Below are 57,671 nucleotides of genomic sequence, written 5' to 3'. Positions count from 1 at the left end.
GAAGCTGGTCCGTCGCCCATTTCGCCCTTGTAAAGTCGATTTCACAGGAATGGTTCTCATCCGTAAAAATCCCAGCCATATCAATCTCCTACCTGTAAATCATAGACTTCATTCAATAGCGCATTGAAGGTATCCGCAATGGCATTATGCTCTAATTCCGCAAAAGTATTCTTCGTTTCACAATGAACGCCATTTTCTCCTGAATACAACGCATGGAAGAAAATTCTATCCGCCTGACGACGGCGTACATCAAAATACTTGGCAAAAATATAATTATGTGTACTGACAAAGATTTGTATATTATGTCGTGAAAGTTCCAGCAGGCACTCCACCAAATCCGGGAAAAATTCTGGATTGAGATTCGCTTCCGGTTCATCCCACAACAGCACCATGTCTTCATGAATATTTTCCGTCATCAGCAATTGCCAAAGCAACCCGATTTTTTTTAGCCCCTCCGCTTCAACAGTAAAGCTGACCATTCGCCCGTCATGTTTGCGAATATAGAATTCCTCATCCTGCACCACGACCTGACCATCCATCATACGCTCTAAATGCGGCAATATCGCCTTGGCCAGCAAGGTAGGTTCTTTCAATGTCCACTGATTCGCACGCTTGATAATATCCGTCAAGGTACGGTCAAAAGGAAAATCCCGATACTTTTCTGCCATCGCGAGCAGACCTTTCGCATGCGTCAACATATCCTTCACCGGAATATATAGTGCATCCAAACTGCTTTCTTCTTTATCCGTTACCAGATATCCCTGCACAGGATAATTTGACTTGTCAAACGGAACCCCATATTGACGCAAAAAATCAATATTGACTTTTGACTTGTCAAGCTTAGATGCTACATAGATATATTTCAAAAGATGCGTCTTTCCTGTTCCATTTTGACCGACAAGCACATTGACATTTGCCTCTGTATCTATTTCCATATCGGCAAATACAGAATAATTATTTACTCTTATTTTCCTCACAGACATAAACTTACCTCTCCCTTATACGCCGAGCTGTTTCAGTTCCTTCGCCACCGCCCGCAGCATATCCACGGCTTCTTCCAAGGTATCAGCGGCGTTTTCCGCAGCGGTTAGCGGGTCGGGCAGGTCCTCGTAATCCACGATGCTGTCATCTTTGATGAGTCCAAGGTCAAGGCTGTCGCCTTTAGCGGCAATTTCTGCGCGACTCACCACACTCCAGCGTTCGTCCTCCACTTTGGTTCTGTCCTCAGCCTCGTAAGCCTTCATAAAGTCCGCGAAGTGCTCCTGCTTCAAGGGGTTGGTCTTGCCGAAGGACGGCATGTTGGTGCGCAGATCGTAGAACCACACTTCCCTGGTATTATCCTTGTCGCTCGTTCCTCTGGTAAAGAACAGCACATTGGTCTTGACTCCCTGCGCATAGAAAATGCCTGTGGGCAGGCGCAGGATGGTATGCAGGTTGCATTTATCCATGAGATTGGCGCGGATTTTCGCGCCATCGCCATCAGCAAAGAGCACGTTATCGGGCAGGACAACAGCCGCCCGCGCTTTGCCATCTTTTTTAAGGCTCTTATAGATGTGCTGGAGGAAGTTGAGCTGTTTGTTGCTCGTGAGCACATCGAGGTCATCGCGGGAAGCACGCTCGCCGCCTTTTTTCGTCCCGAAAGGCGGATTGGTGAGCACCACATCATACCCATCCAGATTTTTGCCCAAAGGTGAGAGCGTATCGCCCAACATGATTCTGCCCTCGATTTCATGCAGCATGGCATTCATCAGCGCCAGACGATGCGTATCATGCACGAGTTCGCAGCCCGTGAACGCTTTTTCATATTCAAACTGCGCCTGGTCGCCGTCCAAATCCATAAAACCATTGGTATGGCTGTAAACGTACTGGAAAGCGGCAATCATAAAGCCGAAAGTGCCACACGCAGGGTCATTGCATTTCTCGCCTGCTTGTGGTTTCACGAGTTTTGTCATCACATCAATCAGCGGACGCGGCGTGAAATACTGCCCTGCACCGGATTTTTTCTCGTTGGCGTTTTTCTCCAGCAGGCCTTCATAGAGATTGCCCAAGCCCTCTTCTTTCGCGCTGAACCAGTCCAGTTCATCAATGGAAGTGATGAGTTTTTTGAGGTTGGCCGGTTCGTCAATGCTGGTGGACGCTCCATTATAGATTTCGCGGATGCGCCCCTGACATTCCGTACCCAGATATTCCAGAAGCTGCCGATAAAACTTTTTGAGTTCAATGCCATCTAATGCCGCCAAATCATCCCAGCGATAGCCTGCGGGAATGCTGTCCTCCGCCCCTGTTTCCTTGGCCATTTTGAGGAACAGGATATAGGTCAGTTCCGTTACATACTGATGATAGGTAATGCCATCATCCCGCAGTACATCACATAATTTCCATAATTTGCCTACAATATCCTGAGTTGTCACGCGCTTCTTCCTCCGTCGTCATACATATATTCATTAAGTTCTGCAATAATCCCATTTAGCTGTCCCTGCAAAAGTTTGTCCGCCCGTGCCGAGCCGCCCTTTTTGCGCAGACGGGAATCTTCGTCCAAGGCTTCACGGTTCAGCACAGGTTCATTGATTAGATAGTTTTTCATCAGCTCTATCCATGTATCCTGCATTTTGGTGAACTTATGGTTAGCCCGCAGGCGTTTCACGGCCCTTTCCACCTTTTCCCGATGATTCATCAGGCGGGCACCGATGGCATAGCGGCGGATAATGCTGATGATGTCGGCACCGGCTTCTTCCGCATTCAGGGCGGTAATCGCAGAATCCAGCTGTGTCGGGGCATAGCCTTCCCTATCGAGCTGCAGGGATAATTCCTTCAAACTTTTCCGCGTAAGTTCTGCCGGTTTGGTGCAGATGATATTGATTGCCGCTACTTCATTGATGTGTTCTTTGATGTAGCTGGTGAATTCGTCCAGATAATCCTCGGGCCGCTGTTGGGCGTTACCATAGCCCTGCACATGATAGGTCACTTCATCTGTGGCATCTGATACCACCTGCGGCCTGCCCGGACGGATATAGTTTTCCAAGTAACTGAATGCGGCCCTGTCTTTAATCAGTCTGTCCCGAGCCGTTTTATCATCCTGCTCGGCCAAGTCGTGGGCATAATCTGCATAGGATTTTGCCCCGGTCATAGCCATGAACTGCTGCTCCTGCTCGGTGGTCAGATTGCGGCCTTTGCGCTGGATTTTCGCCAACAGCTGGTCAATCTGATGCGTCAGTACAGACTTATCCTCTGACTGTGCCTCTGGCACTAACGTGTCAATCAGTTTGGTGATGGTAGCTGCCGGATTCGCGACCACCGGTTTCATCGTGCTAACCTTCTCCAAGCTGGCGAATGTGCCCACGGGGTCATAAATCTCGAAATGGTCTTTGCCAATAGCAGGACACAGGCGCGTGGCACGGCCCAGCATCTGCTCAAAGAGAATACGGGATTTCACTCGCCGCAGAAACACCAGCCGCGTAATGGCAGGGATATCAATACCTGTTGTCAGCAGGTCAACGGTCACGATAATGCTGGGATACTGGTTGTTGCGGGTCTGCCGGATGACTTCCTGTATTTTCTTCTGATTGCCGTTTTCGATACTGCCCGTGATTTTCATAATGGCATCCTGGTCAATATCCATATCGGCATAGATTTCCCGCAGAATGTCTACAATCATATCCGCATGGGCATCGTTGACGGCATAGATAAGGGTCTTGCCGCCGAATTCATCCGTGGGGTCAATATCCTTGGCAATTTCGGCCAGCACCTTGCGATTGAAGTCCGGCACGATAATCTGCCGATTGAAGCTCTCTACATCAAAGTCCAGCTCGTCTTCCAGTGCTTCACTATTGGTGATTTCCCCCGTAACCGGGTCATAGATGGCCACGGTGTCACCCTTGCCGTAATGAATGCCCGCTTCGCTCAGGCGCGTCTTGATGATATGTGGTGCATCGTAATCCACGAGAAAACCATCAATCACGGCTTCCCGATAGGTGTACTTAAAAATCGGTTCGCCGAAAATCTGCGTGGTATGCAGAGCAGGCGTTGCGGTCAAAGCGATTTTCACTGCCGTGAAATACTCAATAACGGCCCGATACTTGCTCTGGTAATCCCGCTGGTCGCGATAGACCAGTTCTTCCTCATCCATCATCTTGTCCAGCGTATAGCCGCGATGGGCTTCATCGACAATAATCAGGTCATAGTCCGATACGGCAGGCTTGCGTTCGTCATCGTTAAAGACAATGCGCTGAATCATGCCCTGTACCGTAGCCACCTGCACACGTGTCTCCCGGTCAATAAGTTTTTCATCCAGCCCCTTGATGTTGTAAATCTGATTCAGGGACATAAGCTCTTCGAGTTTCACATCCTTGAATACATCATGGGCCTGCGTACCCAGAGAATTGCGGTCAACGAGGAACAAAATCCGCTGAAAGCGATTGGTCTTGAGGAAGCGGTAAATCATCCCCAACACGGTACGGGTCTTACCGGTGCCCGTAGCCATGGCCAGCAGGATATTCTGCTGGCCGCTGAGTACCGCCTTTTCCGCTGCCTGAATCGCCGCAATCTGATAGGCGCGCAGATTTAAGCCATCCGGGTCTTGCAGGACAGCGTAAGGCATAGCCTGTAACTTTTCGTTGCCCTTGCCTGTATCGCGGGCCAATAACTCTACCAGTCCCAGAGGGCTGAACCAGCCTCGCAGCGGCTGCGGACGATTGGTTTTCTGCCGCAAATCCAGGAACCAGATGCCGGACTTCGTGCGCAGCTGCTCCAAATAAGGCTTGCCATTGGTGGCAAAGGTGAAGGGAACCTGATAATCGCCCCACTGCCCCACGACATAATCGCTATGCTGATTCTTGATGTGCTTGGGATAGTCCTTGCATTGGCCGTCAATCACTGCGGCTACATCTTTATGTTCAGCCTTGGCCTCGATGATGGCCACCAGCTGCAAATCGATGAACAGCGCATAATCGGCAAAACCGCTTTTGCCGCTCGCCGAATCCGTAGGCCATTCCGCTATAGCAAGGCACTTGCCCTTCTGCGGTCTTGTGCCCTTGCTGTAACGCAAGTTCTCCGTATCAGCCTCCCAGCCTACCTGCCGCAGCTGCTCATCAATCAACACGCGGGTTTCCGCTTCGGATTTGTACCGCTGATTGCTGGCCTTGCGGGCATATTTTTGACGGACCGCCTTGTTTACCTTGGGGGCTTTGGCGGCATTTTCCGCAGCCTGCTGCAGGAGGATTTTTTCCAGTGCCTCTTCCTCCCCTTTATCTTCCCTGACAGGGGCCGGCGTTTCCTGCGGCATCACAAACGGGCGATTCTTATATTGATAATCGCCATAAGTCTGCATAAACCATTCGGACAGACTGTACGTAATGCCTAAATAGTTGCGGGCATCCCTTACAGATTCATAGCCCTCATGTCCTGCCTGATTGCGTATCTTGCGCAGGGAATGGAAAAGCATGGCCGTATCTGCATCCAACAAATCTTCCCGCCGCAATTTATTGATTCGGTTTACCGCTTTATCTTCGTGAGGCAGTTCTATTCCATCGTAGTCAAACATGAGCTTAATCATCGTCTCGCCCATCATACCTAACTTGAACAGACAGGAATTCGAATCGCTGTACACATATTTTTCTGCCAGCCGTCCCAAATGAGCCAGCACCGGAAATTTTTCTGACAAGAAATCAAAATTGGAATATGCCATACGAACTGCCCCTCCTCTTATTATCTAATAATTTTATCATATCTTACAGCAAACCTCAAAAGCAGAAACCAGCAGCCGCCCCTTAAACGTTCCCTTTGGTTCGCTATTTTAGCTTACTAGGTTGACTGTCAACTTTTATAGATATAAAATGTTAACAATGGATTTTATCCTCAAAAATAATAAAGCGAGGCTGACTGCTATGAAAATCACGAACATCCAATTGCTTACCGATAAAATCATCGCCGGACTGCGCCTAAAACGCGGCGATGACCTTTCGTATCTTCTGACAGCGCCGCTAAAGGAGCTGCAGGAAGGGGCACGCCGGCTGCAGGATCACTTCTGTGGCAACCACATTGACCTTTGCACCATTATCAACGGACGCAGTGGCCGTTGTGGCGAAAACTGCAAATACTGTGCCCAGGCTGCCTGCCATCATACGGGCATTGATGAATATCCGTTCCTGGCCAAAGAGGAAATCATCAAAAATGCCAAAGCCAATCAGGAGGCCGGTGCCAATCGCTTTGCGATTGTGACTTCGGGGCGCGCATTAGCCGGTCAGGATTTTGATAAAGCCATCGACACATATAAAACCATGCACCACACACTCTCCATTGATCTCTGTGCCTCCCATGGGCTTTTAACCCGCCAGCAGTTCAAACGGCTTCGGGCTGCCGGAGTCACGAGCTACCATCATAATATCGAAACCAGCCGCCGTTTCTTCCCACAGATTTGTACTTCGCACACCTACCAGGACCGCATCGATACGATTAAGATTGCACAAGAAGAAGGCTTCTGTGTCTGCTCCGGTGGCATCATCGGCATGGGGGAAACCTGGGAAGACCGCATCGATATGGCCATCAGCCTTGCTGAGCTTGGTATCGAATCCATCCCCATCAACGCACTGATGGCGATTCCCGGCACAGGACTAGCTGACCAGCCAGCACTTTCAGCCGAAGATATCCTGCGTACCATCGCCATTTTCCGCTTCATAAATCCTACGGCCAATATCCGCCTGGCGGCCGGCCGCAAACTTTTGCCACAAAATGGCGCTACAGCCTTCCGGGCGGGTGCCTCCGCCTCCATCACAGGCAATATGCTGACTACATCCGGTACTACCATCAAAGAAGACATGGCAATGCTAAAAGAACTCGGTCTTACCAATCAGGACACCGTAGTTCGGAACAGTGGTACCTGCGGAGCCCATTAATCTCCAACGAAAAAGGTGCAACATAATGCTTTTGCATTTTGTCGCACCTTTTTCGTTATTTATGCTAACCGTTTTATGTTGAATTTTTCAATCATCTTAACCGGTTTATAGGACTCTTTTGCCTTGCGAAGCCCCTCATGCCCCATATCTTCTTCGCGATTGATATAAGTCATTCCCTGCCAGCAATTCTCAACATACGCCTGATTGATTGCAGGATAGGCCCCACGGATATTCGGATCGGCTTTTTCGACATGAACCACCACCGAATCCGTATTGAGCTGCTCTCCAAAGGTAAAGGCGATGATGCGCCCATCGAGACGAATCGCCCCGCCTTTTAACCCAAAGTAGGCATAATCCTCAAACACTTCGCGGATCGCCCGGCTTTCCCAACCGATAAACGGGTCATCCGGCTCATCCTTGATACGGATATCATACCAGCGCTGAAGTTCCTCCAAACAATCTGGCAAAATCTCCTCGGTAATCGGCAGATACTCCGCCTGCGGATAAAGCTTGCGAAATGCATTGAGATGATTCTTTTTGGAATGAAGCTTGCGCCCCGACAAACTTATGAGCTTTTCCGCCAAATAAACATAGTCGAAGTTGTCACGGTCGGCTTCAATCGCAAACGACGCACCGGTATAGTTCTCCAATACCTGCACATAGCTTTTCTCAATGCCAGTCATAACAAAGGGTTGTCCCTGCTGCTCAAAATAAGCCAGGAACTTTTCGGTAGCTTCCTTCATTTTCTCTTCCGGACCGTACGGTTGCAACGCCATCAGCTGACCATCCCACTGACAGGTCATATAAAGGACGCCATCGTCTTCGCACCACTTCACTTGATACGGCTCACGCCACATATAGAGATTTGTAAAATTAAAATGGGAATTTTCATAATAACGGCTTTGGAAATACCGATCCAATAATTTTTTATCGGCTTTCGTCAAATCATGGAATTCTATAATACTCATCCTCCTGATGATAATCGCTCTCGTTATTGATGTACCCTATCATTATAACAAATCCGTCAAGCCACTGCCGTAACTCACTCACTGAAGCTTCATCATCTCTCGTCCCGCTTGTGCCTGCCGCGCAACTTCTCTGACATCTGCACCGCCAGCAGCGGCTATAGCCGCCATCACAGCACCTTCAACCAACGGGCAATCCACCAGTTTCACTTGATCATCTTTGAGGTTTTCCTGTACCAATTCCGCCGTCATAACAGCACTGCCCATATCCATAAGAATCACAGCACCATCACGGCCACAAACATCTTCAACAGCCATCATTATTTTCCCATAACTAGTCCCCAGCATGCCATCGTCCAGCCCTCCAGCTGCTGCAATCTGTACATCCCTAGCCATCATCTCAGCCAACTCCTTGACCCCTTCCGCCAATTTCTGACTATGGGACACGATTACAATACCAACCAACGTATCCACCTCTCTTCAATTTATTCAAAAAGCGGCCAGGAACCTGACCGCCTAAAGCACTTTTATTATTGTAACATAAATTTTGTCAATTTTCGACTAAAAATTTTTTATATGCAAGTCTGTCAAAGTCACCTCACTATTCCGTGAGAAAATGCCCCACTGAGTCCTTGGCATAGCATTCATTCGTGTACTCAGTGCCATTTGATTATTTATATAGAGAACAGCCACGGTTCCATCAATAAGCAACGTAAAATCATAACTCCCCTCCGAATTCAAGCTGACTGGTACGGAAAGTTCTGGCTTAGTCTTATCGATGCACGCTGTATCGGTGTTATAAAAAGCCACCGTTTTTTCTTTCGCATCAAATACGAGATTCAACGATCCTGTCTCAGCCGGCCCGACATTAAACATCAAACCGAATTTTCCCTGCTGACTGCCAGGGGTGAAACACCCTGTAATTTTCTTAATACCATCTATTTTGGGCATCACTACCTTTGCTAGACCTGGACCACTTAAGTGATACTCATGACCATCATTTTTCACATCACCATTCGTTACAATTGGTACTAGCGCCTCCTCACGCTGCATACGATTCGTAACTTTATCTACGGGGACTGGGTATAGCGTACCATCTCCTCGTTGTTTTAATTGATGCGTTACCATATTGCCAGCCCAATCTGCCGGCTGATTATCCTTGCCATCCGCCTTGGTTGGCGTCCACCCAACCAGATAAAGGTCTTTTGTATCCCGAACCAACTTCCCCGCGTAGAAACCACTGGCATCAAAGGAATCCTGCGCTGGTTTCACAAATGGCCCCTTTGAATCTTTCGCCATGCGGTAATGCACCACACGAGAAGGCCACTGATCCGAGAACGTCAGATACCAGTAATCACCATATTTGACCAAGGTCGGACACTCCATATTCGCAGAACTTCCCATATCATTTTCAAAGAGAATACCTTTATCTTCCCAGTGCTTCAAGTCCTTCGATGTGTAACGGGCAATTACGCCGCGTGCCTTTTTGCTGCGCGTCGTAATGAGCATCCAGTATTCATCATAATCCGCATTATAGAATACATTCGGATCGCGGAAGGTATCATCATAAATATACGGTTTGCTGCCATGGAACGTATCCTCTGGCAGTTTTTGCCAACTTACCAGATCCCGGCTAACCGCATGCATGATATTTTCTTTGGGCATGCTTCGCCAGTTAAAGCCTGTATAGAACGCATGATAAAGACCATCTTTATCCTTTACCACCGAACCGGTTCCTAAAGCTGAGTCCTTGGCAAATTCATTTTCCGTATCATACGGAATAACCATACTATCCTGCTGGTAATCAACAAAATCTTTCGTGGTCAATAAGCTCCAAGGATGAAAACCGACCTCCCCATCACGCATATCCTCCAGATAAAAGATGCGGAACTGTTCTCCATCGTAATACGGCATCGTATCGCCTACCCAGCTGTAACCGGTATCGGGGAAAATCGACGGATAGGCCAACGCCGGAGAATTCATAAAACCAAAACTCGAAGCTGCCAGCATCGCTGCCAGGATTTGTTTTTTCATAACCTGCCATCCTTTCATCCTAAATACTGCTTAGAAATATACTTCCCACTGCGTACGGAAGAAGCTGTAATGATTCCTTTTCCCTGTAAGTTTTCCTTGACCTGCGTCAAATAGGCCTTGCTTGCCAAACGTATAATTGACCAGCAGCTTCGTATTGCGTACGGGTACGAAATCAGCACCAATGCGGATACCATTGAACTCACCGGCACGATACTGCCATGGCTTATTATCCGGAGCATCCGGATTCTGCTGTTTCAGTTCCTCTATATAATCGCCATGCGTCGGGTCAACGATATCATCGTTAAACCAATTTGTCATTCCGGTATGACCACGCTGCAAATACTTTTTGACATAGATATCAAAAGAACCAGGGATATCAGCCCGCGCCTCTTTGTATTGCAATTGCAGGACATGCGACTTATTCAACGAGTTTGAATCCGATTTGGCTAATGCGGCCCAGAATTTCAAATCGCGATTGAGTTTCGTATCAAAGCCGAGCGAGAACGTCTTGCGCCGCAAATTATCATTCCGCCGCGTTATGCGTCCGTAATGCGTATTGATATTGGTGTTTTTCGCCACAGGGATTTCCCCTATCAACGACAAAACCCGTACATTGCCACTGCCGCCTTCTGCCCAAATATCCAATTTATTTTCCGTATCGCCATAAAAAACCTTGCTATACGTATTACCAGAATTCAGCGTGAAGTTGGCCTTGCGTCCCCATCTTGTCGGTATGCCATAAGATGCCTGCCAACCATCGATTTTTTCATCAAACGTAAACTTATACGGGGATTGCAGATAATAGCGGCCGAGCTTGACATTCACATCTCCTACCCGGCCATCCGCATAAAGCTGCAGTACCGGACGGGAGTATTTCTTGCCTCCTGGTTTTTCAAAACCACCATCGGGTTCATACGCTCCATGATTCGTGGAAAGACTATTCTCAAACTCATGCTCACTATGAAAGGACCAACGCTCATTGATTCGATGATTGACAAACAGGTTGAGCCAGACAGACTTTCGATTGGTCCCCTTGAAATCTGTAAAATGCTGCTTATCCCAGCGGAAGCGTCCATATCCATGGATATCCACCCGCGGCTCATTGGTCTTTTTCTCTACCTTAGTCATTCGCTTTTCCAGGCTTCCCAACTGCGCATTCAGCCTTTTCTGCAATTCCTGTGCCTGATATAGCTGCTGCTCCAATTCCTTATGTAAAGTCTGCAACGACTCCTGCGTCACAGGTTCCGCCGCAGCTGCAACCTGTCCTGTCCCACCTTGTTCGCTCATCACATTTGCCGCTGCTAACGGCTGTGCTCCCACCGTTCCATAAGTCCCCAATGCGAGCGCCGGCACCAAACCATAAGCTAGAAAATTCTTCTTCATATATTTTCCTCCCCTGGCAGAAAACAATCAAAAACGTCCCTGCGGCCATTCGGCAGTCAGGGACGCTAGCTTCTATCTATCCTCTCAGGCTTCTAGCGGCTGACCTGCCACATCTTTATCGTCTTTTTTCAGGATGAAAAATGCATACAACGTAGCACAGATAACAATTCCTGCAATAATCAGGAACGTGTTCTGGTAACCGATATTATCGCGCAAGCTGCCGAGTGGCACCGAAAAGATAATGCCACCTACCGAAGCTGCAATTTGGAAACCTACCATATAGAGCGTAGCCGATACGCGCGTGTCAAAATGAAGCGTAAAGTAACGGAAAATAGCCAGGACAAAGAGAGCCGTTTCCGGGGCATGCAAAAGTTTGATAAGACCAATCCCCAGTGGCGTCGAAGCCAAACCGCATCCACCGATACGGCAGACCATGATCAGGCAGCCTAACAGCAGCGCACGACGCACGCCAATCCGTTTCATCAAGATTGGCACCAATCCCATCATGACGAACTCCAAAAACACCTGAACCGAATTCAAAATACCATAGGCCTGCTGTCCTTCCTCAGGCGTAGCAAAGAAGCGCGTGAAAAATTCAGGGAACATCTGCTGGTCAAACACGGTGTAAAACGTCCAACTCAGGATAACAAAAATGATGATCCGCCAAAGATCCATAATGCCAAAGACCTGAACAATCTCCTTGATGGATGGCGATTTCGTCGCCTTATCGCGCTCCTCACGATTCTCATACTTCGCAACATTTTCTTCTTTGTTTTCCGGTTTTACGAACACCAGGATAGCGAGCAGTACCGCCGACACCGCGGAACCAGTCCAAAAAACCAGATAAGGATTAATGGTAAAGAGGAATCCAGCTGCCAGCGCCGAGATGGCATAGCCAAAAGATCCCCACGCTCTAGCTTGCCCATACTCAAAGCTGTAACGACGGCTGAGTCGTTCCGTTACTGCCTCAAATACCGGGCAGGCTGCCAGATAAGCCACCGCCAAATATACCGCTCCTACCATCGCACCGACGTAAAAATTGCTGGCCAGCATCGGCACATAAACCCAGGTAAAAAATGGTGCCAAAAGGACTTGGCAGCCTACCATTGCCATGAGTAAATGCTTTTTTAATCCCAACTTATCCTGAATGGAACCATAAACAAACATCAACACCAAAGCTACGGCTGAACCAAACGTGTAGATTGTTCCCACTTGAGCTCCCGTAAATCCCTGCTTGGACGTCAGCCAAATCTGGAAAAATGACCACCAAATCCCCCATCCAGCAAAGAACAAAAGAATTTCCAGTGAACCCGTCCGATAAAACGGATTTTTTAGTGCCTTCATCAAAATGTTTTGCATGATTGTTGTTCCCCCTTAAGTTACCTCAATCAATAAAGATTAGATTCACTCTCTAACCGCCATGCTTTCGTCTGATTTGCCGACTTTGCCAGCAAACGGCAAGTTACATCATCTTGCCAATACATACGCTCGGTAAACGTCAATTCCCCATCATCAACGAATATTTCTGCTGAACTCTTATCAAGGAAAATCTGCAATTTGAGAGGCCCTTCTGACCGCCGCAAAGCCGCCCGTTCGCCATCCTCTGTATTGCGGTTCAAAACCAGCCGTCCACCGGGTTCCAGGCTGAGCTGCAGATTCCTGCTGCCATCGGTAAGCAGGAGCAGCACGCCTTCCGCCTTATCCGCAAAGGTCAGTTCCAATTCAGCCACTTTCCCCAGTTTATAATCCTGCTGCGCTTCGAGCTGTCCATCCAGCAGCACTTCCTGCCGCAGTCCCTTGAGCTCTGCTACTGGTTTTTGGACGAGATACCCATCCTTTACCGATAACTCACGCGGAAGTGTCAGAGCACCCGCCCAGCCATCTTCGATTTCCGGCATAGAGGAATCCCAAGCATTCATCCAAGCTATCATCACACGTCTTCCATCCGGTGTCAACATCGTCTGAGCTGCATAAAAATCATGCCCATGATCAATTTCCACAAAATCCTGATGGACAAGTTTTTTATCCTCGACCCGGCCCAGCAAATATCCCGTCTGATTCAGATTACGGAAACGATCACCATCTGCCTCAATTCCCTGCGGTGACATCAATAGAATATCCTGATTATCCAAATGGAAGAAATCAGGGCACTCCCACATGTAACCTTCCTTATCTTTGCCAACGGATTTACAAAGTTCCGTAGCCAACTGCCAGTGCAAAAGATCCGGCGATTGATAAACAAGTGCCCGACCAAGACCTTCTATATCCTGACTCCCCAACACCATATAAAAGGTCTCACCTTCCTGCCAAACTTTAGGATCACGGAAGTGTTTCGTATTTCCCACCGGCGTTTTCAGTACCGGATTAGCACCATACTTCGTGAAATGAATGCCATCTTCACTCCAAGCCACACGTTGGTCCTGATAAAAATTTTCCGGATCAATAGCATCTGGTGTATGGTGTCCCGTGTAGATAAGCCATAATCTATCATCATGAACCACTGCACTGCCAGAGAAGCACCCATTTTCATATTCATCGGGTGCTAACGCTATCGGCAAGGTCTCCCAATGAACTAAATCACGACTGCGCGCATGTCCCCAGTGCATGGGCCCCCACTCAGCAGCATAAGGATAATATTGGTAAAAAATATGATACCAACCTTTAAAAAAAGAAAAACCATTAGGATCATTCATCCATCCTCCTGGAGTCATCAGATGATACCCCAAACGATAGCGCCTATTCGTTATTGCTATCGGCTCTTTCATAGTCATACTCCCCTTCATTTTATATCACATTCTCTTATTGAACCGGTTCAATGAACCGGTTCAATAAGTATTTTAGACTTATTTCTTCTGATTGTCAACAGATTTATAATATATACTTTTTTTTTTTTATTCTGAAAAAACACAAAAAAAAAGAGACCTATTAACAGGTCTCTCCCTTCAGAACGGTTGGGGGTAATACCCAAGGCGAATCATCTTGACTGCCATTTATCAGACTGACAATTTTTTTTGCTGCTATTTCCGCTAATTCGGCAATTGGTTGACGCACCGCCGTCAATTTTAAAATACCATTCTGGGTGATATAGGTACCATCATATGCTACCAATTTTAACTGTTCAGGTACCTTTATCCCTCGTCGTACGGCTAACTGCAAACAACTTGACACCGATACATCCGAACCTAAAATGCCATCAACATCAGGAAATTCGTCAAAAATCCTTTCAGCCAATTCCATTGATTCCTTGAAGCCAAAACTATTCCATGGCAATGCAACAACATCCGTTCGCACTCCATGAGCCTGCATCACCTTATTAAACGCCTGATGGTATTCTCCAGCTGGTGTTTTTACCATCTGCGATCCAGAAATTTCCACAATATGGTGGCAATCATGTTGCAAAAACGCCTGTGCTGCCATTTCTCCCCCCAAAACATGATTGGTATGAACGATGGGGATATCCGGACTCAAATAGCGATCGAAGGCAATAATTGGCTGTTTTACCCCTTGATAAATCGCGGTATCTAACGAATGCGCCCCCATGATAATTCCATCCATATTCTGGCGTTGAAGCATCTCAAGAAAAACATGCTCAGCATTTTCTTTTTGTCGCGTACAACAAAGCATCGTCTTATATCCCAAATGATACAAAGCTTCTTCTAAGTCCCCCACCAATTCCGCAAAAAAAGGATGGGACACTGTCGGTACAATAATTCCTACCGTCATAGTACGCTTAAGCGATAAATTACGCGCCATTTCACTGGGGACATACTGCAACTTCTCAACAGCAGACTCCACTTTCTGGCGAATTGCCGGTGACCCGTAATCTGCATGATTAAGTACCATCGAAACGGTTCCTACCGATACCCCAGCTTCCCGCGCCACATCACGAATTCGTGCCAACCACCGCACCTCCTGTTTCATCAGCTACTTGCTAATTATTGTAAACCATAATCGAGCAAATTGCCAATGCCTATTACACAAGTCCGTTGAAATAAAAAATGACCGGTCATAGTAGTGACCGATCATTTCCCTATCGTTATGCAATATTATTTGTAATACGCCACACCAGCTTCAAAGAGTTGCTGATCTTTGCAGCCTGGTACATTGCGCGCGACATTTTCTCCAATGCGCTCCGAGTGTCCCATCTTACCCAAGACGCGTCCATCCGGGCTTGTAATGCCTTCAATGGCATTGACCGAACCGTTAGGATTGAACGGAATAGAAAGCGACGGATTTCCGGCCGCATCGACATACTGGGTAGCAATCTGCCCGCGTACACGCAGTTTCGCGATGATTTCCTGATCGGCAACAAAACGGCCTTCGCCATGCGAAATCGCAATCGTATGAGTATCTCCCACTTTGACGTTGTTAAACCACGGGGAGAGATTCGATACGACTTTGGTATGAACCATACAGGAAGCGTGGCGGCCGATGTTATTATGCGTCAGCGTCGGCGAAGATTCCGAAAGGTCCCGAATATCGCCATAGGGTACCAGCCCCAATTTGATGAGTGCCTGGAAACCATTGCAGATACCAAGCATCAGACCATCACGTTTGTTGAGGAGATTCATAACCTCTTCCTTGATGCGCGGATTGCGGAACATGGCCGCTATGAATTTTCCCGAACCATCCGGCTCGTCGCCGCCGCTGAAACCGCCCGGCAGCATAATCATCTGGGCTTTCTGAATCCCCTTGACGATTGCCTCCACCGTTTCCTCGACAGCCTGCGGCGTAAGGTTGCGGACAATCAGCGTCTCCGTCTCAGCACCAGCACGCTGCCAAGCTCTTGCCGAATCGTATTCGCAGTTCGTGCCCGGGAATACCGGGATGAATACCTTCGGACGAACGATGCTGTGCTGTGCCTTAATCACATTGCCCTTGTTGTAGGGAATGTAGGTTGCTTTATCTTTGGAACGCACCTTGACCTGCGTCGGGAAGATTTTTTCCAGCGGCGCCGTGAAAGCCTCCTCCGCATCGGCAATCATGACCACCGTATCACCACAGACAATACTCGGGCCTGCGGTGGTTTCACCGAGTTCACGATACCCGGTGCCAGCCAACATCGTTTCCACATCCGTATTGTCAGCAACTTCCAACAGGATAGAACCATAATCCGGCTTGAAAAGGTCTTCTTTGGCAATAAAGTTCGTAAATTTAAAGCCAATGCCATTGCCCAACGACATTTTCGTAACAGCAGCAGCAATACCGCCTACGCCAATGCTCTGCGCGGAGAACACTTTATGTCCTGCTGTCATCTCACTGATTTTCGCCCAATTGTGACGCATCTTGCCAAACAACGGCAAATCCTGGTCGTCCTTCGGGGCCGGTACCAGATAAACCTTATTGCCCGCGTATTTAAATTCCGGTGATATCGCAACATCAGCCTTCATGACATCAACAGCAAAAGCTGCCAGCGTCGGCGGTACATGAATATCCTCAAACGTTCCCGACATCGAATCCTTTCCGCCGATAGCCGGAATCTCCAGCTCATGCTGTGCCCAAAGCGCACCGATAAGAGCAGCAAACGGTTTGCCCCACTTCTCCGGCTCTTTGCCCAGGCTTTCGAAATATTCCTGGAACGTCAGGCGAATCTTATCTGCCCGACCGCCCAAGGCAACCATTTTGGCAGCAGCTTCAACCACAGCGTACAAAGCACCATGGAACGGACTCCATTCCGTAAAAGCCGGATTAAGACCAAAGGTCATCGCTGTAGCGGTATTCGTCTCCGCGCCAAGGACCGGCAGCTTCGCTACCATACCTTCGGCCGGCGTCAGCTGTTTCTTGCCGCCAAAGGGCATGAGCACAGTATTGCCGCCGATGGTAGAATCGAAGCGCTCAGCCAATCCCTTCTGGCTGCAAACATTGAGGTCGCGCAGATTTTCCAGCCATGCTTTCTCCACATCGCCCCCGCACTTTTTGACAGGCTCCGGGATTTCGCGCAGATAGCGTTTGCCTGCATCCGGCATATCGATAACAGCCGTGACATGCTGGCGAACACCGTTGGTATCCAAGAATTCACGGTTCATCTGGACAATCGGTTTGCCACGCCACTGCATGATAAGCCGCGGTTCTTCCGTGACATCAGCGACCTTGGTAGCCTCCAGATTTTCTGCATCGGCGAATTTGACGAAGGCATCCAAATCCTTCGGGTCGATGACGACAGCCATACGCTCCTGGGATTCCGAAATTGCCAGTTCCGTACCATCGAGGCCGGCATATTTCTTCTTGACGGCATCCAAATCGATAATCAGGCCATCGGCCAACTCGCCAATAGCTACGGCCACACCACCGGCACCAAAATCGTTGCAACGTTTAATCATGCGGCTGACTTCCGGATTGCGGAACAAGCGCTGAATCTTGCGCTCCGTCGGCGGATTACCCTTCTGCACCTCTGCACCGCAGCTCGTCAACGACTCTTCCGTATGCTCTTTCGAGGACCCCGTCGCACCGCCGCAGCCGTCACGGCCCGTCCGGCCGCCTACAAGCACGATGAAATCACCAGCTGCTGGACGCTCGCGGACAACATTGACTTTCGGCGCCGCAGCGATAACGGCACCAATTTCCATGCGCTTTGCCATATAGCCCTCATGGTAGACCTCGCGAACCTGTCCCGTAGCCAGACCAATCTGGTTGCCATAAGCACTGTAGCCAGCAGCTGCGCCCAGGGTAATTTTCTTCTGTGGCAGTTTTCCGGCCATCGTATCTTTAAGCGGACGGCGCGGATCAGCGGCCCCCGTTACGCGCATCGCTTGATAGACATAGGAACGTCCCGAAAGCGGATCACGGATTGCACCACCAAGACAAGTAGCCGCGCCACCAAAAGGCTCGATTTCCGTCGGATGATTGTGCGTCTCGTTCTTGAACATCACGAGCCACTCTTCCTCTTTGCCATCGATATCCGCCGTTACCACAATACTGCAGGCATTGATTTCCTCCGATTTATCCAAATCCGCGAGCTTGCCCTGCTTTCTGAGGGCTTTCATCCCGATGACGGCAATATCCATCAAGGTCACATCGCGCGGTTTATCGGCGTAAATTTCCTTGCGGTCTGCCAAATATTTCTCATAAGCCTTCGTGATAGCGGGAGAAAAGTAACCATCTTTAATATCGACCATATCGATTGCCGTCGTGAAAGTAGTATGACGGCAATGATCCGACCAATAGGTATCGATAACGCGAAGTTCCGTAATCGTCGGCGCACGATGCTCCTCATCGCGGAAATACTGCTGGCAAAAGAGCAAGTCTTCCAGACTCATCGCAAAGCCCTTCTGCTCCCAAAACGCTTTGACCCCAGCTTCGTCCAGTCCGTTGAAGTCTTCCAGCACTTCAACATCAGCCGGTTCCTCATAGGTTATATTCAGCGACTCTGGTTTCGTAAGGCTTGCCTCACGGCTCTCCACAGCATTGATGCAGTAATCCTTGATTTTGTTGAAATCCTCACGACTCACGTCTCCTACAATGACGATAACCCGTGCGGTGGCAATCTGCGGGCGCTCTTTCTGCGTAACGAGCTGCACGCACTGCGCTGCCGAGTCTGCCGTCTGGTCATACTGTCCCGGCAGATATTCGACCGCAAAGACCCGCGAATTCGGGAAATGCGGCAATTTCTCCTCATATACCACATCCACCGGCGGCTCAGAAAAAACCACCGACTTGACCGCAGCGTACTCCTCATCACTCAACCCCTCGATATCATAGCGTTTGATGATGCGGACGGCCTTGAGTTCTTCCAATTGGAAGGTCTCCTTTAGGTCGCTGCAGAGCTGCTGGGCCGGGATGTCAAAGAATCCCTGTCGTTTCTCTACGAAAATTCTTCTTACAGTCATGAGTGTTCTTTTCCTCCAATAGAATTAGAAATAATGAAACCATAAAGCTTTATATAGATAAAATAGGCATAGCAACCCCCGAAAGGCCTGCTATGCCTATTGCATCACAAACAATCCACCGAAATTTTAACCACCACTTTGGTTACAGGGCCCGGCTCGCCCTCTACTGCACCCTGCGGACGATGTACATCTTCCGGATAAAGCACAGCAAAACGCCCCGGCGTCAGCACGATATTGCTGTCCGGTATCAACTCTTCATAAAAGGTTATGTCCTTTTCCGCATCGTAAGGCTCCGCCACTTTAAGATCCGGGCTGAACGGACACCATCCCATGTATTCCTCGCCCTCAACGACAAACTGGATATCCACATACTTCTTATGGGTCTCCGGACGACATTTCTCAAGGACACGGGTCGTATACCGTTGCAGATTCGCCACGCATTTATCGCCATCAATCGGATAGCGTCCATCTTCTAATTTCGTGAAGTCATGGCTCCGCAGATACTCCAACGCCTTCTGTACAATCTCCGGGTAGTCTGCGTGACCGTTATCCAACGAATCAATGCTGCCGATAAACATGCAATAACCTTCTTCCTTATTTCTGCTTCTTTCTCCTGAAAATACTATTCGTGTTAGTATTTCATTATCATTTTACCTAAAACAACTGCGTATTGCAAGAACACACCGCCATCTTTATCAAAAAGACAACAATTTTTCAACAAAGGGACATATGAGCTGTTCGCCTTCGCCATCTGTCTATCACAAACAGACAGTGGCTAATTTTGACTTGTCAAAAACTGTTTCACTGTGATATGATTAGCTTATATGGTTAGAGGCAATGACTGAATAAGTATCTGAATTCTTTCCTTTCAGAGAGACGATGGCCGGTGCGAATCGTCAGACAGAACCAGAGAAAGCTGCTCACGAGCCTGCAGAGCCGAATAAGTTCTGCCGTTTGCCGCGTTAAGGCCTCGAGTGGATTCACAGCGTGAATCCGATTAAGGTGGTACCACGGGAATAAGCCCTCGTCCTTTTACAGGATGAGGGCTTTTGTTGTAGCGAACAATAAAGGAGGAATATTCATGCGCGAACTCTTGGAGCTTCTCGAACACGACGCCCGCCGTCCAGTAGGCGAACTTGCCTCCATGCTCAATCGCAGTGAGTATGAAGTCGAAAAAAACATCAAGGACCTGGAAAAGAACAAAATCATTCTGTCCTACAATACACTGATCAATTGGGAAAAATTTGGCGACGACACGGTCACCGCTATGATTGAAATCAATCTGACGCCGCAGCGCGAAGTCGGTTTTGATGCCATTGCCGAACGCATCTACCGCTTTGACGAAGTCCGTACCGTCTATCTCATGAGCGGCAGCTTTGACCTGATGGTCATCATCGAGGGCAAATCCTTGAAAGAAGTAGCAAACTTCGTTGCCAAACGTCTTTCCACCATTGAAGGCGTCACGCAGACCCGCAGCCACTTCATGTTAAAGCCCTACAAAAAAGACGGCACGATTATCGACGATGAAGAACGTGACCGCAGACTGGTGGTGAGCCCATGATAGAATCGCGAAAAGACTGGGCAGATCGTCTCTCCCCAGGAGTAAATGCCATTGCGCCTTCAGGCATCCGCAAATTTTTTGACATTGCCGCCCAGATGGACGATGTCATTTCCCTCGGTGTTGGCGAACCAGATTTCGTCACCCCATGGTCTATCCGTGAAAGCTGCGTCTATGGACTGGAACAGGGTTATACCTCCTACACGGCCAATCGCGGCTTGCCAGAGCTTCGGGAAGAAATCTGCAACCATTATCAGCAGAATTACCACGTAACCTATGATGCCGCCACCGACGTACTCGTGACGGTAGGCGTCAGCGAAGCCCTCGATATCGCCATGCGTGCTATTCTAGCGCCAGGCGATGAGGTCCTGATTCCGGAACCATGCTACGTTTCCTACCAGGCCTGCACCACGCTGGCCGGTGGCGTACCTGTAGCGGTACCGGCAAAGATTGAAAACGAATTCCGCATCACGCCGGCAGAACTGGAGGAACACGTCACGGACCGCACCAAAGTCCTGCTGATTGGCTATCCGAACAATCCTACCGGCGCTATCATGACACGAAAAGACCTCCTAGCCATTGCCGACTTCGCCGAAAAACACGACCTCATTGTCATTTCCGACGAAATCTATGGAGATCTCACCTACGGCAGTGAGGAACATGTCTGCTTCTCCTCGCTGCCCCGTATGCAGGAGCGGACCATTCTTTTGAATGGATTCTCCAAAGCCTATGCCATGACCGGCTGGCGCATCGGCTACGCCTTAGCCAATCCCACGCTCACCGCTGCCATGACGAAGATCCACCAGTACACGATGCTTTGCGCACCAATCACCGCGCAAATTGCCGCCGTCGAAGCGCTTCGTCACGGGGAAAAATACATGAAAAAAATGGTTGCCGAATACGACCGGCGCCGCCGTCTAATCTATGATGGCCTGACCAAAATGGGGCTCGAATGCTTCGAGCCGAAAGGCGCCTTCTACATTTTCCCCAACATCAGCTCCACGGGCTACACTTCCAACGAGTTTGCGGAAGAATTGCTAAAAGCCGAACACGTTGCCCTCGTCCCAGGCAGTGCCTTTGGCACCTGCGGAGAAGGTCATGTACGCTGTTCCTATGCTACTTCGATTGATAAAATTTCCGAAGCATTGAACCGTATCGAGAACTTCTTGAAAAATCACAAAAAGTAAATAAAAAACGACAACGAGGTATTGCCAAAATTCTTGGCAATACCTCGTTGTCGTTGAGCACAATCATTCCTCTTCGGCATGTCGCGGATTTTTATGCACAACCTCGATAGCTTGGGCAATGGCCTGTATGACTTCCACCTCATACTGAGCGCTCATTTCATCCAGTCGCGTAAAAACATCGCCTTTATGCGAGGAAATATAACGCGGCTTCAGATGATTCAACGCCAAGGTGGCAATATCCCGCTTACACAGATCGCACGTGCAGCAAACTGGATACTGCGCCATAACATCATCCAGTTTCTCGAGGACCAAATCTTCCATATAATTTTTAAGTTCCATCTTAACCCCCTCCTAGCACATTCTAAGGTAATTATATCATGTTTTGTCTCATTTCCCTAATATTTCAACAAATCTTTCTCCGTTTGACATTAAATTGCAACAATGATATAATAGTTACTGTTGTTAAACACAACGTCGCGCTCGTAGTCCAGTGGATAGGACGTTGGCCTCCGGAGCCGAAGGCGGCAGTTCGACTCTGCCCGAGCGCACCATTTTGAATGTTAAAAGCCATCCTTGATTTTATCATTAAGGATGGCTTTTTTGTTTGTTTTCTATCAGTCTTTGATAAGTTCGAGAATCTCTTTCGCCGAAAGATTGTTGGCCTGCATGTATTCCAGCAGTTCTGCGTACTCTACTTTTGCCTGTTTCTCCTTGACCGTTTCCAACTCAGCTTTAAGCGCCTTGATTTCGCGCTGCTTCTTCTCAATCTTTTCCGAAACCTGTTTCATCTTTACTTCGTAATTGACTGTTCTTGCCATTTTCTACATCCTCCACATCTGAGTTATTTATGATAATTATTCATAAATGCTATTATATAAAAATACTACACCGTTTGTCTACTTTCTCCTGCCACTTTTATGGAAACAACGACAAAAGGAGTTGCGAAAAAGCATGTGGAAAAACCACACACTCTTTCTGCAACTCCTTCTTGATCTAAGTTTCGCTAGTTAACGCATCGTTTCCTCAAGCCGTAAAGGATACGTTATCCGCCACTTCGAGTCTATTTGCATTTGCCGGAGCATTGGACGTGCTCTCGATGGCAGCAGCCTGGCCTCTGACATCTTTATCCTCTGCATCGACCGATTCTGCCGGAGCAGCCTCCTGGTCTACAGCAGCGACTACCATATCATTTTCTTCCTCAATGGTTGCCGCCATCTGTTCTTTCGTCTCCTGCGTTACCGAAGCCGGCAAAGTATTCAACCCTTTATTTACCGCCTCATTATGACTCAACGGTTTGGTGTTCGGATCAACGCCTGGATCATCCGACGGGTCCGTTCCCGGTTTATCACCTGGATCATCATTCGGTAAATCCGTTACCGTAAAGCCGCTGATATCAACGCCTTCGGCTGCCTCAATCGGCGAAGAGGATTTCTTAGTCGCAGCATCAAATACCGTACCGCTGGCTGCCGTGATTTTCGGGCTGTTGAGGTTGATGCTTCCCGAACCAGCTGCAAATTTCCCACCGTTTATCGCAATGCTGTCCGTACCATTTACCGTTATCGTGTTGGCATCATTATATAAATTGAAATTCATGCCTACCGTATATTCCGTCGTTTTGGTCGGCACATTGAACGTCACATTTTTGCCCGAAAACGTTGCTTCAATAGGACCTTTTGCGCCATGACCAGCCACATCCCCCTTCTGATCGATCCAAGCCGTATCGAAATAACCATTAAAGGTAATATTATTCTCCGCATGGAAGGTTACCGTCGAACGGTCCCAAGTTTTGTCGTAGGGCACATTTACCTTATTGGGATCATCCCACCATGAAGAATTGCTGTCCTCGGTATTGATTTTAAAGGACACTCCATCGGCTACTTCTAAATTGACGCTATTGGTCGTAAAGTTGCCATAGACATCAATGACGTTCGGCGTGGAAATCTTGATATCGCCTTTGGCTTTTGCATTGTCCCCAAAGGATAAGCTTTTCCATTCTGTATCGCCAGCCTCTACGGTCGAAAGAGTCAGGTTCGTAGCCGTTAAATTAGCCGTATCCGCCACATTGATGCCATTGGGATTTACCACATACACTTGATAAAGCCCCGTAGTTGACAAGGTGCCGGCAATATTTGACATGGACCCGCTATTGACAATGTTGACAAAGGGCACCCCCTGACCATTTAAGACCAGACTCTCACCATTTGCAATATCGAAGGAATCCCATTTGATGATCAACGCTTTATCATTGGCGTCATAGACCTTCTGCGCTTGGAATTCATCACCAGAAATGGCATCAAACTTCCCACAGTTATTGTCGAGATATCGATTCGATCCATTGACCCAAACACCACCATTTAAGACTTCACCGCCCTGAGGCATCGCCTGTACCAGCGGAGCACTCATGGAAAATACCAGCCCGCTGGCCACAGCAAAACGAAGAATCTTTTTCGATAAGGTTGTTTTTTTCATCTTACTTCCGCTCCTTACTTAGAAACTCAATCCAGCCCAGAAATTCCAACGGCGATGACCGGCAGGATCTTTTTTGACATGATCCGGCTCACTGAGCACCCAGGCATAATCCGTAGCCAAGGAAAAGTTTGCCGTATTGTAACGAATTCCAAGCCCCGTCGATGCCAGATTCGTTGCCGTATTGCCATGATGATTTTTGATGCGGGCGCCATCGACAAAGGCGATTCCACGCAGACCACTCTTCTCCGGCGTGTAGAATTCCACACTTCCCGATACGCCATTATCGGCCGTGCGGATATTCTCATCAAAGCCACGGACACTGTCCATACCGCCTACGCCAAACTTCTCACAGCTGATGAGGTTCTTATTCGCCAACTGTCCAGCAGCGCGCGTATTTAAAAGCCAGGAATTTTTTTCCTTGCTCAGGCGTTTCAGATAGTTCGCATTCGCATGGAAAATCAGATATTTCGTATCGGCATCTGCCGTCATGGCCTTGAAGTCCGTCTTATTACCGGCGACATTTCCCTGAAGGCCAAAACGATAACCGAAATTATGGGATGCCCCGCGGTCGCGATGATAAAATGCTACCGTTGCATCTTCATGATGGAGGTCATAATTGATTTTGGCACCGCCGCCACCAGGAAGAGCCAATGCCAAACTATTATCCGTCTGATGATAGTTCAAACCGAAATCCAGGAAGTCGCGCTCACGCTGACTGTGTTTGAAATAATGCTGATACGATACGCCAGCACGGGTGCTCTTACCCGTAGCCGACAAATCAAACAACGGCGTAGTGGACAGGTTCGTGAGTTTCGAATCCGAATGGCTGGCAGAGAAAGTCAGCGTATCGCCAGAGCTTGGCAGATTCCAACGGTAGGAAACAGCCCCCTGCCTTACATTGCTGTCCTTATCGAGTGATGTCGTGCTGACCAAAGCCGCACCAAGCGTATCCCCACGCCCCGTAAGATTGCGGTTAACATAGGTAGTCGTCCCACGCCAATTGCCGCTGTATTTGTTACCATTGTTGGCAAACTGCACGCCAACTGCAACCTTTTTCCCCGTTACGGCATTTACTACTGCCCGGTAGCCGTCACCATCCGGCTGGAAATTGACATGCAATTTAATGGCGCCTTCTTCGTTATACAGGGCGATGGTCCGACTGAGATCCTGTACATTTACCTTATCCCCTTTGAGCTGAGGTACCAGCAAGAGAATTTTATCTTTATCGTAAGCCGAGCCATCCGCGACATCGACTCCGGTAAGCGTTACTGTACTATGTGCCAGGCGCTGTGCCTTTTCGGAAAGCGTCTCATGAACCGGTGACTCCAGCTGTTTTTCCAACGCTTCCTCGGCCGTCGTTTTCGCAGCCTCCGTCGACGGCATATAAGCAGCCGAAAGACCAAGCAAAACCGTCAGCGCGAGAGCTGTAGTTCTTTCTCTCTTCAGTTTCATCGTTCTTCTCCCCCTGTTTCTCTCTTTTGGTATTGTAATGTATTCTTTAATTCGGTTTAAGCTTACCACTAGCAAATAATATTAAACAATCAATAACCGACGAACTGAAACGCTGTTACATAAAAAATCTCTTGCCTGCCAGCAAAAAACCCCGCCCCTGAAACACTGTTTCAAAAGAATCAATCCCTTACCGAAACAAACAATCAAAAATAGAACGAAGCGGTCTGCTAAGAGACCGCTTCGTTCTATTCCTTCGTTGTATTCTTTTGTAGCGGCATAAAGGACTGACGGATGACCGGACAACCATAACAATCCGCGCCATCAAAGGTTTCCTGTTCCGCGAAGTGTTCGCGAAGATGCTTCTTGCAGGCCGGCGATACCACCTCTTCCTGTATTTCCTCCTGCGTTTTGGGTTCCTCTTTCCCAAACTGCAGCATCCAGGCCTCCCATTTTTCGTAGAGGCGCAGCAGTTGACGATGCTGTAATTCATAACCCTCGCCATCGCCGCCCTGCGCGAGTCTCGCATTGCGAAGCACGCTGCAGCGGGAACACTCATACGTAGTAACCCCGCCATTTTTCGCATGCTGTACGCAGGATTTTGGCAAAGACCAGGCATAATACCCAATCTTTTCGGCCATGCGCATGATTGCCGCATGTTCCTTTGCCAGCCTCTCCCGTTCACGTGGAATATACTGCCGAACGGTTGCCTCCATATTTTCCCGAGTAGGACGGACGGGGAAGGGAATTAGCTTTCCCCCTTCTTCTTCTGATTCCAACGCATTGACCTTGTGTACCATGCCGAGAATCATCAATGTGCGCTGTTGACGCATAAGATCCAGGAACTCCTTACTGTGTTTGATTCCCCTTGGGTCTTTATCTTCCTCCATGGCCTTGTGCAGCTCAATTGCTGTCAGCAGCATTTTTTTATGCTGCTCCATCATCTCTTCGAACAAATCCCGCATACGTTCCCGCCGCTTTCGCCACTCTTTATCCTTCGCCATAGTCACCCCTCGCTTTTAGCTTTTGCCGCCCGCATTTCCCCCATCATCTCTAGGTATGAATTCGTCACGAAAAGACAAAATCCTTTTTGCTTGCCAAGGAGAAGGCAACTATACCGATTCCTCATCAACTTTCGGGAGTTTTGTTTTGCATAGTTTTCTCAGTAGTTTCCGGAGCTACCTTGCGCCCTTCACTTTTCAGATACTTCGATATGGTCATAGCCGAGAAGTTATTGCCGATGTTGGCTGTCACATAAGTAAGGATACGTTCTAGCATATCCACATCCCGAATCTGTTTGCGGCGGATAATGTCTTTCAGCTCAACAGCATGGAATAAATCCCGAAGGTACTGCTTGACAGGTTGCTCCTGGTATTGAAGGTTCCAAAGGTATGGCATCCCTCCATAGAAGCACATACTGCTGAAAAAGTTCTGCTACGGAACGGTCAGGCTGTGTCTCTCGATTCAAGTCCATAAATTCATATATTTTATCAGTTATATCTGATAAAAACAATATACCATATAAAATCATCAAGTATATCTGATAATTTCCCCAAAGCATCCCCCTACATATCTTACATACCAAAATAAAAACGAGGAACACGACAAAATATCTCGCGTTCCCCGTTTGCGTTAACGTTTCATATTAATCATTGTTTCAAGCATCTCATCACTGACCGTGATAATCTTGGAATTGGACTGGAAGCCACGCTGGGTGACAATCATATCCGAGAACTCGTTGGCAATATCGACGTTGGACATCTCAAGAGCCGACGGCGTAATCGTTACACCCAAATCGGTTGCCGTTTTCACATTTGCCGTACCAGAGTTGTTTGATTCTTGATAGAGACTCGTTCCCGTTTTTGTAAGACCAGCAGCATTGGTAAACTGCGCTATTGCTACCTGTGCCTCAGCTTGTTTAACACCATTCGTATAGGTTCCCGTGATGATTCCCGAGCTATCCACCGATACACTACTAAGAGTACCCGCCGCATGTCCATCGGCACTTGCATTTATCGTACTATTTCCTGCAAACTGAGTAATTGCCGCCAAGTTTAATGCCACTTTGCTTTCTGCTGCACCATTCGTATAGTTCAACGTAAGATTTCCACTTCCAGAAATATATTTACCATCAGAAGAAAACTTCAAGTCTTTAGAACTTAAGTTTACCGTTGTAGTTGTTCCATCACTTTCCGTTATAGTACAGCTATCCGAACCACCTTTTAGCGATAAAGCCCATTCATTATCACCAGTTTTCGTAAATAAAACTGGTACATTATGCGATGACCCCAGACTATCATAAACAGTCACGGTAGTTGTAACGGAAGGATAAAACGTTCCACCAGAAGAATACTTCGAATTCACTAAACCAGCAAGCGATGTTCCATCAGCTGTATTAATCGTTACCGACTTAACCCCCGGAGCATTCGTTATTGCCTCTGGTGTTCTTGTTATTGTATAATCTTTTCCTAACTCAGCATCAACATCACCATAAGCCGCTGAAATCGTCACTACATTTCCTGTCTCAGAATCTTTCACTGTTGCCCCTGTTGTAGCCTTTCCACCTGTTACCTTAAGACTTAATGAAAAAGAATCTCCCACAGCGAATTTTCCATATGGATCTGGCACAACTACACTGGATATCCCATCTGAATTATCACTAAAAGTAAGTTTTATATTATTATTATCATTCGCTAAATGTTCTACTCCACTTATTGTTTTATTAACATTATATGTACCACCAATCGAATAAGTACCACTACTTATAGCACTACTTGGAATGGTAACAGAACCGCTTGTACGATTATCATTTATAGCAACATATTGTCCTGGAGTATTTACATCAAGAGTTACTTGCCCTGTACCATTAGCGGTTATAGAATCTATTGCAGAATCTCTACAACAGATAGAAAATGTCGCAGTACTTCCTACATTATAAGCTGGATTAATCGGAACTAAAAATTTGCCGTCAGGACAATTCAACCATAAATCCCCTGTATAACTCTGGGGATTGTAAGACGAAACCGTCTCTGTCGTCCCATCTGTTTTCGTTACCAAGATACTGCTGATTTCATATCCTGCCGTAGCGGCATTCAAATTATTTGTATATGTAGCTATACTCGTTGCTTTTGATTCCATGGATTTCCCTGCGGAAATGCTTATATCGCCAACAGCACCAGTTGTATTGAGCACACCATCTTGAGACATCCATCCCTGCACTTTGAGACCACTGCCCGGCAATACATAGTTTCCCTCTGCATCGAACTCAAAGGCACCATCGCGGGTGTAGAAGGTCTCACTGCCTTTTTTCACGACGAACAGGCCGTTGCCCGACAGGCAGAGATCGGTATTCTTGCCCGTTGCCTGTACGGACCCGTCGGTAAAAATCGTATCAATGCTGGCAACGCCTACGCCCAAACCGATCTGTTTCGGGTTGGTACCACCCAGATTGCCCGATGGTGCCGCTGCACCGGCCTGCGTCTGAAGCAATGTGTCAGCAAAGGTCACGCGGCTGGATTTGAATCCTGTTGTATTGACATTGGCAATGTTGTTGCCTACTACATCCATTCTCGTCTGATGTCCTTTGAGTCCTGAAACACCGGAATATAACGAACGCATCATAATAAATCACTTCTCCTTTATCCCTTGTGCCTTAGAGTATGGCGGCACTGTCTATATTCGTGAAAATGTTTTCTTTGGCACTTTCTTCGTCTACTGCGGTAATGACGGTGCGATTCTTCACGCTGACAACCAGCGCGGTCTGTTTCATCCATATCAGCGCGTCGCGGGAACCTTTTTCCGCCATGCGCTCCACCGCATCATTCAGGCGATTCATATCGCTGTCACTTAGTTCCACGCCACGCATTTCGATGCGTTTGGCCGCATGATGCGAAAATTTAACGCCATGTTCCGCCGCATGCAGTTCACGGTCAAATGCCTTTTCGTCTGGTCTTGGCGACTTTCCCTGTCTCCTGCCGATTCCTGCCATTCCCTGCTCGGCCTTAGCTGGTACTTTGCTGATTTCTTTCATATCTGCCTCAACCTTCATCTGGATTTTTAAAACCTATACTTTTTGGAATGACAAATTTTTATTTAAGAAAAACAACATTTTCACCGATAGATATAGTAGATTAATAAAGAAAAAGGCCTATTCAGAAAAGTATACCTTTCTGAATAGGCTCAAGGCGCGAGCGTTTACCGTTCGCGCTTTTTTCGTTGCTGACATTTGTTGTAAAAAGTCGATACAGGCATATTGATTTGTCTTGCGGCCTGATTCATTGACATCCGCCCTTCCCGCCACGCAGCATAGGCCTGCAAAAATCCCGGAGGCAGCGGCTTGCAGGGGCGTCCGAAGCGTACCCCGCGCTTGCGAGCCTCGGCAATGCCTTCGGCCTGCCGCTTGCGAATGTTGCGCCGCTCATTCTCCGCGACAAAGGATAACACCTGCAAAATTACATCACTGACGAAAGTTCCGAGCAAGTCACGCCCCTTTCGCGTATCTAACAGCGGCATATCCAGAACGATAATATCTGCTCCCTTGATTTTCGTGATTTGACGCCATTGTTCCAATACCTCTTGATAATTTCGCCCAAGCCTGTCAATCGAATGGATACATAGGATTGTTTCCGAATCGATGCGCCGCATAAGTTTTTGATACTGGGGCCGGGAAAAATCCTTGCCGGAAAGTTTATCCATATAAATATTTTTCGGTTTTATCCCCATGCGTTCCATTGCCGCCAATTGGCGGTCTAGATTCTGCTCCCTGGTGCTCACCCGCACATATCCTAATAACTGCTGCATAAAATTCCTCCCTAAAAAAATCGGGCTATGCCGGAAGCCGCAACTACCTGCATAGCCCATTAGGGAAAAATGTTTATCGGATAAACCATGGTTTGAGGACAATCGTCACAAAAAACACCAGCGATGACAGCACCACGATGGTTGCCCCGGCTGCCATATTGAAATAATAGGCCAGGATCAGGCCGCTGACTCCTGTGACCAGGGCCAAGCATACCGACACCGCATGATATTGTTTGACGTTATTGGTCACATTGCGGGCGGCTGCCGCTGGCAGTACCAACAGGGCGTTGATAATCAGAATGCCGACCCACTGGATGCTGATGGATACCACCACCGCCAAAATCGCCGCAAACAAACCTTCCACCCAAAACGTCTCTATCCCACGGCTGCGGGCAAAGGACGAATTAATGGATAGGACCAGCAGTTTATTATAGAGGAAAGCCCAGCCAACCAACACCAGACCAAAGACAACAACCAACGCCTGCAAATCCTCCTCGGTGATGCTTAGGACATCGCCAATCAAGAAGGAAGAGAATTTGTTAAAGCCGCCGCCACTCGTCATAATCATAAGCCCCAGCGCAATTGCCGTCGAGGAAAACACCCCGATAATCGTATCCGTCGAAGCCGTACTCTTATTTTTGATATACGTGATGCACAGCGCAAACAAGATGGAAAAGACGACCAAGGATACCAGTGGTGATACCACCCCCAGCAATACCCCCAGCGCAATTCCGGTAAAGGCGCCATGTCCCAGCGAATCCGAAAAGAAGGCCATGCGATTCGAAACCACCATGGTGCTCAAAAGGCCAAACAGCGGCGTAACTAGCAGGATAGCGAGTAATGCATGTTTCATGAACATGTGGCTAACCCATTCGAAGGGAAGCACCATATCCATGATGTCATATAGTAATTCCATCAGTCTTCCCTCCCAGTCTTTTCCGCTTGCGCATCCATTAAGGCTGCATCGCCCCCCGCGAGCATCCCGAAGATCCGGCGGGTACGCGAATCACGGAATACCTCCTGAGGCGTGCCACTCATGACGACACTCTTATTCATCAATACCACCTGGTCAGCATGCCGTGCGACCATATTGAGGTCATGCGAAATCAAGATAATCGCCATATCCTCTTTCTCACGCAGTTCTGTTAATATTTCATAAAAGAGTTCCAATCCATTCTGGTCAACGCCTGACACCGGCTCATCCAACAGCAGTAAATCCGGCATGGGATCTAGCGCCAATGCCAGCAGTACCCGCTGCAGCTCACCACCTGAGAGCGCGCCGAGGCGGCGATCGATGAGATGCTCCGCATGAACCCGTGCCAGGCTCTTTTCGACGCGCGGACGCAGACTCTTATCCGAGCAGAGCCAAACGGGACGCTTGGAAATGCACGCCATGAAGATATCCATGACGCTCGTCGGCGCACTGACATCAAACCGCAGGTATTGCGGCACATAACCAATGACCGGATGTCCCGTATGCTTTCCCTTGGCATCGACATAATGGAGTTTTCCCTCATGAGGCACTTCGCCCAAGATCGCCTTCAAAAGCGTACTCTTGCCCGCGCCATTCGGACCGATTATGGCCGTCAGCTGTCCACAATGGATATGGATATTCACATGGTCAAAGATAGTCAATCGACCAATTTTGACCGCAAAATCTTCGATCCGGGTGCAGCATAATTTCGTGCAGTCTTCACTCGAAGCTGCATGATGATGCATGATATTCTTAAACAAATTCGTTACTCCTCATAATCAATGGGTCAACTGGCGAAAGGCCCGGCTGCCGATGGCAAAGCCCAACACCGCATAAACGGCCAGCACCAGCACTGACCCCAGTGCAATCTCACTGCCGCTGCCTATCCCGCGCAGCAAATAACTCGTATGGGTAAGCGGCAAAATCTCGATAATACAGCGCAGAAAAGCCGGCAGCGCCTGGGTGGAAAAGAAAGTTCCACACAAAAACGACATGGGCAGCAGAATATAGGTGTTTACCTGGCTCATCTCCTCATAAGTCCGGATTTTCATCGCCGCAATAAAGCCGATTTCCGCAAAGATGATGCAGTTTAGGATTAGCACAAACAAAAAGAGCGGCGTAAGCGTGAAATGCGCTCCAAAGGCCAAGGCCAGTATCACAATAATAGCCGATGAAATCAAGCCGCGAAGCACTGCGGCCAGCACCTTGCCAATGACAAAGGCATCCGGCCATATCGGCGCCAGGATGTATTCTTCCAGACTCTTATGATAGATACGCTCGGCATGCACCGGCGTAATGCTGTTGAAGCTGATATTCATCGAATTGAGCGCTAGAATGCCCGGCACGAGAAAATCAAGATACGTCCCCGAATCCACCGAAATACTGCGCCCCAGCCCCCAGCCAAAAGCGACCAGATAGAGCATGGGTGCCACCATACGCGACAGGATAAATTTCGTCATCCGGCGCTTGAGTACCACCCAGTCACGCCAAAACACCGTCCAGATATCGTAAAGCATCAGATGCCCTCCCTTCGGCCCGTGAGTTCGATGAAGGCGTCCTCAAGATTCGTCGGCCGGATGAGAATGGAACCATCCCCTTCTTGCTGACCGGCAAATTCCGCTGCCGCCTGCTTTTCCGCGAAGAACTCATACTGACGCCCCTCGCTGCCATCCCACTCCACCGTATAACCGCCGAGCGTTTCACAAAAATTCTGCGGGGTATCCAGGGCTACGAGTTTTCCCTTATTCAAGATGGCCACTCGGTCACAGAGCGATTCTGCTTCTTCAATATAATGCGTCGTCAAAAAGACCGTAACCCCATCGCGGGCCATTTGGCGGATTAGCTGCCAGATGCGGCGCCGCACCTGCGGGTCAAGTGCCACCGTGGGCTCATCCATAAACAAAATCCGCGGACGATGCAAAAGTGCCCGCGCAATGAGCAGCCGGCGTTTCATGCCGCCCGACAGACGGCGCACGCCATCGTTTACCACCTCGGTAAGTTCCACATAGGACAATAGTTCGCGGATTCGCTGCTGACGCTCCGCCCGCTTTATATGATGCAGCCGTGCATGGAGCTCCAAATTTTCCCGGACCGTCAAATCCTGGTCAAAATTCACATGCTGTGGCACCACGCCAATGATGCTCTTTAGCTTCTGTGCATGCTCTACCAGCTCCATGCCCTTGTACTTTATTGAGCCACTCGTCGGCTGCGTCTGCATCGTCAGCAGGCGGATGGTTGTGGTCTTGCCGGCACCATTGGGTCCCAACAAACCAAAGATTTCCCCCGCTTTCACCGAAAGCGACAGATTGTCCACCGCCGTTTTCTCGCTATTTTTCCCCGCCTTTGTCTTATGGGGGAATTTCTTCACCAGATTTTCGATTTGAATCATGGGTTTTCTCCGTTAATATATCTACCATAGTTATTGTAGCAAACTCGTCAAGGTCTTGGACTTTCCACCCAAAATCCGCTACAATAGATTCTATCAGAATCGATAAGGAGATGTAAATATGACCGATAAACAAATCGACCTTTCCCCGATGGAAGCCCAGCGCATGACCCGCAATATTCAGGCCCTGCAAAAACGCCTCCGCGATATGCATGCCATGCGTGACGATATCAATACAGCCCTTTCCCGAGTAACCGAAGACAATCTCTCGCTGGCACTCACCCAGAAAAAAAACCTCAAAGCTCTCTCGCGCGAATACGATAAATTGAGCCAGGATGTCAAATGCCTTGATCCGTTCGATGCAGCTCAAATCTTAGAGGAAGAATATAATTACATCCTGACCATCGGCAATGTTTTGGAAACCACACGCGAACTCAAAAAGACTGCCGGCCTCAAAGATACTGACCGCGATGCAATTCTGGGCGGCCTCATCCAATTCTACCACGGTCTGCGGCAGGAACTTTCCACAGCCCAGACGACCAAAGAAAATCAGCCGCTAAACGTTACGGCAAAATAAAAGAAGCCAGCCATCTTTGAAGATGGCTGGCTTTTGTCGTTCTTGTTACAGATTCTCCAGCAGGCGAATCTCATTCTTCATGATGTATTCCCGTTTTTCCGGAAGTCGTCCATTGACCAGATACGCAAAAGCGATATCGACTGCCAGATGCCCCTGCCGGTAAGGATGCTGATAAATCGTCGCCCGCACGACACCGAATTTCATCATCTCCACCGTTGTGGGCACACTGTCGAAAGCAATGACCATCGGCCGCTTCTCCTCCGGCAGCTGCATAACAGCCCGACCGATGCCGTATACGCCGGCCGCCAGCGAACAGATTGCCGTTGTCTCTGGATGAATGCGCAGGAATTCCTTGGTCCGCTCATAGGCAAAGATCTCATCATCGTCATGCTCAATCACATCGATAGCACAGAAGTCCTTGACCCGTTTCATGCGGTGAAAGAACCCCTCCAATCGCAGCTTATGACCCAGTACCTGTCGACTTCCCAGGATAAGCCCGATTTTGGCCGAGGTTCCAATCATCGCCTCCAAAAGCGCACAGGCAGTAATTCCGCCATTATAATAATCACTGCCCACATAACAATGGCGTTTTGACCCATCCACATCATTATTTAGATTGACCACAAAGACCCCAGCATCCACCAGCTCATCAATCTTTTGGACAATCCGTTTATCATTGATAGGATTCAAAATCAACGCATTGACATCCGACTGAATGGATTCAATCAGTGCCAATTGATCTTCGGGCAGATAGCCCTTCATGGTATGGATTTCAACCTGCAGGCCGTAAATCTTATATTCTTCGGCTGCGTCCTTGATTCCCTCAATCACACGATCAAAGAAGGCATTTCCCTCCGAGGAAAGGATGATACCGATTACCGGACGGTGTTTGCGGGCTGCCAGCGCCTTGCCGGCCGGATTTGGTTCGTAGCCAAGCTGTTTGGCCATTTTACGGATATTTGCTGCTGTCTCGGCGTTTACGCGTCCACGTCCATTTAAGGCACGGTCGACAGTTCCTCGTGAGACGCCACAGAGTTCGGCAATTTTCTTCATTGTAACCATACTATTTCTTCCCTGCTATCTGCTTCTCATAATCTCTTCAGTCGTATTTTAGCAATTTTTTTATCATTCGTAAATAACGAAGAATGCGAAAACCAGTACGAGCCCTCCTCCGACGAGGACGGCTCGTACTTTTGCCAATTACTGGCTTATAACGTAAGATTTTTCCCCTTTAGTCCAATCCAGGCTCCATCCTGTTCCAGGCCACTTTCTTTATGAGCGATCAACCATTTATTCTCAGCAAAGAGCAGCCGATCTTCTGCTTCTTTTCCCACGGGTTCATGGAGCTCTTCATTCGTTCCCTTCGGCAGTACCACCCCGCAGCGGAACTCCTGGCCTTCCTTGCCACACGGCGCATAGTGAAGCGTCGTTGCATAGAGCTCGACAGCTGTGCCGGCCGGCACAAAGAACACTTCCATCTTGCTCGTGTCATAGGTATTGGTCTCATAATCAATATCCTGCTGGCGTCCCAGAATCAGATAAAGGTCGGTAGCCGCAATATCGATTTCCGAAGAACGATGATATTCGACGGCATTGAGCTTCTCATTCCAGCCGCTGCAATGACCGAACTCGATAGCCTGCTCACCATACGTCTTGTCCTTGAGTTCCTGATAGAGAGGCAGCTCCTCAAACTCACGCACCGATGGCTCATAGACCACCTCGCCTTTCTTCACTGCCGGACGAGCTTTGATTGTCTTTACAAAGCCCTCGACATCCAGCGGCAGCACACGGCCATACGGACGAAATTCTTTTTCCTTAACATTACTGATTTTCATGTTCTACACCTCGCGATTCTAGTTAACAATCATTCTTCGATTTCTTTATAGCTGAAATAATCAAAGTCAGCGGGCAGCGCCGTTCCCGTAATGTCGATGCAATTCATGCCGACAAACGCGCCGGTAAAAAAGCCACCGCCCCGCACATAGTCATCGGACAGTTTCCAGCTGTCAAGGGTGACCGGCAGATATGTAAACGCCTTGCCATCAAACGAATACGCATAGCGATAATTCCGTCCACGGACCTCCACCTTGAAATGGACGGTCTTTACGTCCTCCGGCACCGGGATTTCCTGACCAGCCAGCGGCATCGAGAAGCTGCCATTATCGGCTACGACCAAATCGATACAGCGCCCCTTGCTCTCATTCCAGGTCACATGGATGCTCGACCAATTCTCTGTGTTGTAATAACAGGTCATCCCAGCCATCTGTTGGAACGATACGGGCTGGAACTCTACGCTTGTCTGTGCATCGAACTGGAACGACTGCCAGCGGCGGGCCACATGGGCCTGCGTGAATTTCGACTGCAGGGATTCACGGCCATAGAGCCGCAGGAATCCCGGCCGAGCCGAAAGACTGCCGAGCTTTTCCGTAAACGGAATCCTGAGCGTCTGGAAGTTGATATTTAAACTTGCCGCATCAAAATCATCGACTTCTTCATAGGTGGCAGCCCATTCCTGCGCTGGAAGATTCGGAGCTTCGACCTCCAGACTGCCCTGACGGCCGCCGACTACGATGGGCCAGCCATCGCGCCATTCGATTTTCTCGAGTGCCGTCTCCCGGCCCAGCGGACAATAGGCATGCTGCTCGCGTTCGCGGCTCGGGAAACCAGCCGGCGCCGGCAGCGGACGCCCCGTCAGATGCGCCAGATACCACTGCCCATCCTGCGTTTCTACGAGCGACGCATGGCCGCATTTCTGCAACGGATTATGGATATCCGTCCAGGCCGACAGCAGGGGATAATCTGGCTGGATTTCATAAGGGCCGTGAATATCCTTGCTCCGCGCAATCGTCTCCGAATGCTGATACGTCGTACCACCTTCGGCCGTCATCAGATAATACCTGCCATTGATGTGGTAAAGATGCGGCCCTTCAGTATAGGCGATATCCGTGCCTTTATAGATGATTTCCGGCTGGCCAATGAGTTTTTCTTCCGTCACCGAATATTCCTGCAGGGCAATGCCATAAAAATTATGGTGATAAACACGCTGATCCCAATACATATTGACCAGGTATTTGCGGCCGCTCGGGTCGTGGAACAGCGACGCATCAAAGCCAGCACCATTCAAAAGCACCGGTTTTGACCACGGCCCCTTGATGTCTTCGGCCGTCGTAAGATAGTTGTGGCAGTCCTTCCACATGCCATCGACAACCTTGACATCGGTGTAAATCAGCCAGAACTTGCCATCGGCATAGCTAAGGTCTGGCGCCCAGATTCCACCCGAATCCGGATTGCCCTTCATATCGAGCATTTCCGTGGTGTCAAGGGGATGGGCGATGAGCTGCCAATGCACCAAATCTCTGGAATGATGGATCTGCACGCCCGGAAACCATTCGAACGTCGACGTGGCAATATAGTAATCATCGCCGGCCCGCACAATGCTCGGGTCTGGATTGAAACCTTTCAAGATTGGATTCTTTATCTTCATGGTAAGTGCTCCTTTTACTTACATGGTTCCCGTTGCTGGCATGCCCTCATGTTCCTGCTCGTGTTCCTGCGCATGACGGCTCTCAAGCTCTGCTACAATCTCATGATAGCGTTCATCATCCAAGCCATAGAAGCAGATGTCAATGAATGCTACTGCCAAGAACAGCAGCGGAATCAAGGTCGTCGTCAGCAAGATACCCTGCAGGGCCTCCGGCGTCTGTACCTGATTGGCCACATAGCCAAACCGCGCCAGCATGAAGCCCGGGACGATGCCGCCCAGGGCCAGACCGAACTTGAAGAAGAAGCCGATAATGGCATAAATCATACCGCTTAACCGCTTGCCCGTCTTGTACTCACCATACTCGATGGTCTCCGGAATCAGCGCCCACATAAAGCCGCCTGCAACGATGATGCCGCACGAACCGATAAAGCGCGCGATGAGCACCAGCGTGATATTGTCTGCCGGCACCAGATAGGTGACGATGCAGCCAATCATGCCCAGCGCCAGGGAAATGCGCAGCAAATTGATTTTGCCGACGAGCTTATTGAAGGTCGGCACCAGCGGCAGCAGGAAGAAAGCCGGCAAGGTACCGATAAGGCCATACCACTGGATGAGATCCGGACGGTTGCAGTTATAGGTAACAAAGTACGTGCCAATGGAATTCATAACCGCCATCATGCCGAAGAGGATGATGAAGAACAGGCTGAGGACAACGAGCGGACGATTTACCTTGAACTGTTTGAACACATCGACAAACCGCAGCTTTTCATCATTGGACGGGTCAATCTTGATGCGCTCCTTCGTCTGCGAGAAGCAGTAGAGCAGCAACAGCGCGCCAATGACACTGTAAAGTCCCATGGTCACCTGCCAGCCGAAGCGGGACTCCTCCCCCGTATAGCTGCCAGAAATCATCGTAACCAAAACCGGGATGCCAAACGAAACGATAAGGCCGCCCAGGTTGGCACAGAGCATGCGAATCGAAGTCATGCTGACGACTTCCTTGTTATCACGGGTCATCGCCGCCGTAAGCGCACCATACGGAATATTGATGGTCGTGTAAACCAAGGACAGGCCAATATAGGTTGCATACGCATAGATGACGCTCGCCCCCTGCGTGAGCTCCGGCGTGCTGAAGCAAAGAATGCCGAGCACCGCAAACGGAAACGCACCGTAGAGCAGATAAGGCCGGAACTTGCCGTACTTGAAGGTATGCTTATCCACAAACGTGCCGACAATCGGATCGACAATGGCATCCATCACGCGCACGACGAGGAACATCGTCGCAACGATTTCCGCCGGCAGGCCATAAACATTGGTATAGAAAAACAAGAGATAGGTGCAAACCGTGGTATAGATGAGATTGCAGGCCAGGTCGCCCATAGCGTAGCCCGTCTTTTCCCGCATGCTCAGCTTATAATTTTTCAAAGCTTCCATTTTTCCCTCTCTCCCTGCAGATACTCAACAGCCAATATTGCGCAGTTTTTTGCCTTCCATGAGGTTTTTCTCGATATTTTCCAGTGTGACATTCTTCGTCTCCGGCACATACGCCATCGTCAAAACGATAAAGAAACCATTGAGCAATGCATAAAGCCAGAACGTATGAGCCGAGCCGAGCGTATCGACCAACGTCAGGAACGTTGCCCCGACAATCGCACAGGTAATCCAGTTGGTCATCGTCGAGCAGGCGACACCGAACTCACGGGATTTAAGCGGCTGAATTTCCGAGCAGAGCACCCAGACAATCGGGCCTGCACTCATGCCAAAACCAGCAATGCTGACCATCGTCATGATGGCTGCCAAATACGAAATCGACACATCGGCCGTGCCAGCTTCGAGCAGCGACATGCAGACACCTACCACCGCCATGGAGAGCGCCATAACACCAAAGCCAATCTTGAGCGTCGGTTTGCGACCGTTTTTGTCTACCATGAAGATGGCAATAAACGTGGACAACACGAAGACGATGCCATTGATAACCGTACCAATCATCTGATCTTCCGTGGTCGAGAAACCTGCAAGACTCAAAATTTTCGGCGAGTAATACATGATGACGTTAAACCCGGTAAACTGCTGCATTGCCTGCAAGAGTACCCCTAAAAATACTGCCCGGCGGACATTCTTATTTGCCTTGAAAAGCCCCCAGCCATCCTGTTTGATTTTCAGGGCGTCTTTAATATCTTTCATTTCTTCCCGAGCGATTTCGACACTGCCATGCAGTGCTTCCAAGACACCCGAAGCTTCCTCGATGCGTCCTACAGCTGCCAGCCAGCGTGGGCTGTCCGGCAGGCGGATAACCGTCAGCAGCAAAAGGACAGCCGGCAGGGCAATGACCATCAGCATCATACGCCAGTTGCCACTGTAACTGAATGCCGTATCGGAAAGGAAAGCGGCGAGGATACCCACGGTAACCATCAACTGATAACCGGATATTACCCGTCCACGGGCATTTTTATCCGACATCTCAGCCAAATAAAGCGGCGCCGTATAGGATGCAATACCAACGGACAGGCCCAAAATCAACCGGAAACCGATGAGCATATCCGCACTGACAGCAAAACCGGAACCGAGCGAGCCGACGATAAACAGGGTCGCGCCTATCATCAAGCTCTTTTTGCGGCCAATTTTCTTGGCCATAACCGATGCTACGATTGCACCAGTAGCCGCTCCTACCATCATCGAGCTGACGACCCATTCCTGCGCCGCACTGGATAAATTCCATTCTTGACTGATAAACGGCAAGGCACCGGATATGACGCCCTGGTCAAGACCAAAAAGCAAGCCAGCCATCCCTGCGGCAAAATAGATGAACATGCGGACATGCGCAGCAGCCCGCCCGGCTGCCTTATCGGCCATATTCTTAGGTAACGAAGCATCCATTGATAATTCCTCCCTTATAATACTGCTAACTCGCTATAGCACTCCTTGAGCTGGCTATATAGTTTCTGGTAAAGCTTATGCCCTTTCTCATAGTAAGCATGTGCCGATGGTTCTGGCTGGCACCAGGTATCCTGCTCGATAAACTGCCGGCAAGCCGTCGGAACATCCGTGAATAAGCCAGCACCAACCCCAGCCAAAATGGCTACGCCAAGAGCTGGACCTTCCTGCGCTTTGATGGTTTTGACCTCGCAGGCATACATATCGGCCAACATCTGCCGCCAAATACGGCTCTTGCCACCGCCGCCACAGGCCATCATTTCTTGGACGTCAACCTTCATTTCCTTCAACACATCGAAACAATCGAGCAGGGAATAGCTGACCCCTTCCATAACCGAACGCAGCATATCTGCCTTGGTATGAATGGCCGACAGCCCGAAAAATACACCCCGGCAATCCGGATTGAGATGCGGCGTACGCTCGCCCATCAGATACGGAAGATAGAAGAGCCTGCGGCTGCCGATTGGCACCTTGGCTACATCCTGATTGATAAGGTCGTAGGAATCGACGCCCTTCAGGACAGCTTCATCTTTGTACTTCTCTGCCAGAGTATCCCGGAACCATTTGAGGGACAAACCAGCAGCCTGGGTGACACCCATAACATGCCAGCACCCAGGTACCGCACAGCAAAAGGTATGAACCCTGCCTTTGGGATCGATACGCGGCTCACTAGTATGTGCAAACACTACGCCACTGGTACCGATTGTCGTAAAAGCCCTGCCATCTTCTACGATACCTGTGCCAACGGCAGCCGCCGCATTGTCTCCAGCACCACCTACTACTACGGTAGCCGTCGTCAAGCCAGTTTTTTCCGCAAATTCCTCCGATACATGCCCCGTCACCTCCGGCGACTCGTAAACTTTTGGCAAAAGCGATTCATCAATCTCGAGCTTCTCCAAGATCTCCTTGGACCAGCAGCGATTCGGAACATCCAAAAGCTGCATGCCGCTCGCATCCGAAACCTCGGTTGCATAATCCCCAGTCATGCGGAATCTGACATAATCCTTTGGTAAAAGAATATGACGACAAGCTTTGTAATTATCCGCTTCATGATTACGGACCCAGAGGATTTTGGATGCCGTAAAGCCAGTCAAAGCCGGATTCGCCGTAATCTCAATCAGGCGTTTTGCCCCCACACGGCGTGTGATTTCCTCACATTCCTTCCCCGTACGCTGGTCACACCAAATGATAGCTGGACGAATGACCTCATTGGCCTCGTTCAACATAACCAGGCCATGCATCTGCCCGGAAAGCCCAATCCCCTTGATTGCCTCAGCGGGTACACCAGACTCCTGAACCACTTTCTTTACGGTACGCACCACTGCACTGTACCAATCCAATGGTTCCTGTTCTGCCCAGCCATTCTGTGGCTGATACAGCGGGTATTCTTGCGAAGCAGATTGTATCACCCGGCAGGTTTCGTCAAAAAGCACCGTCTTGGTCGCGGAAGTACCAATATCAATGCCAATCAGATAGTTCATTGCTTTTGCCCCCCATTTTTTTGCTTTCGTGTCTCTATTGCGTGCTCATGCACGCTCAAGCTCGTAATCAATATAACACAAGATAAAATACGAGTCAATACGATTTTGTATTTTTCTAAAAATTTAATAAAGTGAATGATTAATAAAAAATTAGGGCTATAATAGGTAGTTTTTCCGAAAATCTTGTTATTTTTACGATAAATAAAAATAAAACAATTGACAATGCGATATTCCGGTGTTATCCTAGGAATCGTGATAAGCGTGCACATGAACGCACGTAAAAGTTATCTGTGTTAATATTTCATAAAGGAGCGTTTACCATGACCATGAGCAACATTCCAACTGTCAAATGCGGCATCCTCTCTGTCAGCCGCGACTGCTTTATTATTTCTCTTTCCGAGAACCGCCGTCACGCGATTGTGGAAAGTTATACCAAAAAATACGGTTCCCTTTACGAAGTAAAGAAAACCGTTGAAAATGAGACAGATATGCTCGAGGCAGTAAAAGAAGCCAAAGATGCTGGCTGCAACGCCTTGGTAGTATTCCTCGGCAATTTTGGCCCGGAAACGCCGGAAACACTGATTGCCAAGGAGTTTGATGGTCCCGTTATGTACGTATCGGCTGCTGAGGAAAGCGGCAAAGACCTCATCAACGGGCGTGGTGATGCTTATTGCGGCATGCTCAACTGTTCCTACAATCTGGGCATGCGTCACTTGAAAGCCTTTATTCCGGAATATCCAGTAGGTACGGCCGACGATATCGCTGCGATGATTGCCGAGTTCCAGCCGGTTGCCCGCACCCTCATCGGTCTTTCCCATCTGAAAATCATCACCTTCGGCCCACGCCCGCAGGACTTCTTCGCCTGCAATGCTCCGATTCAGCCGCTCTATGACCTCGGTGTGGAAATCGAGGAAAATTCCGAACTCGATTTGCTCGTTTCCTATCGAGCTCATAAAGACGATCCGCGAATCACAGCTATCGTTGAAGAGATGGCCAAAGAACTAGGTCATGAAGGCAATCCTTATCCGGAAATGCTGCCACGCATGGCACAATTTGAGCTCACACTGAAGGATTGGATGAAGGAGCACAAAGGTGCTCGCGATTATGTCGCCTTTGCCGATAAATGCTGGCCGGCCTTCCCGAAGGAATTCGGCTTTGAGCCGTGTTATGTCAACAGCCGCATGGTTTCCCAGGGCATCCCCGTATCCTGCGAAGTCGACATTTACGGTGCCCTTAGCGAATACATTGGTCTTTGCGTCAGCGGCGATGCCGTAACGCTGCTCGACATCAACAACAGCGTACCAAAAGATCTTTATGAATCCGATATCAAGCCTTCTACCAGCTACAAACTCGAAGATACCTTTATGGGATTCCACTGCGGTAACACGCCACTTTGCAAACTTCGCAAGGGCGGCGTAAAATATCAGCTGATTCAGAACCGTCTGCTCGAAAATGGCGGTACGCCTGATTTCACTCGCGGTACGCTCGAAGGCGATATTGCCGCCAGCGACATCACGTTCTTCCGTCTGCAAAGCACCTCGGATGGCAAACTTCGTGCCTATGTTGCCGAAGGTGAAGTTCTGCCTACTCCGACACATTCCTTCGGTGGTATTGGTGTTTTCGCCATCCCTGAAATGGGCCGCTTCTATCGTCATGTACTCATTGCCAAACGCTACCCGCATCATGGTGCCGTCGCTTTTGGTCACTTTGGAAAATCCCTCTGGTCGGTCTTCCAATACCTCGGCATTGCCGATATCGCGTTCAATCAGCCCAAAGGCATGCTCTATCCCGACGAGAATCCCTTTGCCTGATTCCCCGAAAATCCATACTGCCATAAAAAAAGCAGCTGCCTACGCAGCTGCTTTTTTGGGGTTGGGAAAAAATATTATAGGGAAAAAACAGGAAAGTCCTCATAATGATAAAGGGGATTAATCATTATTCGAACTGTAATTGCAACAGGTTAGCCTGTCTTTAATTACAAGTTTATTATAATCATAGCAAATTCCACGAACAACCGTCCCCTTTCATCTTGAACGAACGTTACAAGAAAACACTCATATTTAAAACAATGCTACAATTTTCTCAATATGCAAGCACCATGATTTTTTCTGGTGGCAAATATAGGTAGAGGTCAACGCCAGCCGCTTGGAACTGCTGCCATTTCTGCTTGGGCAGCTCACAACGGATAGCCTTGCCATCACTGCCAGCTTTTCGAACCATAACCAGCATGGAAAACGTATCCTCAATCACCTGAACAATATCGACCGGAATGGTATTTTCCCCCGGCAGTTGGCGAAATTCCAAAAAATGTGCCCGTATCCCAACATATTTTACTTTCGCCGGCAAATCGGCTATCATGAGATCCAGCTGCCACTCCTCGGCCCGAACGTGATGGTCATCGATCCGACTGGCGACAGAAACATTTTTGCAACCGGTCAAAAGTGCTGCCGCCAATGTCTCAGGACGCTGAAAAAGGGCTTTTTTCTCATGAACCTTCTCCATCTTTCCCTGATTGATGACCGCCACCTTATCTGCCAGACGATACACCTCACCTCGATCATGAGAAACCAGCAGTGCTGTCCCTTCATAGGATTGCAGCACCTGCCTAAGCTCCAACTCAAGCTGCCATTTCAAGTAACTATCCAAAGCAGAAAAAGGCTCATCCAACAGCAAAAGCTCTGCATCAGACGCTAAAATCCGAGCAAACGCCACGCGTTGCTGCTGACCACCCGAAAGCTCTGCGGGATAAGCTTCCGCCAAATCCAGCAGGGAAAAACGCTCCAGATTCGCCTGCACTTTTTGCAGCTTTTCCGCATCATTGCCACTAGCGGCAAAACGGATATTATCGCGAACTGTCATGTTGGGAAACAACGCATAATTTTGAAACAGATAACCGATCCGACGCTTCTGTGGGCTCAGATTGATTTTCTGCTCACTATCAAACAGCACACGCCCATTCAAGACAATGACCCCACTATCCGGAGTCTCAATTCCTGCAATGCACTTTAAGGTCATGCTCTTGCCACAGCCAGAGGCACCCAGCAGGGCAAACACTTCCTCTTTCACGGCAAAATCGACATCGAGGGTAAAATTGCGGAGCTTCTTCTTTATCCGCACCATCAATTCCATAGACAGCCCCCCCTGCCACTGCGGGCAATCCACCAATTCATCAACACCACAAAGAACAGGGAAAAGAACACAATTACCATTGCCCAATCAAAAGCCAAAGCATAGTCATTTGCCTGAACAGCAGCATATATCGCCGTACTCATCGTCTGCGTCTTCCCTGGGATATTGCCCGCAAACATAATGGTTGCACCAAATTCACCCAAGGCACGCGTGAACGACAGCACCAATCCGGCCAAAATTCCCGAGCGGGCATTGGGCAGCAACACCTGCCAGAAAATGCGCCACTCCGATACGCCCAGCGTCTGCGCTGCATAAATGACATTGGGTTCCAACTGCTCAAAAGCGCCTCGCGCCGTCCGATACATAAGTGGCAAAGATACGACGATTGCCGCAATGACAGCCGCCTGAAAGGTGAAAACCAGCGAGACATCCCACTGCAACAAAAATCTCCCCACCATACTGCGCTTTCCTAGGAAAAGCAATAAGAAAAAGCCAACCACAGTAGGTGGCAGCACCATCGGCAACGTAATAATGGCATCAGCCAGACCTTTGAAGTGGTTCATGCGCACCACCATCCAGGCCAGACCGATGCCGGCAAAAAACGTCACCACTGTTGCTACCCCTGCGGTTTCCAGCGTAATAATCAGCGGTGATAATTCCATATTATTTTACCTCAAACCCATATTTTTCAAACAATTTCCGGCCCAAGCCGCTGGAGGCAAAGGCGAGAAAATCCTTGGCCACATTGGCCTGCTTTGCTGCCTTGAGAACTGCCGCCGGATAGATAATCGGCTTATGCGTCTCAGCCGGTGCTTTGGCCGCTACCCGCACCTTATCCGACACCGCCGCATCGGTCGCATAGACTACGCCGCATTCCGCTTCTCCGCTCTCGACCCAGGAAAGGACCTGACGTACGTCCGAACCGTAAACGGCTTTCGCCTTAACCGCATCGAGAATACCGAGTTTCTTGAACACTTCTTCCGAATACTGGCCAACGGGCACCCCTTTGGGTTCCCCGAGCGCTATATGCGAAATCTCATTCCCCGTTACCTGTTTAAAATCCTTGAGGTCTTTGCCCCCATCTTTCGGCACAATGAGCACGACCTCATTTTGGAGCAAATCCCGCCGTGTTTCTGGAGCCAGCAAGCCAGCTTGTTCCAATGCATTCATCTGCTTCTGTGCTGCTGAGAAAAACAAATCCGTCTCTCCGCCATTTTCGATTGCCTGCTGTAAAGCACCCGAACTGCCAAAGTTAAATACAATTTTGACGTTCGGATGCTCCTTTTCGTAGGCAGCAGCTAGTTCCTTCATAACATCGGTCAAGCTTGCTGCTGCCGAAACATGCAATTCGATCGTTTCGTTTCCAGCAGTCGCTGAGGATGTTCCCGCCTGTTGGCTGCCACATCCTGCCAGTACTGTCATGGCCACGGCCATCATCCATACCAAAATCTTTTTCATCCGTTATTTTCCTCCTTTTCAAAACGGAAGGGAGCGCGGTTTCCTGTGCTCCCCTGTGGGTATTACCCAGGCGCAGCATCATAGCGCATGACCTTAGATGCTTTTGCTCGGAGTTACGGTATTCATTATACGATAATGGCGAAAAAAAAACTATACCAAATCTCACAACAAACAAAAAGCTCCCACCCGAAGGCAGGAGCGAAAAACCTCAATGATTCAAGCCATCATTATCTTTTACACCACGCAAGCGGCGATTAATCGAACTCAAACCACGATAAACCGTACTGATGTCAATCTCATCGCCACGGTTTTCCATGTACTTTTCTAATTTGCGTTTTACACGCTGAAGCGCATTATCAATCGATTTGACATGACGATCCAATTCTTGGGCAATCTCCTGATAGGATTTTCCATCAAGATAGCTCATCAGGACCTTCCACTCCAAGTCAGACAGAATTTCTTCCATTTTTTTCTCAATATCAACAAATTCCTCTCGACTGATAACGAGATCTTCTGGGTCAGCCGCCTTTGCACCAGACAACACATCCAGAAGGGTTCTGTCTGAATCCTCATCGTATATCGGCTTATTAAGCGAGATATACGAATTGAGCGGTATATGCTTCTGACGAGTCGCAGTCTTGATAGCAGTGATAATTTGACGCGTCACACAGAGCTCTGCAAATGCTCGGAACGAGGACAATTTATCGTTACGGAAATCCCGAATGGCCTTATAAAAACCAATCATTCCTTCCTGAATGATGTCCTCATGGTCCGCTCCAATCAAGAAATAGGACCGAGCCTTGGCACGTACAAAGTTCCGATACTTATGGATAAGATAATCGAGTGCGACCTTGTCGTCATTGTCTCTGATTGCTAAAAGAATTTCTTCGTCTGTCAGTTTAGCGAATCCCCCATATAAATCATCACTAAATAGTTCTGTAGTACGTTCTGCTTCCATCGCACTTTCCCCTTTGCTGAAAACCCCCGTTTTCAATTTATAACTCCCCTAATAAGGAAATTATACTCCCTCTTTGTTGGTATCGTCAAGAAATCCTCTAGGACTTTATGACTACTATTTAGCAATAAAAGGATAAAACTCGTCATAAATTCATCAATGACGCATTTTCCGTAAAATATCCAATTTTTTGACGGTCTCGCTATCCAAACGGTCTTCAACTTCCAATCGTGTGACGGGAAGGGTAACATGACCTAAGTATTCCCTCTTCAATTGCTTTTTGGCCCGGCGGACTGCCTTCCGGAATTCCAAGGAAGGAATCCGGTAAGCCCCGGCTCCCAATATCACACTTTGCTCGGCTCCATCGGAAGTGACCACATGAACCTCTCGTCCCTGGCGAACCGAATCATACGCCAGCCGTTCTATGCGGCTGTCGGCAGTTTCTCCCTCGCCGGTATAGATGATTTTCATATGCGCATTCACCTGATCGCAATGCTCTTCATCATCAGTGAACATCGCGTCGAATACAATGGTGATATCGTATTTTTCGTATGCTCCATATTCCGCCAGCTGATGAATCAGCTGGTCCCTGGCCTCAGATAAATCCTTGCGCAGGCGGATAAGTTCCGGCCAGGAATTGATGACATTATAGCCATCAATGATATAGTGCTCCCTTTTCCTGCTCATAAGAATCAGCCTTTCTTTGCCAAACGCTGACGCATGGATTCGTACATCAGGATAGAACCAGCCACCGATGCGTTTAGGGAATTGATTTTCCCCACCATCGGCATTTTGACGATAAAGTCACAGGCTTCCTTTGTCAGGCGGCTCATCCCCTTGCCTTCGCTGCCTACCACCAGGACTAAAGACCCAGTTAAATCAGCTTCGTTATAGTTTTGACTGCCATCCATATCGGCTCCGGCCACCCAGAACCCCTTATCTTTGAGTTTTTTCAGTGTCTGGGCTATATTTCCTATACGAGCCACAGGTACATATTCAATCGCCCCGGCTGAGGTCTTGGCCACCGTTGCCGTAAGCGGTACACTGCGCCGTTTGGGAATCAGCACGCCGTGAACACCAGTCGCATCGGCCGTACGCAGCAAAGCACCGAGATTGTGCGGATCTTCCAGCTCGTCCAGCAACAGCAAAAACGGCGCCTCGCCCTTTTTCTCAGCTGCCTTCAAGATATCCTCAAGTTCTGCATAAGCTACTGGTGCCACATAAGCCATGACTCCCTGATGGCGCAAACCGCCAGCTACGGACTCAATCTTACTGCGATCCACGAACTGCGTGATAACTCCGCGCTCCTTTGCGAGCGCCAGGATTTCACCGATAGAGCCCTCCCGATCGCCATCAGCCACCAACAACTTGTTGATGGTACGGCCAGCCTTCAAGGCTTCAGCAACAGCATTACGGCCAATCAATACATCCTCTGGCAGCTCCCGATCCTTGGCCGGATTATCCCGGCGCTCACCTGACGACCGCACAGGATGTCCAACATGCTTCTCACGCTGCTTGCCCCGTTCACGTCTTTCCATCTGTTCCTGACGGCTTTTCCCACTGTGAAGGGACTTTTTCTTATTCTCACGAAAATCTCTCATATCAATCCTTCTCCCGAAGTTTCAGCATTTCCTGAAACTTGCCGCAGGTCATAGCCCCCTCCGGGCAGCGCCCGGTATTGACACAGCTCGCTCCCGCATTGTGGAACAGCGTCGGCGCTACTTTCTTGACCTCTGCCAGCATCTTGTAGGCCATATCACGAATCTCCCACTGGGCACGGTTGCAGCAGCGCAGATTGAAGAAATGGAGCAGCGAACGGGCATTCATCGTTACCAGAATTTTTGTCTCGGTCGCATTGGCCAACACGTAACGGGCATCTTCCTTGGGAACTCCCATCGCCGTGAGTTCATCATAAGTCTTGCGGATTTCCGCCAACAGCGCCTCATACTTTTCCTTAGCCTCCGGCTTTTCCGCAATCGTCGGCGGCGTAATATACTCAAACCCATGCGCCGCAACATAGCGCTGCGACTGCTGATCGTAAGAAGCGATACGATGGCGCACCAATTGATGGGTCAGGACACGGCTTACCCCTTCGATACCAAAGGTGAACGTGACATGCTCAATCGTCGAACCATGGCCCAGCGTAACCATCTTGCGTACCATTTCCTTCGCCTTTTCGTCGCTGATTTTCTCGGCCAGCTCTTCCGCCCCAGCCGAAGAATAGCAAAGGCGGGCAGCCATTGCCACCACATGTTCCGGATTTGGCGTATATTCCAACAACTTGACTTTTATCATAAACTTATTTCTTACTCCTTATTTCCTTCATCATAGCCTTTGAAATCACCTGGAACGAGGCTTCAGCCAATTCATAAAGCCGTTCATTCTGTTCCGACAAGTAGAGGCTTCCCAAAAGAGCCTCAAAGCCGGTACTTGCATGATACTCCGCAACACTGGCACTGCGCGGCGCATGACTTTTGGCATTGCGTCCACGACGATAGATTCCCTTTTCTTCCTCCGTGAGCATTTCTTCGATGCCACGATAGGCCTTTGCCTGCCAAACCGCTGATACAATCTGAGCGCTAAAGGAATGCAGTGCCTGCACCTTGCACTGTTCATACGAAAGCAGTCGGGTGCGGACATAGAGATGGAAATACGCATCGCCCACATAAGCGAGTACCAACGGGTTAAGCTGCTTGACATCCACCTCACGGTAACGCTGCAGAATACCGTCATCCCCATCGGGTTCAAACATCATATCGACGAGTTTTTGAAAATGTTCAAACTTCATGCTTTTTTCCACCGTGCCCCATTTGGCGTATCTTCGATAACGATACCCACTTCCTTGAGCTCATCGCGAATCTTATCAGCAATCGCCCAATTCTTTTCCTTGCGGGCGTCCTGACGGATGCCAATGATAAGTTCCATAAGTTTATCGGTAAGACCATCATCGACAGCTGCCTCTTCCTGTTCAAAAATACCGATAATCGAAGCCATTTCCAGATAAATCTCACTTACCCGTGCAAAACCAGCCGCATCGTAATCTACGCCTTTGTTCATAACTTCCTGGTAATAGATGTTGATGTCCTTCGAGAGGCCAAACAACTGACTGATCGCCAAAGCGGTGTTGAAATCATCATCCATAGCCTCATAGAAATCCTGGCGGTACTGTGCGGCTTTTGCAGCCAAATCCTTGGCAGTATCCGAGCTGCCTTCTTTCTTCCGAAGTTCATCCATAAAGGCTTTGGACTGTTGCAAACGGCCCAGGCTTACCTGTGCCTCCTTGAGGCGTTCGTCACTGAAATCCAACGGACTGCGGTAATGCGTCTGCAGAATGAAGAAACGAACCACTTCGCCTGGATATTCCTTCAGAATGTCCTTGACCGTAAAGAAGTTATTCTTCGATTTGGACATCTTTTCGTTATGAATCGTAATGAAGCCGTTGTGCAGCCAATACTGGGCAAAGCTGTGTTCATCGCCCAGGCAAGCCTGCGACTGTGCAATCTCGTTTTCATGATGCGGGAAGATCAAGTCACTTCCGCCACCATGGAAATCAAATTTCTTGCCGAGATATTTCAGCGACATCGTGGAGCATTCAATGTGCCAGCCCGGACGACCTTTTCCCCAGGGGCTGTCCCAGCTCGGTTCGCCTGGTTTGGCCGATTTCCAAAGCGCAAAATCCATCGGATGCTGTTTCCGCGTATCGACTTCGATACGAGCCCCCGCCTGCATATCCTCCAATTTGCGGCCACTGAGTTTACCATAGCCGGCAAATTTCTCTACACTGTAAAAAACATCGCCGTTATCCACAGCATAAGCGTAACCATTGTCGATAAGCTGCTGTACCATCGCAATGATATCCGGAATGGTCTCACTGACACGTGGATATACATCTGCGCGCTTTACATTGAGCGCATCCATTGCTTCAAAATAGGCCTTGATATAGCGGCCGGAGATATCACTCCACTGCAGTCCTTCTTTGTTGGCCGTATTGATGATTTTATCATCCACATCCGTAAAATTCTGGATGTAATGGACAGTATACCCCTTTTGGGCAAAATAACGGCGAATGACATCCCAAGTAACAAAGGGGCGCGCATTGCCGATATGCGGATGATTATACGGCGTTACACCACAGCAGTAGATGCTCACTTCGCCCTCTTTGAGCGGTTTGAACTCTTCTTTCCTGCGTGACATGGTGTTATAGACTTTCAGCATATTTCTTCCTCCAACTATCTTACCGGCGCTGTTTTAGGCGTCAGGCTTTTTCAATTCCGGCTACAGCATAAGCAGAAATGCCCTGCTCCGTTCCGGTAAATCCTAATTTCTCTTCCGTAGTTGCTTTGACATTTATCTGGTCGGATTCCACTCCGAGCACCCGTGCAATATTTTCATTCATCTGGGGGATAAAGTCCTTCATCTTCGGCTTCTGAGCCACAATCGTCGCATCAACATTGCCGACCTTATATCCCTTTTCCGTTAAGAGTTCCACGACATGCGCTAAGAGCTTCATACTGTCAGCCCCCTCAAACCGCGGATCTGTATCGGGAAAGTGACGGCCGATATCTCCCATAGCTGCCGCTCCCAGCAGCGCATCGGCTACCGCATGCAGCAGTACATCGGCATCCGAATGTCCAAGCAGCCCCAGCGTATGTGGAATTTCCACCCCGCCAATAATCAGCTTCCGCCCCTCTACCAGGCGGTGAACATCATAGCCCATTCCAAATCGCGTCATCACTTTTCCTCCTTCTGCCAATGAGGCAGTTTTCCCTTCATCGTTTCCTTGGCAAACTTAGCCGCTGACCGAACGGCAGTCAGCATACTTCCCTGCTCCTGTCGCAGGAAAGCCTCTGCAATCAACAAATCCTCCGGCGTTGTCACCTTGATGTTGCTGTATTCACTCCTGACGACATGAACCGGACGCCCCAAGCGCTCTACCAGGCTGGCATCATCCGTACCGAGGAAACCATCTGCCTCCGCCTTGATATTCGCCTCGAGCAAAATCTGCTTGCGAAAGCCCTGGGGAGTTTGTACCGCCCACAGCGTCGAACGAGCTGGCGTCGATCTCACAACACCATGTTCCGATACGACCTTGATGGTATTCTTCTCCGGGACCGCAGCGATTGCACCGCCATGTTCTCTAGCTGCCGCAATGACCGCTTCAATCGTCTTGACTGTTACCAATGGCCGCGCGGCATCATGAACCAGAACGACATCTGCCTCCGCTGACACCTGTTTCAAACCATTCCAGACGGAATACTGACGCTCCGATCCGCCTTCCGTCACCAGCCAGGGTTTTAACTCCGGGTATTTCTTCAATAGATTCGTCACCGGCTCTACTTCTTCGGCACCTACCACTACGATGAGTTCCCCCACCTCTGGAACTGCCGAAAATTTCTGCAGGGTACGAATCAGCATCGGCCTATCGGCCAACTCGAGAAAAACCTTATTGACTCCAGCGTTCATCCGCTTTCCCTGTCCTGCTGCCGGGAAGATGACACTGACCATTCCCATCACTCCTAATATAGCCTCAGATAGCCTTCTCCCATTTGGCGCGCAAAACGCATCCTAGGAGAAGGCTATAGCTTCAATTTTTTGGTTTTGCAAAAATCATTCGACCCGCTGCTGTCTGCAAGGCCGATGTAACTTCCACGTCAATCATCTCATTCATATAGCGATGACCGCCTTCAATGACAATCATCGTCCCATCGTCAAGATAAGCGACACCCTGACCTGGCTCTTTTCCCGATTTGACCACCGTCACCCGCATGTTCTCACCAGGAATAACCACCGGCTTGACCGCATTGGAAAGCTCATTGATATTGAGCACCTCCACGCCACGCAGCTGCGCCACCTTGTTCAGGTTAAAATCGTTGGTGATAATCTTGCCACCGACCTGCTGGCCCAGGCGAACCAGCTTAGAATCTACTTCGGCAACATCCTCAAAATCCACATTGGTCACTTCCACCCGCACCCGGGTTTCCTGACGAATGCGCTGAAGGATATCCAATCCGCGACGACCTCGCGTACGTTTGAGAACATCCGAAGAATCTGCAATATGCTGCAATTCCTCCAACACAAAAACTGGAATGAGCAGCGTTCCTTCGATGAACCCCGTATCACAGATATCGGCAATGCGGCCATCGATGATAACGCTGGTATCCAGCAGTTTATACTGGGTATTTCCTTCTAGTTTCGGTGCCGTTTCCACCGAAGATTCTTTTGCTGGTTCATGATTTTTGGCCACAGCCTTCATAAATTTCGGGATAAAATCAAACGCTCCTGCCAGCTCTTTGCGCTTGCGGATCATAATCGTGATTCCCAAATAGCCAAATACGATACTGAAGATGACCGGGATATATTCGCCGACAACGGGGATTTTTGAAAAGGCATAGCCCAAAAGATTAGCAAAGATAAGTCCGAGAAGCAATCCCACTGCACCAGCAATCACATCATGAGTCGGCATCTTATTCAGCTGTACTTCCACCTTAGCCGAAAAACGCTTAAGCTTATGGATAAAATACGACGACAGCAGAAAACCGATGACTCCACCCAAAACTGCCCCCAACAAGATGCACACAAAGCCAGCCACCGTGAGTTTAATCCACCCCATATCCGCCTGGAGTATTTCCGTGCTGATAAACGAGGTCAAAAGTGGCGAAGCCAGATTTAAGAGTGCGCCGCCAGCGATTGCCATAAACAACGTGATAAAAAAACGCAACACACGATCCAACATACTTTCCACCTCCTTTCCTTCTTATATATTTATGGATACTATAAAATCAGTATAGACAATTTATCCCTGTACTGTCAACCTAACAGTACCGATCCCGGCGATTCTTAATCAAACGCCAATCTAGGCAGCGTACCAATCCCTTGAAGCATACAAAAAAGAGGGCTGTACCATTGGGTACAGCCCTCTTTCCAGGCGGAAATCAATGTTTGTATCGATTCTGGGATAAAATATCTTCCAGCCAATTTTCGACTTCCTCCGGAGTCTTATGACAGGCGTATACTAATTCACTGACCAGGATTTGTTTGGCAAGGTCCAACAGACGGCGTTCCCCAGAGGAAATCTTCCGCCTCTGATCCTGCAAAATCAAATTGCGAGCAACAGCGGCCACATCACGGATATCTCCACTTTTCATCCGGTCAAGATTCTCATGGAAGCGCTTATTCCAGCTTCCCAAGGCCCGTTCAGGCTTATCCTCAAGCACATTCCGAACCTCATCCACCTGGGAACTCGAGATGACGTCACGCAATCCAATGTTATCCACATTGTCGGTTGGAATCATCACCTTCATATTCCCCAGCGGCATCTGTAGAACATAATACGATTTTCCTTCACCCAGAACTTCACAATTCTCGATTCCAGCAATCACTCCGGCGCCATGCATCGGATAGACTACCTTGTCTCCTACCTGCAGCAAACACACACCCCCTATATTCAATATGACGTGGCAACCTAAGCGCTGCCTGCTTCTATATTATAGCATTATTCCCAGATTTTTTCAAAAGTAAATCTTGTATTTTAGCATACAAATATAGCAACGTCAAGGGATGTATGTCATAAACATCATAAATTGACGAAATTAATCTTAGAAATACGAAAAATCAAGCTTGTTCCGATTTTGTCTGCCGCAAAAAAAGTTGGGTCAACTGCTCTTTGGGATCCTTATGATGATGGACGATTTCATAAACCGTCGCCGAAATCGGAAGCTCTACCTGATATTTCTGTGAGAGCTCCATCAGAGCCTCTACCGTATACACACCCTCCGCCAGTTTCGCAAAAGGCTTTCCGATGATAAGGTCTTCACCAAAACGGCGGTTATTGCTATGGGGAGAGAACAGCGTCGCTTCATAATCGCCAAGATGCGAAAGACCATAAATCGTCATTTTATCTCCCCCCATCTTTTCAATGAGCCGGGATAGTTCTCGCGTACCACGAGCCATCAAAGCGCCCTTCAGACTGCCATAGCCAAAGCCATCCAGCATTCCCGCCGCAAGCCCCACGACATTTTTCGCTGCAGCGCCAATCTCTGTCCCCAAGAGGTCTTCCCCATAATAGAACCGGATCAGCGAACTGGAAAACGAATCGACCAATTCTTTGGTCAAATCCATATTATCCGAAGCGATTACCATGCAGTTGGGAATCTTCCGGATAAAGTCCTGCACATGGCCAGGGCCCACCCAAACAGCCACCGGCACCTCAGCACCAACGGACTCATGGAAAACCTCCGACAGACGTTTGCCCGTACCAATCTCCAGACCCTTCATGCAAAGGATAAAGCGTTTGCCCGCGAGATCCCCCAGTGCCTTCAACTGAGCGCCAAAGCTGCGCAGCTGCTGGCTGCTGATAGAAATCACAAGGACATCCGCATACTCCACCGCTGCCCGCAAATCATCCGTCAACACCACAGATTCCGGCAGCTCCAGGTATTCGTTTTTATGCGTTTCCCTTAATTCCTGCAAATGCCTGGAGCCCTCACGCCCCCAAAGCATCACATCATGGCCGATAAAATCTGCATACCATGCATGAAATGATCCCCAGCGACCACAGCCTAAAACTGTTACCCTCATGCTGATACCTCCGTTTTGGCACCTGTTATATCTCGTACAACCTCACCGGCAATAATCATGCCAACTACCGACGGAACAAAAGAGATGCTGCCAGGAACCGCCCGTTTCTTATCGCAATTATTGGCACTTCCCGGCGGACAGATGCAATTGCCACCACAGCCGCCCTGCTTGACCACCAGCGGTTTTTCCTTGGAGTAAACCACCTTAAGCTTCTTTACGCGATTTTCTTTCATTTTTTTGCGCATAACACGAGCCAGCGGATCCACACTAGTTTTATAGATATCCGTTACCTCAAACTTAGTCGGGTCCAACTTATTGCCAGCCCCCATGCTGCAGATAATCGGAATCCCCAGCTCCCGGCACTGCAGGACCAGGTTGATTTTCCCTGTAACCGTATCAATAGCATCCACCACATAATCATAATGCTGTGTGAAAAACTTATCCGCATTTTCCGGCAGGTAGAAATCCTCAATGGTATCAACTACCGCCTTGGGATTGATATCCAATATACGCTCTTTCATCACCTGCGTCTTTGCCTGTCCTACCGTTTTTGACGTAGCATGAATCTGGCGGTTGATATTGGTCAAACAAATCAGGTCATTATCGATCAACACCAAGTGCCCAACACCCGCTCTGGCCAGACCTTCGGCAACAAAAGAACCAACACCGCCGACGCCAAAAATCGCCACCGTGCTGTTTGCCAGTTTCTCCATTCCCTCTTCTCCCAGCAAAAGTTCCGTACGGGAGAATCTACCTAAATTACTCAACGCATTAATCCTTTCTCGTCCTCTAATAAACACTATAATTATAACGCCGTTGTTCTAGTTTTTCCACCAGCAAAACTTTCTCATCGATACGATCAAAAAGGGCTGTGAAATTACAGTTTATCGGTTAGTGGAGCCTCATTCGAAGCAGCTCTTCGCCGCCGCTAGGGGCAGTGCCAACACTACGCGGGAGATGTTTTCCTAAACGAAATTTTTATCTTAAATTAAGCATCGAAAAAGTTGCAAAACGCGCTTCGCTTGAACGGTAGCAATTTTTCGACGAACGGTGAGGATAAAAATTTCGTTCTTCACGGAAAACATCAAACGCTTCGTTTATGGCACTGCCCCTAGCGGCGGCTGAGGATGTGGCGAGTTTCCCGAGCTTCACCCTC

General features: G+C 48.9%; 52 protein-coding genes, 1 tRNA gene, 1 riboswitch and 1 other annotated feature (1 of these 55 running past the window's edge). Of the genes, 6 read left to right on the top strand and 47 right to left on the bottom strand.

The features are described 5' to 3' along the window. The 4 genes in view from T504_RS0106810 to hsdR are tightly spaced (at most 15 nt apart) and all read right to left on the bottom strand, a layout consistent with a single transcriptional unit that may run on beyond the window. Positions 1 to 79, bottom strand: partial view of a hypothetical protein gene (locus tag T504_RS0106810; protein WP_051635246.1) — the 5' end (the start) only. Its footprint begins 437 nt before the window's first position; the window shows 79 of its 516 coding nt (coding positions 1-79); the start codon lies at positions 77 to 79; its stop codon lies beyond the left edge, outside the window. Between the two features lies 1 nt (position 80). Then, positions 81 to 983, bottom strand: a complete 903-nt coding sequence (locus T504_RS0106805; protein ID WP_033170314.1) for an AAA family ATPase — start codon at positions 981 to 983, stop codon at positions 81 to 83. A gap of 15 nt (positions 984 to 998) precedes the next feature. Next, positions 999 to 2,411 (bottom strand): class I SAM-dependent DNA methyltransferase, encoded by a 1,413-nt coding sequence (locus T504_RS0106800; protein ID WP_033170313.1) that lies wholly within the window; start codon positions 2,409 to 2,411, stop codon positions 999 to 1,001. Then, positions 2,408 to 5,683: a type I restriction-modification system endonuclease gene (gene hsdR / locus T504_RS0106795; protein WP_033170312.1), complete on the bottom strand. Its 3,276-nt coding sequence runs from the start codon at positions 5,681 to 5,683 to the stop codon at positions 2,408 to 2,410. The genes T504_RS0106800 and hsdR overlap by 4 nt, the downstream gene beginning before the upstream one ends. Before the next feature lie 199 nt (positions 5,684 to 5,882). Here hsdR and bioB point away from each other — a divergent pair, with 199 nt between their 5' ends. Beyond that, positions 5,883 to 6,890, top strand: a complete 1,008-nt coding sequence (gene bioB, locus T504_RS0106790) for a biotin synthase BioB (RefSeq protein WP_033170335.1) — start codon at positions 5,883 to 5,885, stop codon at positions 6,888 to 6,890. A gap of 59 nt (positions 6,891 to 6,949) precedes the next feature. Here the strand turns inward: bioB and T504_RS0106785 are convergent, their stop codons facing one another. The 9 genes from T504_RS0106785 to T504_RS0106745 form a co-directional block, all read right to left on the bottom strand. Then, positions 6,950 to 7,858, bottom strand: coding sequence for a DUF2156 domain-containing protein (locus tag T504_RS0106785; protein ID WP_033170311.1), 909 nt, complete (start codon positions 7,856 to 7,858; stop codon positions 6,950 to 6,952). A gap of 78 nt (positions 7,859 to 7,936) precedes the next feature. Then, the gene (dhaM, locus tag T504_RS0106780; RefSeq protein ID WP_033170310.1) at positions 7,937 to 8,320 is read right to left on the bottom strand and encodes a dihydroxyacetone kinase phosphoryl donor subunit DhaM; all 384 of its coding nucleotides are present in this window, start codon (positions 8,318 to 8,320) and stop codon (positions 7,937 to 7,939) included. A 96-nt stretch (positions 8,321 to 8,416) separates the two neighbouring features. Beyond that, positions 8,417 to 9,889 (bottom strand): glycoside hydrolase family 32 protein, encoded by a 1,473-nt coding sequence (locus tag T504_RS0106775; protein ID WP_033170309.1) that lies wholly within the window; start codon positions 9,887 to 9,889, stop codon positions 8,417 to 8,419. 30 nt (positions 9,890 to 9,919) lie between these two features. Then, a complete protein-coding gene (locus tag T504_RS0106770; RefSeq protein WP_033170308.1) occupies positions 9,920 to 11,272 on the bottom strand; it encodes a hypothetical protein in 1,353 nt (450 codons plus the stop codon). An 84-nt stretch (positions 11,273 to 11,356) separates the two neighbouring features. Continuing rightward, positions 11,357 to 12,631 carry an oligosaccharide MFS transporter gene (locus T504_RS0106765; protein ID WP_033170307.1) on the bottom strand — a complete coding sequence of 425 codons (1,275 nt, stop codon included), beginning with the start codon at positions 12,629 to 12,631 and terminating at the stop codon, positions 11,357 to 11,359. Positions 12,632 to 12,660: 29 nt separating this feature from the next. Further along, positions 12,661 to 14,037: a glycoside hydrolase family 32 protein gene (locus T504_RS0106760; protein ID WP_081823398.1), complete on the bottom strand. Its 1,377-nt coding sequence runs from the start codon at positions 14,035 to 14,037 to the stop codon at positions 12,661 to 12,663. Positions 14,038 to 14,197: 160 nt separating this feature from the next. Further along, entirely contained in the window at positions 14,198 to 15,181 is a 984-nt protein-coding gene (locus T504_RS0106755; RefSeq protein ID WP_231473874.1) for a LacI family DNA-binding transcriptional regulator, read from the bottom strand. A gap of 137 nt (positions 15,182 to 15,318) precedes the next feature. Continuing rightward, positions 15,319 to 19,098, bottom strand: a complete 3,780-nt coding sequence (locus tag T504_RS0106750) for a phosphoribosylformylglycinamidine synthase (RefSeq protein WP_033170305.1) — start codon at positions 19,096 to 19,098, stop codon at positions 15,319 to 15,321. 104 nt (positions 19,099 to 19,202) lie between these two features. Beyond that, positions 19,203 to 19,676: a NanQ anomerase/TabA/YiaL family protein gene (locus tag T504_RS0106745; RefSeq protein WP_051635245.1), complete on the bottom strand. Its 474-nt coding sequence runs from the start codon at positions 19,674 to 19,676 to the stop codon at positions 19,203 to 19,205. 250 nt (positions 19,677 to 19,926) lie between these two features. Continuing rightward, positions 19,927 to 20,133 (top strand) — a binding site (T-box leader). 46 nt (positions 20,134 to 20,179) lie between these two features. Here T504_RS0106745 and T504_RS0106740 point away from each other — a divergent pair. Together T504_RS0106740 and T504_RS0106735 are read left to right on the top strand one after the other, a co-directional pair. Beyond that, entirely contained in the window at positions 20,180 to 20,659 is a 480-nt protein-coding gene (locus T504_RS0106740; protein WP_033170304.1) for an Lrp/AsnC family transcriptional regulator, read from the top strand. Then, complete coding sequence (locus tag T504_RS0106735; protein WP_033170303.1) at positions 20,656 to 21,843, top strand: aminotransferase class I/II-fold pyridoxal phosphate-dependent enzyme; 1,188 nt, start codon at positions 20,656 to 20,658, stop codon at positions 21,841 to 21,843. The genes T504_RS0106740 and T504_RS0106735 overlap by 4 nt, the downstream gene beginning before the upstream one ends. Before the next feature lie 63 nt (positions 21,844 to 21,906). Here the strand turns inward: T504_RS0106735 and T504_RS0106730 are convergent, their stop codons facing one another. Beyond that, positions 21,907 to 22,182 (bottom strand): late competence development ComFB family protein, encoded by a 276-nt coding sequence (locus T504_RS0106730; protein WP_033170302.1) that lies wholly within the window; start codon positions 22,180 to 22,182, stop codon positions 21,907 to 21,909. Positions 22,183 to 22,319: 137 nt separating this feature from the next. Here T504_RS0106730 and T504_RS0106725 point away from each other — a divergent pair. Next, a tRNA-Arg gene (locus T504_RS0106725) sits at positions 22,320 to 22,394 on the top strand. Positions 22,395 to 22,457: 63 nt separating this feature from the next. Here the strand turns inward: T504_RS0106725 and T504_RS0106720 are convergent. The 12 genes from T504_RS0106720 to T504_RS0106665 form a co-directional block, all read right to left on the bottom strand. Then, positions 22,458 to 22,661, bottom strand: a complete 204-nt coding sequence (locus tag T504_RS0106720; RefSeq protein WP_033170301.1) for a hypothetical protein — start codon at positions 22,659 to 22,661, stop codon at positions 22,458 to 22,460. Positions 22,662 to 22,866: 205 nt separating this feature from the next. Further along, entirely contained in the window at positions 22,867 to 24,312 is a 1,446-nt protein-coding gene (locus tag T504_RS0106715) for a filamentous hemagglutinin N-terminal domain-containing protein (RefSeq protein WP_033170300.1), read from the bottom strand. 18 nt (positions 24,313 to 24,330) lie between these two features. Then, complete coding sequence (locus T504_RS0106710) at positions 24,331 to 25,764, bottom strand: ShlB/FhaC/HecB family hemolysin secretion/activation protein (protein ID WP_033170299.1); 1,434 nt, start codon at positions 25,762 to 25,764, stop codon at positions 24,331 to 24,333. 245 nt (positions 25,765 to 26,009) lie between these two features. Further along, positions 26,010 to 26,765 carry a hypothetical protein gene (locus T504_RS0106705; protein WP_033170298.1) on the bottom strand — a complete coding sequence of 252 codons (756 nt, stop codon included), beginning with the start codon at positions 26,763 to 26,765 and terminating at the stop codon, positions 26,010 to 26,012. A 124-nt stretch (positions 26,766 to 26,889) separates the two neighbouring features. Next, positions 26,890 to 27,159 carry a hypothetical protein gene (locus T504_RS0106700; RefSeq protein WP_033170297.1) on the bottom strand — a complete coding sequence of 90 codons (270 nt, stop codon included), beginning with the start codon at positions 27,157 to 27,159 and terminating at the stop codon, positions 26,890 to 26,892. A gap of 234 nt (positions 27,160 to 27,393) precedes the next feature. Beyond that, positions 27,394 to 29,382, bottom strand: a complete 1,989-nt coding sequence (locus T504_RS0106695; protein WP_033170296.1) for a flagellar hook protein FlgE — start codon at positions 29,380 to 29,382, stop codon at positions 27,394 to 27,396. Positions 29,383 to 29,413: 31 nt separating this feature from the next. Next, positions 29,414 to 29,791 carry a TIGR02530 family flagellar biosynthesis protein gene (locus T504_RS0106690; protein ID WP_033170295.1) on the bottom strand — a complete coding sequence of 126 codons (378 nt, stop codon included), beginning with the start codon at positions 29,789 to 29,791 and terminating at the stop codon, positions 29,414 to 29,416. Positions 29,792 to 29,955: 164 nt separating this feature from the next. Beyond that, the gene (locus tag T504_RS0106685; protein WP_033170294.1) at positions 29,956 to 30,561 is read right to left on the bottom strand and encodes a recombinase family protein; all 606 of its coding nucleotides are present in this window, start codon (positions 30,559 to 30,561) and stop codon (positions 29,956 to 29,958) included. A gap of 73 nt (positions 30,562 to 30,634) precedes the next feature. Then, positions 30,635 to 31,477, bottom strand: coding sequence for a metal ABC transporter permease (locus T504_RS0106680; protein ID WP_033170293.1), 843 nt, complete (start codon positions 31,475 to 31,477; stop codon positions 30,635 to 30,637). Beyond that, complete coding sequence (locus T504_RS0106675; protein WP_033170292.1) at positions 31,477 to 32,295, bottom strand: metal ABC transporter ATP-binding protein; 819 nt, start codon at positions 32,293 to 32,295, stop codon at positions 31,477 to 31,479. Before T504_RS0106675 ends, T504_RS0106680 begins: the two co-directional genes overlap by 1 nt. 18 nt (positions 32,296 to 32,313) lie before the next feature. Beyond that, positions 32,314 to 33,051 carry an ABC transporter permease gene (locus T504_RS0106670; protein WP_033170291.1) on the bottom strand — a complete coding sequence of 246 codons (738 nt, stop codon included), beginning with the start codon at positions 33,049 to 33,051 and terminating at the stop codon, positions 32,314 to 32,316. Then, positions 33,051 to 33,923: an ABC transporter ATP-binding protein gene (locus T504_RS0106665; protein WP_033170290.1), complete on the bottom strand. Its 873-nt coding sequence runs from the start codon at positions 33,921 to 33,923 to the stop codon at positions 33,051 to 33,053. Before T504_RS0106665 ends, T504_RS0106670 begins: the two co-directional genes overlap by 1 nt. Before the next feature lie 118 nt (positions 33,924 to 34,041). Here T504_RS0106665 and T504_RS0106660 point away from each other — a divergent pair, with 118 nt between their 5' ends. Continuing rightward, the gene (locus T504_RS0106660) at positions 34,042 to 34,497 is read left to right on the top strand and encodes a hypothetical protein (RefSeq protein WP_033170289.1); all 456 of its coding nucleotides are present in this window, start codon (positions 34,042 to 34,044) and stop codon (positions 34,495 to 34,497) included. A 45-nt stretch (positions 34,498 to 34,542) separates the two neighbouring features. On the opposite strand, the gene T504_RS0106655 is transcribed toward T504_RS0106660, so the two are convergent. The 6 genes from T504_RS0106655 to xylB all read right to left on the bottom strand — a co-directional run bounded on the left by T504_RS0106655 (position 34,543) and on the right by xylB (position 42,396). Then, positions 34,543 to 35,559, bottom strand: coding sequence for a LacI family DNA-binding transcriptional regulator (locus T504_RS0106655; protein WP_033170288.1), 1,017 nt, complete (start codon positions 35,557 to 35,559; stop codon positions 34,543 to 34,545). Positions 35,560 to 35,705: 146 nt separating this feature from the next. Then, the gene (locus T504_RS0106650) at positions 35,706 to 36,332 is read right to left on the bottom strand and encodes a DUF4867 family protein (RefSeq protein ID WP_033170287.1); all 627 of its coding nucleotides are present in this window, start codon (positions 36,330 to 36,332) and stop codon (positions 35,706 to 35,708) included. Between the two features lie 29 nt (positions 36,333 to 36,361). Next, the gene (locus T504_RS0106645; RefSeq protein ID WP_033170286.1) at positions 36,362 to 37,981 is read right to left on the bottom strand and encodes a glycoside hydrolase family 43 protein; all 1,620 of its coding nucleotides are present in this window, start codon (positions 37,979 to 37,981) and stop codon (positions 36,362 to 36,364) included. A gap of 18 nt (positions 37,982 to 37,999) precedes the next feature. Next, positions 38,000 to 39,415, bottom strand: coding sequence for a glycoside-pentoside-hexuronide (GPH):cation symporter (locus tag T504_RS0106640; RefSeq protein WP_033170285.1), 1,416 nt, complete (start codon positions 39,413 to 39,415; stop codon positions 38,000 to 38,002). A 24-nt stretch (positions 39,416 to 39,439) separates the two neighbouring features. Continuing rightward, complete coding sequence (locus tag T504_RS0106635; RefSeq protein WP_051635244.1) at positions 39,440 to 40,858, bottom strand: sugar porter family MFS transporter; 1,419 nt, start codon at positions 40,856 to 40,858, stop codon at positions 39,440 to 39,442. 14 nt (positions 40,859 to 40,872) lie between these two features. Continuing rightward, positions 40,873 to 42,396: a xylulokinase gene (xylB, locus tag T504_RS0106630; protein ID WP_033170284.1), complete on the bottom strand. Its 1,524-nt coding sequence runs from the start codon at positions 42,394 to 42,396 to the stop codon at positions 40,873 to 40,875. 320 nt (positions 42,397 to 42,716) lie between these two features. Between xylB and T504_RS0106625 the strand changes: the two genes are divergently transcribed. Beyond that, positions 42,717 to 44,207, top strand: a complete 1,491-nt coding sequence (locus tag T504_RS0106625; protein WP_033170283.1) for an L-fucose/L-arabinose isomerase family protein — start codon at positions 42,717 to 42,719, stop codon at positions 44,205 to 44,207. Positions 44,208 to 44,478: 271 nt separating this feature from the next. On the opposite strand, the gene T504_RS0106620 is transcribed toward T504_RS0106625, so the two are convergent. From T504_RS0106620 to T504_RS0106550, 15 genes are all read right to left on the bottom strand, one after another. Continuing rightward, positions 44,479 to 45,525 (bottom strand): sulfate/molybdate ABC transporter ATP-binding protein, encoded by a 1,047-nt coding sequence (locus tag T504_RS0106620; protein WP_033170282.1) that lies wholly within the window; start codon positions 45,523 to 45,525, stop codon positions 44,479 to 44,481. Then, positions 45,516 to 46,187 (bottom strand): molybdate ABC transporter permease subunit, encoded by a 672-nt coding sequence (modB, locus tag T504_RS0106615; RefSeq protein ID WP_033170281.1) that lies wholly within the window; start codon positions 46,185 to 46,187, stop codon positions 45,516 to 45,518. Before modB ends, T504_RS0106620 begins: the two co-directional genes overlap by 10 nt. A 1-nt stretch (position 46,188) precedes the next feature. Continuing rightward, the gene (modA, locus tag T504_RS0106610) at positions 46,189 to 46,983 is read right to left on the bottom strand and encodes a molybdate ABC transporter substrate-binding protein (RefSeq protein ID WP_033170280.1); all 795 of its coding nucleotides are present in this window, start codon (positions 46,981 to 46,983) and stop codon (positions 46,189 to 46,191) included. Further along, a riboswitch (molybdenum cofactor riboswitch) is annotated at positions 46,979 to 47,108 on the bottom strand. Its footprint overlaps the gene before it by 5 nt. 83 nt (positions 47,109 to 47,191) lie before the next feature. Further along, the gene (gene sigH, locus T504_RS0106605) at positions 47,192 to 47,941 is read right to left on the bottom strand and encodes an RNA polymerase sporulation sigma factor SigH (protein WP_033170331.1); all 750 of its coding nucleotides are present in this window, start codon (positions 47,939 to 47,941) and stop codon (positions 47,192 to 47,194) included. A 153-nt stretch (positions 47,942 to 48,094) separates the two neighbouring features. Beyond that, entirely contained in the window at positions 48,095 to 48,625 is a 531-nt protein-coding gene (locus T504_RS0106600; protein WP_033170279.1) for an NYN domain-containing protein, read from the bottom strand. A 5-nt stretch (positions 48,626 to 48,630) separates the two neighbouring features. Next, complete coding sequence (gene rlmB / locus T504_RS0106595; RefSeq protein ID WP_081823399.1) at positions 48,631 to 49,476, bottom strand: 23S rRNA (guanosine(2251)-2'-O)-methyltransferase RlmB; 846 nt, start codon at positions 49,474 to 49,476, stop codon at positions 48,631 to 48,633. A gap of 64 nt (positions 49,477 to 49,540) precedes the next feature. After that, positions 49,541 to 50,233, bottom strand: a complete 693-nt coding sequence (gene thyX / locus T504_RS0106590; protein ID WP_033170278.1) for an FAD-dependent thymidylate synthase — start codon at positions 50,231 to 50,233, stop codon at positions 49,541 to 49,543. A 4-nt stretch (positions 50,234 to 50,237) separates the two neighbouring features. After that, a complete protein-coding gene (locus T504_RS0106585; RefSeq protein WP_033170277.1) occupies positions 50,238 to 50,726 on the bottom strand; it encodes a Mini-ribonuclease 3 in 489 nt (162 codons plus the stop codon). Then, positions 50,723 to 52,153 (bottom strand): cysteine--tRNA ligase, encoded by a 1,431-nt coding sequence (gene cysS / locus T504_RS0106580; protein ID WP_033170276.1) that lies wholly within the window; start codon positions 52,151 to 52,153, stop codon positions 50,723 to 50,725. The genes T504_RS0106585 and cysS overlap by 4 nt, the downstream gene beginning before the upstream one ends. A 40-nt stretch (positions 52,154 to 52,193) precedes the next feature. After that, a complete protein-coding gene (gene ispF, locus T504_RS0106575; RefSeq protein WP_033170275.1) occupies positions 52,194 to 52,670 on the bottom strand; it encodes a 2-C-methyl-D-erythritol 2,4-cyclodiphosphate synthase in 477 nt (158 codons plus the stop codon). After that, complete coding sequence (gene ispD / locus T504_RS0106570) at positions 52,670 to 53,443, bottom strand: 2-C-methyl-D-erythritol 4-phosphate cytidylyltransferase (RefSeq protein ID WP_033170274.1); 774 nt, start codon at positions 53,441 to 53,443, stop codon at positions 52,670 to 52,672. The genes ispF and ispD overlap by 1 nt, the downstream gene beginning before the upstream one ends. A gap of 79 nt (positions 53,444 to 53,522) precedes the next feature. Further along, positions 53,523 to 54,671 carry a PIN/TRAM domain-containing protein gene (locus T504_RS0106565; RefSeq protein ID WP_033170273.1) on the bottom strand — a complete coding sequence of 383 codons (1,149 nt, stop codon included), beginning with the start codon at positions 54,669 to 54,671 and terminating at the stop codon, positions 53,523 to 53,525. 199 nt (positions 54,672 to 54,870) lie between these two features. Beyond that, entirely contained in the window at positions 54,871 to 55,365 is a 495-nt protein-coding gene (locus T504_RS0106560; RefSeq protein WP_033170272.1) for a CarD family transcriptional regulator, read from the bottom strand. A 184-nt stretch (positions 55,366 to 55,549) separates the two neighbouring features. Beyond that, positions 55,550 to 56,515, bottom strand: a complete 966-nt coding sequence (locus tag T504_RS0106555) for an NAD(P)H-dependent glycerol-3-phosphate dehydrogenase (protein ID WP_033170271.1) — start codon at positions 56,513 to 56,515, stop codon at positions 55,550 to 55,552. Then, positions 56,512 to 57,228 (bottom strand): tRNA threonylcarbamoyladenosine dehydratase, encoded by a 717-nt coding sequence (locus T504_RS0106550; protein WP_051635243.1) that lies wholly within the window; start codon positions 57,226 to 57,228, stop codon positions 56,512 to 56,514. Before T504_RS0106550 ends, T504_RS0106555 begins: the two co-directional genes overlap by 4 nt. Positions 57,229 to 57,671: the final 443 nt, after the last annotated feature.

The organism is Selenomonas sp. ND2010, from assembly GCF_000702005.1.
Lineage (GTDB): Bacteria > Bacillota > Negativicutes > Selenomonadales > Selenomonadaceae > Selenomonas_A.
This window is presented reverse-complemented; position numbering and strand designations above follow the sequence as displayed.

What these genes read in the sequence shown, in the direction of transcription:
- T504_RS0106805 (WP_033170314.1), bottom strand. Translation starts at nt 983, where the DNA reads ATGTCTGTGAGGAAAATAAGAGTAAATAATTATTCTGTATTTGCCGAT.
- cysS (WP_033170276.1), bottom strand. Translation starts at nt 52,153, where the DNA reads ATGCTGAAAGTCTATAACACCATGTCACGCAGGAAAGAAGAGTTCAAA.
- T504_RS0106665 (WP_033170290.1), bottom strand. Translation starts at nt 33,923, where the DNA reads ATGATTCAAATCGAAAATCTGGTGAAGAAATTCCCCCATAAGACAAAG.
- T504_RS0106715 (WP_033170300.1), bottom strand. Translation starts at nt 24,312, where the DNA reads ATGAAAAAAACAACCTTATCGAAAAAGATTCTTCGTTTTGCTGTGGCC.
- xylB (WP_033170284.1), bottom strand. Translation starts at nt 42,396, where the DNA reads ATGAACTATCTGATTGGCATTGATATTGGTACTTCCGCGACCAAGACG.
- thyX (WP_033170278.1), bottom strand. Translation starts at nt 50,233, where the DNA reads ATGATAAAAGTCAAGTTGTTGGAATATACGCCAAATCCGGAACATGTG.
- T504_RS0106620 (WP_033170282.1), bottom strand. Translation starts at nt 45,525, where the DNA reads ATGGAATTGATGGTGCGGATAAAGAAGAAGCTCCGCAATTTTACCCTC.
- T504_RS0106660 (WP_033170289.1), top strand. Translation starts at nt 34,042, where the DNA reads ATGACCGATAAACAAATCGACCTTTCCCCGATGGAAGCCCAGCGCATG.
- T504_RS0106685 (WP_033170294.1), bottom strand. Translation starts at nt 30,561, where the DNA reads ATGCAGCAGTTATTAGGATATGTGCGGGTGAGCACCAGGGAGCAGAAT.
- T504_RS0106690 (WP_033170295.1), bottom strand. Translation starts at nt 29,791, where the DNA reads ATGAAAGAAATCAGCAAAGTACCAGCTAAGGCCGAGCAGGGAATGGCA.
- T504_RS0106695 (WP_033170296.1), bottom strand. Translation starts at nt 29,382, where the DNA reads ATGATGCGTTCGTTATATTCCGGTGTTTCAGGACTCAAAGGACATCAG.
- T504_RS0106700 (WP_033170297.1), bottom strand. Translation starts at nt 27,159, where the DNA reads ATGCCATACCTTTGGAACCTTCAATACCAGGAGCAACCTGTCAAGCAG.
- T504_RS0106730 (WP_033170302.1), bottom strand. Translation starts at nt 22,182, where the DNA reads ATGGAACTTAAAAATTATATGGAAGATTTGGTCCTCGAGAAACTGGAT.
- T504_RS0106680 (WP_033170293.1), bottom strand. Translation starts at nt 31,477, where the DNA reads ATGGAATTACTATATGACATCATGGATATGGTGCTTCCCTTCGAATGG.
- hsdR (WP_033170312.1), bottom strand. Translation starts at nt 5,683, where the DNA reads ATGGCATATTCCAATTTTGATTTCTTGTCAGAAAAATTTCCGGTGCTG.
- T504_RS0106760 (WP_081823398.1), bottom strand. Translation starts at nt 14,037, where the DNA reads ATGAAAGAGCCGATAGCAATAACGAATAGGCGCTATCGTTTGGGGTAT.
- T504_RS0106705 (WP_033170298.1), bottom strand. Translation starts at nt 26,765, where the DNA reads ATGGCGAAGGATAAAGAGTGGCGAAAGCGGCGGGAACGTATGCGGGAT.
- T504_RS0106600 (WP_033170279.1), bottom strand. Translation starts at nt 48,625, where the DNA reads ATGAGCAGGAAAAGGGAGCACTATATCATTGATGGCTATAATGTCATC.
- ispD (WP_033170274.1), bottom strand. Translation starts at nt 53,443, where the DNA reads ATGGTCAGTGTCATCTTCCCGGCAGCAGGACAGGGAAAGCGGATGAAC.
- T504_RS0106555 (WP_033170271.1), bottom strand. Translation starts at nt 56,515, where the DNA reads ATGAGGGTAACAGTTTTAGGCTGTGGTCGCTGGGGATCATTTCATGCA.
- T504_RS0106670 (WP_033170291.1), bottom strand. Translation starts at nt 33,051, where the DNA reads ATGCTTTACGATATCTGGACGGTGTTTTGGCGTGACTGGGTGGTACTC.
- ispF (WP_033170275.1), bottom strand. Translation starts at nt 52,670, where the DNA reads ATGACGCGATTTGGAATGGGCTATGATGTTCACCGCCTGGTAGAGGGG.
- T504_RS0106565 (WP_033170273.1), bottom strand. Translation starts at nt 54,671, where the DNA reads ATGTTGGATCGTGTGTTGCGTTTTTTTATCACGTTGTTTATGGCAATC.
- T504_RS0106640 (WP_033170285.1), bottom strand. Translation starts at nt 39,415, where the DNA reads ATGGAAGCTTTGAAAAATTATAAGCTGAGCATGCGGGAAAAGACGGGC.
- sigH (WP_033170331.1), bottom strand. Translation starts at nt 47,941, where the DNA reads ATGGAAGCAGAACGTACTACAGAACTATTTAGTGATGATTTATATGGG.
- T504_RS0106785 (WP_033170311.1), bottom strand. Translation starts at nt 7,858, where the DNA reads ATGAGTATTATAGAATTCCATGATTTGACGAAAGCCGATAAAAAATTA.
- T504_RS0106735 (WP_033170303.1), top strand. Translation starts at nt 20,656, where the DNA reads ATGATAGAATCGCGAAAAGACTGGGCAGATCGTCTCTCCCCAGGAGTA.
- T504_RS0106775 (WP_033170309.1), bottom strand. Translation starts at nt 9,889, where the DNA reads ATGAAAAAACAAATCCTGGCAGCGATGCTGGCAGCTTCGAGTTTTGGT.
- T504_RS0106655 (WP_033170288.1), bottom strand. Translation starts at nt 35,559, where the DNA reads ATGGTTACAATGAAGAAAATTGCCGAACTCTGTGGCGTCTCACGAGGA.
- T504_RS0106745 (WP_051635245.1), bottom strand. Translation starts at nt 19,676, where the DNA reads ATGTTTATCGGCAGCATTGATTCGTTGGATAACGGTCACGCAGACTAC.
- T504_RS0106650 (WP_033170287.1), bottom strand. Translation starts at nt 36,332, where the DNA reads ATGAAAATCAGTAATGTTAAGGAAAAAGAATTTCGTCCGTATGGCCGT.
- T504_RS0106770 (WP_033170308.1), bottom strand. Translation starts at nt 11,272, where the DNA reads ATGAAGAAGAATTTTCTAGCTTATGGTTTGGTGCCGGCGCTCGCATTG.
- T504_RS0106550 (WP_051635243.1), bottom strand. Translation starts at nt 57,228, where the DNA reads ATGGAGAAACTGGCAAACAGCACGGTGGCGATTTTTGGCGTCGGCGGT.
- T504_RS0106750 (WP_033170305.1), bottom strand. Translation starts at nt 19,098, where the DNA reads ATGACTGTAAGAAGAATTTTCGTAGAGAAACGACAGGGATTCTTTGAC.
- bioB (WP_033170335.1), top strand. Translation starts at nt 5,883, where the DNA reads ATGAAAATCACGAACATCCAATTGCTTACCGATAAAATCATCGCCGGA.
- T504_RS0106585 (WP_033170277.1), bottom strand. Translation starts at nt 50,726, where the DNA reads ATGAAGTTTGAACATTTTCAAAAACTCGTCGATATGATGTTTGAACCC.
- modB (WP_033170281.1), bottom strand. Translation starts at nt 46,187, where the DNA reads ATGGAATTATCACCGCTGATTATTACGCTGGAAACCGCAGGGGTAGCA.
- T504_RS0106635 (WP_051635244.1), bottom strand. Translation starts at nt 40,858, where the DNA reads ATGGATGCTTCGTTACCTAAGAATATGGCCGATAAGGCAGCCGGGCGG.
- T504_RS0106645 (WP_033170286.1), bottom strand. Translation starts at nt 37,981, where the DNA reads ATGAAGATAAAGAATCCAATCTTGAAAGGTTTCAATCCAGACCCGAGC.
- T504_RS0106765 (WP_033170307.1), bottom strand. Translation starts at nt 12,631, where the DNA reads ATGCAAAACATTTTGATGAAGGCACTAAAAAATCCGTTTTATCGGACG.
- rlmB (WP_081823399.1), bottom strand. Translation starts at nt 49,476, where the DNA reads ATGGAAAGACGTGAACGGGGCAAGCAGCGTGAGAAGCATGTTGGACAT.
- T504_RS0106710 (WP_033170299.1), bottom strand. Translation starts at nt 25,764, where the DNA reads ATGAAACTGAAGAGAGAAAGAACTACAGCTCTCGCGCTGACGGTTTTG.
- modA (WP_033170280.1), bottom strand. Translation starts at nt 46,983, where the DNA reads ATGAAAAAGATTTTGGTATGGATGATGGCCGTGGCCATGACAGTACTG.
- T504_RS0106740 (WP_033170304.1), top strand. Translation starts at nt 20,180, where the DNA reads ATGCGCGAACTCTTGGAGCTTCTCGAACACGACGCCCGCCGTCCAGTA.
- T504_RS0106720 (WP_033170301.1), bottom strand. Translation starts at nt 22,661, where the DNA reads ATGGCAAGAACAGTCAATTACGAAGTAAAGATGAAACAGGTTTCGGAA.
- T504_RS0106625 (WP_033170283.1), top strand. Translation starts at nt 42,717, where the DNA reads ATGACCATGAGCAACATTCCAACTGTCAAATGCGGCATCCTCTCTGTC.